Genomic DNA, 57671 nt, shown 5'->3' with positions numbered 1-57671 from the left:
AAGGTACAACTTGATCTCCTGGTCGTACGCCCCACTCCATTGCTTCTTCTTGGCTAGAAGCACCGATATCGATGAACATGTCTTTAATTTCAACTGGCTTTTTACGAGCTTCTGGAGGTAAAATGTGCGGTGGTTTTGAACCAATTACACCTGTTACATCTCCTTTACGCGTTACAATCGTCACGCGTTGCGCAAGCATAACTTGTGACCACCAGCCACCAACCGTTTGGAAGCGAAGGAAACCTTTGTCATCGATTTGTGTAATCATAAATCCAACTTCATCCAAATGACCTGCAACCATAATTTTTGGGCCGTTTTCTTCCCCTACTTTTTTTGCAACTAAACTCCCTAAATTATCAGTAGAAAGTTCGTCCGCAAACGGCTCGATATATTTCTTCATTACTTCACGTGGTTCACGTTCGTTACCAGCAATACCACGTGCGTCCGTTAATTCTTTTAGCATTGTCAATGTCGCGTCTAATTTTGTCATTGCCAACACCCTCCTTTTTCTTCAGTCAATTCATTATACAATAATTAAATTGAAATATTCAAAAATTAAATTAGTATCCTTGTGTTTGACGCTGATGATTTACTTCATTTTTATCTAAATATGCTTTTTCAATCTCTTCTTGCTCAAATTCAAGTGCTTGTCCAAGTCGAAGATAGCTCGTAAATAATTCAATATAGTTTGTAATAGATGGTTGATCTGTAAAACGAATTACTTTCGCATATGTGTCTAAGAAAATTTCCACTTGTGTTTTATTCGTTTGTGCACATTTATAGAATAGGAAGTTTTTATCAATACCTAAATCAATTCCGATTGATAAAATAAAATGCAAACCATCTACGTATTCTTCTAATATTACTTCACGTTCCGATGCTGGTTTGTTGCTCCAATATTTAAAACAACGTGTTTCATTTGCAAGTTCTCCAATTTCTACAAGAAGAGCTAACATTTTTTCTTTTAACAATTTTTTCGGTTGTAAGTCATGTTCTTTTGCAATACGGTCATCTAATTCTTTTTGTAATTTAAATAGTTGTAGTAAGTCCATTCTATTGTCCTCCTCCAACATCGCATTTTACGCAACAATGTTGTTTCATCTCAAAGTTCATTATTATGTTTCAGTTCTTATGAATAAGTCAGCTATCTAACTCTTTATAAAATAGCTTGTCCTTAATTTACAAATACGTTTCAGTCATCGCTCTTAAATTGTTCATCTGATGAAAGTTCCATATCATCTTTCCATTATAGCAGTGTCGTTTCGGCTAGGAAAGATACTCTTCTTTCCAAACGAGCAGAATTGAAAAAAGCCAGGAGTATTCTCCTGACTTCATATGTATATTCTTCTATACTGCTATAACTTTTATATTGATTTTGTCATATTGATAACGACATAGTCGTTAATCTTTAGAATTTCTTTCACTTCTAACTTCTATTTGAATACAAATAAAAAAACCTTAGAAGAAAATTCTTCTAAGGTTTCAACTAATTAATTAGTTAATGTTGTTTTTTGCAACTGTTGCTAATTCAGCGAAAGCTTTTTCGTCATGAACAGCTAAGTCAGCAAGCATCTTGCGGTTAACTTCGATGCCAGCATTTTTAAGACCGTGCATTAAGCGGCTGTAAGAAAGACCATTCATACGAGCTGCTGCGTTGATACGTGTAATCCATAATTTACGGAAGTCACGTTTCTTTTGACGGCGGTCACGGAATGCATACATTAGAGATTTCATAACCTGTTGGTTAGCAACCTTGAATAATGTATTTTTTGAACCGTAGTAACCTTTTGCTAATTTAATTACTTTTTTACGACGTTGACGAGTAACTGTACCACCTTTTACTCTTGGCATAATATTACCTCCTAATTGTTCTATATATCAGCCGAACTTATTTTAAGTTGTCAAGCATTTGACGAATGCGTTTGAAGTCACCAGCGCTTACTACACCAGCTTTACGTAGTTTACGTTTAGCTTTTGTAGATTTGTTAGCGAATAAATGGCTTGTGTAAGCGTGAGAACGTTTCAGTTTACCTGATCCAGTCTTTTTGAAACGCTTTGCAGCGCCGCGATGAGTTTTTTGTTTAGGCATAGGTATTTCCTCCTCTATCTATTACTTATCGTTTTTCGGTGCTAAAACTAAGAACATACTGCGTCCTTCCATTTTAGGCTTAGATTCAACTGTACTAACTTCAGCACAAGCTTCTGAGAAGCGATCTAAAACACGTTGACCGATTTCTTTATGAGTAATGGCACGTCCTTTAAAGCGAATTGACGCTTTAACCTTGTCGCCTTTCTCTAAAAACTTGATAGCATTACGAAGTTTTGTGTTAAAGTCGTGTTCATCAATTGTTGGACTTAAACGAACTTCTTTCATGCTAATTACTTTTTGATTTTTGCGCTGCTCTTTTTCTTTCTTCTGTTGCTCAAAGCGGAATTTACCGTAGTCCATAATGCGGCATACTGGCGGTTTCGCATTTGGAGCAACTAATACTAAATCAAGATTAAGATTTGCAGCTAAGTCTAAAGCGTCATTACGAGACTTGATTCCAAGTTGATCGCCATTTGCGCCAACTAAACGTACTTCACGTGCACGAATTTGCTCGTTAATCATCATATCCTTGCTAATAGTAAGCCACCTCCAAGGTTTTCTCAGAACATATTTTGTAGTCATAGAACCCGAACAAAAAAAGTGCGGGCATACGACACCCACACTTGTAAAATCTTAAGTAAGAAATACATTTACCTGTTAACTGCGAATGCGTCCATCAGGTGAGAAGCGGGTGCTTCTACTTGTTCCACAAAACAATATTCTATTATCCTTGATGAGTTTATCATAGGACATGACGTCTGTCAAGAAGACGCGATGTGTTTTACTAACAACAAGAAATATTGTAACAAACAACTAACATACTTGCAATACTTTTTTATGATAAGTGTCACATGGTTATTTTTTCTAATTTCTCTCGAGTATATTACATAAAAAAGCCGCGGTATACCGCGGCTTTTTCTTATCGTTTTCCTTCTACTTTAATCATGTCAACAAAAGCATCTAATGCGATTGTTTCTGATTTTTGTTCACCATATTTACGTACGTTTACGCCGTTTTCAGTTACTTCATTGTCACCTACTACAAGCATGTACGGAATTTTTTGCATTTGTGCTTCACGGATTTTGTAACCTATCTTCTCTTCACGAGTGTCTAATTCAACACGGATACCAGCACGACGCAATTCGTCTTGTACTTTTTTCGCATAGTCTAAATGTACTTGCGGAGAAACTGGAATTACTTGTACTTGAACTGGAGCTAACCATGTTGGGAATGCACCTTTGTATTCTTCAATTAAGAAGGCTACAAAACGTTCCATAGTTGATACAACACCACGGTGAATTACAACTGGACGATGTTGTTTACCGTCTTCACCAACGTATGATAATTCAAAGCGTTCTGGAAGTAAGAAGTCTAATTGTACAGTTGAAAGTGTTTCGTCTTTTCCAAGAGCAGTACGAACTTGAACATCAAGTTTTGGACCGTAGAATGCCGCTTCACCTTCAGCTTCATAGTAATCAAGACCCATTTCATCCATAGCTTCTTTTAACATACCTTGTGCTTTTTCCCACATCTCATCATCCGCATAATACTTTTTAGTATCTGCTGGGTCGCGGTAAGATAGACGGAATGAGTAGTTCTCTAAACCGAAATCTTTGTACACTTCTAGAGTTAAGTTTACAACACGTTTTAACTCTTCTTTAATTTGATCTGGACGAACGAAAATGTGCGCATCGTTTAAAGTCATTCCGCGTACACGTTGTAATCCAGATAACGCACCTGACATTTCATAACGGTGCATTGTTCCAAGTTCTGCAATACGGATTGGTAATTCACGGTAGCTGTGAATATCATTTTTATAAACCATCATATGATGAGGACAGTTCATTGGACGAAGAACTAATTCTTCGTTATCCATTTCCATTGATGGGAACATGCCATCACGGTAGTGGTTCCAGTGACCAGAAGTTTCATAAAGCTCTCTGCTCCCTAGTACTGGAGTATATACGTGATCATAGCCTAAGCTTGCTTCTTTATCAACGATGTAACGCTCGATAATGCGGCGGATTGTTGCACCTTTTGGTAACCAAAGTGGTAAACCTTGTCCTACTTTTTGGCTATTAGTAAATAGTTTTAATTCTTTACCTAATTTACGGTGATCGCGCTCTTTCGCTTCTTCAAGCATACGTAAGTGCTCATCTAATTCTGCTTTCTTAACGAATGCAGTACCGTAAATACGTTGTAGCATTTTATTATTGCTATCGCCGCGCCAGTAAGCACCTGCAACGCTTAATAATTTAAACACTTTAATTTTCCCTGTAGATGGAAGGTGAACACCACGACAAAGGTCGAAAAATTCGCCTTGCTCATAGATTGAAATAACTGCATCTTCTGGAAGATCGTTAATTAAATCTAATTTTAACTCATCGCCGATTTCTTCAAAGCGACGAATTGCTTCTGCACGTGGTACTTCATGACGAACGATTTCTAAGTTCTCGTTCACGATTTTTTGCATTTCTTTTTCGATTTTCTTGAAGTCTTCAACTGTAATTGCTTCTTCCATATCAATATCGTAGTAGAAGCCATTTTCAATTACTGGACCAATGCCAAGCTCAACCTTAACATCTTTATATAAACGTTTTAACGCTTGTGCTAAAAGGTGGGCTGTTGAATGGCGTAAAATATATAGGCCATCTTCAGAATCTAATGTAATGATAGAAACTGCACCATCTTCTTCGATTGGTGTAACAAGATCGATCATCTCATCGTTTAATTTTCCAGCTACAGCTTTTTTCTTTAAGCCTGGGCTAATAGAAGCTGCGATTTCTTCAGTTGTTACGCCTTTTGGAAACTCCTTCACAGCTCCATCAGGGAAAGTAATTTTAACTACATCTGCCATCACTGGTCACTCCTCTTTTTCTCAAAATAAAAAACACCCATCCCGTAAAAAGGGACGAGTGTTGAATTCGTGGTTCCACCCTTGTTCCAATTAACATAATTGTTAATTGCTCAAGTTCAACATAACGGTGTTGTCCGTTAGCAATTACTAGAAAAACCGTTCACTGCTAAAGTTTAGAGGTGGTAAGTAATAATCCCGTACTAGGAAGCTCACACCCTAAGGCTTCCCTCTCTGAAAATCGTAGAAAACTACTCATGTCCTCATCATGACATTTCAATATATTTCATTTATGTAGGTAATTATATGCTCAAAAACTTAGAAAATCAAGGGCGTTACCTTTATTTTTTAAATTTTTCACATTGCGCTCAAAATCATGTAATCCATGTAATTGGACCCGTTCTTGGAACACATTTCGCAAAGTAATAATCATATTATGGTCTTGTTCTTTCGTATATAAATAAATCTTTTTAGGCGAAATAGAAAGAAGCGGCGCAATTACTTTCGTATCAATATATACATCATTTTGCTTTAATAATTCCTCATCTATATATTGGACCAACTTCTCCTGTTTTAAACGTCTACCTTTATCATCATAAAAGATAAAGCTTTCATCAAAAATAAGATGCACGCAAGACAAACGTGATTTACGGCTACTTACTTGTTGCCGAAGCGTCTCAATGAACATTTGGTATTCTTGCTCCATCTTATATTCATCAATTGCCACTTCCGCAAGTTTAGCCACCATTTCCCTATATGTACGAAGACGAAAACGGATATATGATGAAAACGAGAATGAGAGCGGATCACAAAGCCAATTATTTAAAGAAGACTTAATATATGACTCAAATGCGTTACGCGTTAAATCCTGAGCTACACCTTTTCTTCTTCCCTTTAAAATCTCATGTGCCATGTGCAATATTTGATGACACTCTTCTTGTTCTTCATAAAAAAACTTTTCTTTTAAAATCGTATAAATCCACTCATTTTGTTTCACATTCACAATGAAATACACCATTACTGGCAATAAGATTTTTTCAATATAATTCGATTCACGTACTGGTATGTGAATCACCACTTTTTGTTCCTGTAAATACACACTCGTTTCCTTATATAACACTTCCGCTCTTTTCAGCAATTGTCTATATACGTGCATAGCATCATTTTTTTCTTCGAAGCAAATTTCAATCACTTTTGTCCCCCCTTTTATCCCCGCTCTAAAGGACTGTATCTATACGTTACAAATCCTATAAGAGTCCGTCCCGCGTGAATTTCACTCTTAGTAGAATCACATTTCCTATCGTTAGAAAATCCACTCAATATGGCTTGCTAATTTTATATATATTAAGGGAGGGAGAAAAAAATGATACAAGCTACTATGAATTTTTATTGTATACTTTACTTATCAATAAAAGGGGGTATCTGAATGTTTGAATATAAATTCGTAAAAGTCGAATTACATTGGGGGTTCACTCGCTCAAAACCAGCTGAAGACTACCAAGAAATTATTCAAGAACATGCTAGAGATGGCTGGAGGTTCGTACAGATTGTTGCCCCTACGATTGGCAGTTCTGGACAACCTGAATATTTCGACCTCATATTTGAAAAGAAAATATCACTATAATACAAAAGAGCAAGCTTCTCAGCTTGCTCTTTTACTTATGACGACGGTTTTTCCCACCAATTGGAATTGGTTTCGCTAAATATTTAATTCGCTCCATAATACGTGCTGCCTTCATTTCTTCAGCCTCACCACGCTGCGTATACGTTAAATGGTGTTCCAGTTGTTTAAAATCAAAATTAGACGTAAAGAACGTCGGTAAGTTTTCTAACATACGGAATTGCAAGATTGCACCAAGCACATCGTCACGCACAAAGCTTGACATCGCTTCTGCCCCGATATCGTCTAACATTAAAACTTGTACGCGTTTAACCGCATCAATCTTTTCACCAATCGAATTATCTTGAATTGAACTTTTAATTTCACGTAAAAATTCCGGGAAGTATACGAGCATCGAACTTATTTTCTTTCGAGCAAGCTCGTTCGCTATTGCTCCTAAAAGGTACGTTTTTCCTACACCAAATTTACCGTACAAATATAAACCTTGTGCTTTTTTACCTGGTTCATATGTACTTAAAAATTCATTCGCTGCACCAATTGCATCGATACGTGCATTTAAATCAGAAGGGTCTAAGTTTTCCATAGTTGCCTGCAAAATATCCGTTGGCATATATACACTTTGAACGAGTTTTTCATATTTCTTTCTCTCGTCATGCGCTACTTTTCTAACGCAGCGATCGTATTGAATATCAATCATCTTCCCTTGAATAACAAGCTTTGGCTCATAACCTTGTAGCATATTTTTACATGAACCTAAATCCGGACAATCCACGCAACCTACACTTTGTCCAATATATTCATATAACTTCACAAGACTGCGCTCAATCATAGAAGTCGTTACTTCACCCTTATGTTCGTCTATAAATTCTTTCACACGCGGATGCGCCATTACTTCTGCCTTTAGTACTTCATATCTATTTTTAAAGTTTTCATTTTCCATTAATTTTGCAAATGAATTTTGAATATGCTCCATTTTCTCACCTCAAAGAGCGTTCATTCTCTTCTATTAATCACGCTTATATTTTTTTAACACTTCTTCTAGTCGTTTTCTTTCATCTTCTAGCGTACTTGCATCTTTTTCTACATTTATATCTTTCTTCTCTGTTTCTTTCTCTTGTTCTTTCGGCTCTTCTTCCTTAAGCCAATCTGGCACCATTTCTTTCCGCACCGTTTTCTTCGCCGTACGGCCTTTTTTCTTCGTCTCAGCCCACTCTTGATATTGACGGTTCTCTTCTTTCGCTAACGCCATCGCGTCCGCTACTGTACCGACCTTTTTACGTGCCCAATGCCCAGCAATCTTCTCGACATACGTTTTCGCAAGTTTCATATCTGAGCGTAGCATAACGTAATAAATAAGTACATTCACAACTCCTGGTGTCAATTTTTGATTAATCATGACATCTTCAACAATCTGCAAGTCCGCTTTCGTTGCCTCTGCACCACCAGAAATCTCTTTCAATAGTTGTTTTGGCGAGATTTCCTCTAGCTGCTTTATTAACATCTCCTCTTGCGATGAAGGCTCTTTCTCTTTCATCGTACGTGCAGCATGAGGCTGTACTCTTTCACTTAATACCGGTAATGCTTGACCATTTTCAAATTGATACCAATCGCGCGCTCCTTTTCTAAGCCTTTCCGTATCAATTGTTTGCATCTCTGTCACTGCACCAAGAACGATATTTTGCATCGATAACACATCTACACCATACACGTAAGCAAGTGTTATAACGCAGTCTCTCACTTGATCTGTAATCGCCTTTTTAGGAACAAGAGCGGACAATCCATCTACAAATAAAGAGAAATCAAAGAAATCATTCCAAACTTTCGGAGCGTCTCCCTTCTCGTTACTTGGCATAGTTGTCGTTTTTGGAATACGAAGGTCTTCTTGCGCATGCTCCAGCTGTCCTGGATTAAACGAACCAAACACATCATTGAAAGAACGCGTAACATTTTCATAAGAAGCAAAATCAAATTCTTCTTCTAAGAAATATTGCTTTACTTGATTATATTTTGTCCGGCTCAATCGATTGTATAAAAAGATACTTAAAACAATATCATCAAAAAACTGCTTCGGAGATAAAGGTGGTTGCAACTCATATATGAACATTCGAATATCTTTTTCTTTCTTAATATACACCTTCAATAGCCCAATTGCCTCTAACTTTACTCGTTCCTCATATATTTCAGGAAGTTGCATTTGCATAGTCACCATAAGGGAATGATGCGTATTCTCTTTTCCAAATACACGATCTTGCTCTAGCTCTCCCCATAGTGTCATGTATAAGCTAAAAGCTCTACTACCTATTAACGGCTGATACAACATCGTTAACACTTTTCGGTCGTAATTGTGCAGTAGCCCTTTCGCACTTACTTTATAACGATCAATCGGCAATAGCTCCATCCATGACTGTTTTTCCATTCTTGCTTTTCCTTTCTCTCATCCAATCTATCCTCTACTTCATACGTTCTATCTTTATTATATAAATTCTTAGTGAAAAAGAGCTATTAGCTTGCGCTTCTAGCTCTCTTATCCTATTACTTACGGTATGTAAAGAGAATAAAATACAACTTCTACTCTCTTTCTTTTTGCAGTATATCTTTTAATTCTTCAATAAATACATTTAAATCTTTAAATTGACGATATACAGAAGCAAAACGTACGTAAGCAACATCATCAATATCGCGAAGTTCTTCCATGACAATTTCACCAATCATATCACTTTTCACTTCTGATATACCTAAATTACGCAGTTCACGTTCCACGCTTTGTGTTACTTCTTCTAATTGTCTTAAAGATACTGGTCTTTTTTCACACGCTTTAATTAAACCACGTAGAATCTTTTCTTTATTAAACTCTTCTCGTGTGCCTTCTTTTTTTACAACGATAAGAGGTGACTCTTCTACCCTTTCAAAGGTCGTAAAGCGACTTAAGCAGCTTTCACACTCTCTCCTTCTTCGAATAGAGCGCCCCTCGTCTACCGGACGCGAATCTAACACTCTTGTACCATTATGAGAACAGGATGGACAACGCAATACATTCACTCCTTTACACTATACTCTTTATTTTTCTCTACTCACTTCACCTAAAATATATATACAATATTATATAACTCATTCTAACTCTCTTACCACTTTAAGTTTCAGCGCATCACTTTATCATCTCATCCTTAAAAATAAGATGGTATATAGAGCACTACCTCATTTGCAAGAATCCAATTTATTCAACTAACGAGTACGTTATATTTTTCCTTTTTTATAAACTAAAAAAGAGGTGCATTATACACCTCTTTACATTTTAAATCAATTATGTTCTTTTTTAAAGAGCTTTTGTTTCTCTCTGCTTAATTTCGAAGCTACCAGTGCCTCGAGGAAGCTCGATGCTCTCACGCGTTTTCGCGTTTAAACCTTCTGCAATATATTCTGCAGCAACATTTGGATCAATACGATCCCCACAAGTATAAACATCAATACTTGCGTAACCGTGCTCCGGAAAGCTATGAATTGTTAAATGTGATTCCGAGATAATTACTACTCCACTTACACCTTGTGGTGCAAATTTATGGAAAGCAACCTCACGCACTTCAGCACCAGCTTTTAGTGCTGCATCCACAAATAATTGTTCAATATACGGCATGTCATTCAGTTTGTCGAAATCGCAATCCCAAAGTTCAGCAATCACGTGACGACCCATCGTATCCATAGTATCCATTCTACAGTTCCCCCTTGTAAATTTATTCTAACTGTTCGAATTGAAAACTAATTTGCAATTTGGCTTGCTCCACTACCACGGGGGAAAGTTAGTCCAGAGAGGTCCTAACCCTTTAAGTAGTGACTACGTACCTCAGCTCTTAAGTTTACGAGTGTTAGTATACTTTGTTTATTTTCATTTTGCAACAACAGTTTTTTCGATTTTCTGTCATATTTTCCTCTTTACTTTTCCCTAAAAAAAATAAATGATTCACAAATACAGTAATCACAACGTTTCGTGGTATGTCCACTTTCGAAAATATACTCCTATAATTTTTACCTTTTTAGAAAAAAATAAAAGAAGAGGGCAAATATTCACTTGCCCTCCCCTTATTCACTTAAATATGTTGTACATTTTCTTGTTTCGCTAATTCTTCAACAACTAACGTTACAAGATCTACAACACGACGAGAGTAGCCCCACTCGTTATCATACCAAGCAAGTACTTTCACTTTACGATCACCCATTACCATTGTAGATAAACCATCGATAATAGCTGAGTGTGTATTTGTATTAAAGTCGATAGATACTAAAGGCTCTTCGCTGAATTCTACAATACCTTTAAGCGCACTGTTTGCAACAGTTTTGAATGCATCGTTAATAGCTTCAACTGACACATCACGTTTTACATCTACTACTAAGTCAACAAGAGACACGTTTGGTGTTGGTACACGAAGTGCCATACCATGAAGTTTTCCGTTTAAATGTGGAAGAACTTTTGCTAGCGCTTTCGCAGCACCTGTCGTTGTCGGAATGATTGATTGTCCGCAAGCACGTGCTCTTCTTAAATCTTTATGTGGGTTATCAATATTTTTTTGGTCATTTGTATAAGCGTGAACTGTCGTCATTAAACCGTTTTCAATTCCAAACTGCTCATCTAACACCTTCACAACAGGCGCTAAACAGTTTGTTGTACAAGATGCATTTGAAATAACAGTATGTTTTGTAATATCTAATTGGTCTTCGTTCACACCAACTACAATTGTTACATCTTCATTTTTACCAGGCGCTGTTAAAATAACTTTTTTCGCTCCAGCTTCAACGTGAAGAATTGCTTTTTCTTTTGAATTAAATTTACCAGTTGCTTCAATTACAACTTCAACACCTAAATCTGTCCAAGGCAATTCCTTTGGATCGCGGTTGTTTAAAAGGCGAATCATTTTTCCATCAACTAATAAGTGATCTTCAAATGCTTCTACTGTTCCGTCAAACTTGCCATGAACTGTATCATATTTAATTAAGTGTGCTAACGTTTCAGATGGATAGCTTGCATTGATTGCTACAATTTCGAATGCGCTTTCTTTTATTGCTTGACGAAATACCATTCTCCCAATACGTCCAAATCCATTAATTGCCACACGAGTCATAATATGTTATCCCCCTTGAATGCGTTATACTATTTATCTCCAATCCCAATAATAGTATAACACAAAAAGGAGATATGTCACTAAGCATTTTCATTAATTTCACAATTTTTTAGTCAATAATGTTCCACTTCCTTAAAATTACCTGCAATTGTGTTTTCGTTCCCATAATTGTGCCATCATTATTTATCACTTCATCTGCATTTTTCACTTTTTCTTCTAACGGCATTTGAGATTGAATACGAGCTGTTGCTTCTTCTTCTGAAAAGTTATTTCGTTTCATTAAACGTTCTAATTGCGTATGCGGCTTAACCGCTACAACTAAAATGCGGTCAACGAGACTTGTTAATTTGCTTTCAAATAAGAGAGGAATATCTAACACAACTGCTTGCATACCTTCTTTTATGTACATTTCCTTTTGCCTATTCATTTCCTCACGTACTGCAGGATGAACAATTTTATTTAACTGCAATCGTTTTTCTTCATTATAGAAAACGACACTTCCTAGTTTTGGACGATCTAGTTCTCCATCTTCTTGTAACACTTCCGTTCCAAATACTTCTACTATTTTGTTATATGCTGGTTTTCCTCGCTCTACAACTTCTCGTGCAATAATATCTGCATCAATTACTGGTATACTCAGTTCACGAAACATTTGAGATACTGTACTTTTTCCGCTTGCAATGCCTCCTGTTAATCCAATTACTACTGTCATCATAATCCTCCTCATAATAAAAGGCGCGAAACTAATGTTCCACGCCCATAGTTACATTTTCCAAATTCCAATAATAATGAGTAATACTCCAGGCAGGAATGTAAATTTTTGTAACCACTTCATATTCGATAAAACCGTTCCAAGTTTCATTCCAATAAATAAAAACAAAGAACTCATAATTGCAACTAATATCGCCATCATAGCGGGTGCATACCCTAATAAAGATGCACCAATTCCGGCACCAAATGAGTCTACAGAAAGAGCGATACCAAGAAGCAATGCTTCTCCTGCAGAAATGGTGCCTGATTTATCAAAATCTGCTACAGTCGGTTTCCTTAAAATTTGAATCACTAGCCCTAGCGAGGCAATCTCTAATTTCCAGACCTTCTCCTCTTGCTTCGGTTCTTCTTTTTTCTCACTTCGAAAAAATTGATATAATACCCAAATCCCTATTCCAATAAGAACAAGCCCACCGATACGCGTTGCGATAACAGGTGAAAATACTTTCGCGATCATATGTCCAATTCCCATTGAAACAAGCATAACAGCCGCTGAACACATTCCGATAATTATAATTGATCTTAGTGGAATTCTTACGCTTCTTAAACCATATGTTAGCCCTACACTACAGCTATCCAAGCTTAATGTAAAAGCTAATAAAATAAGAGATAAATAAAGGTACATCGGTAAGCTCCTCCCTTATACATAGCTCTGCTGTATGTATATGACAAATGCCTATCCGATGTTATCTCTTTTCTATATTCTAGGCTGACAAATTGGGCAGTAATGCGTTCCTCGTCCGCCAACAACTGTTTTTTCTAATATCGTACCGCAAGTTACACATGGTTCTCCCTTTTTTCCGTATACATTTAGGAGTTCTTGGAACGAACCAATTTGCCCTTGTGAGTTGATATACGTTCGAATTGTACTTCCGCCACGCTTCACCGCTTCGCTTAGCGTTGTAACGGTAGCCTCATAAATTCGCTCAATTTCTTCCACTGTTAAAGACGACGCTTCTCGTTCAGGATGAATTTGAGAACGGAATAAAACTTCATCTACATATATATTTCCAAGCCCTACTAAAAGACGCTGGTCCAATAGCACAACTTTTATTTTACGATTCGTCTTTTGCAATCTTTCTTGTAAATACTGCGTTGTCAATTCCGCATCAAATGGCTCCGGACCTAAGTCAGCAAGAGGCATTTGGTTCATTTCTTCACCTTTCTTAAAGAGATGCATCGTACCAAATTTTCTCACATCTTTATAATGTAATTCCGTTCCATCTGTAAATAAGAAACGGACATGCGTATGTTTATCAATCGGCTCATCCTCTTGATGTAGTAAAAACTTACCTTCCATACGCAAATGTGAAACAATAACATAATTTGTTACATATAGAAGCAAAAACTTACCTCTTCGCTTTATATTTTCAATCTTCTCGCCTTTTAGCATTTCTTTAAAAATTTCTGCATCATCCGGTCGTTTCACTATTTTTGGATAAGTAACAATAACATCTTCAATCGTTTTTCCTGTTACAAGATTTTCAAGTGTCCGTCTGACATTTTCAACCTCTGGTAATTCAGGCATTTCATCACTTCCTTATTTTGCGTCGTACCAAGTTGGACCGTAAGAATAATCAACTTTCAGCGGAACTGCGAGTTCAATTGCATGCTCCATTACTTCAGGTACAAGCTTCTCTAATTTTTCAATTTCTTCTTTTGGCGCTTCAAATATCAATTCATCGTGTACTTGCAGAAGAAGACGTGCTTGTAATCCTTCTTCTTCTAAACGATCCGCCATAATAATCATCGCTTTTTTAATAATATCTGCGGCAGTACCTTGAATTGGTGTATTCATCGCTGTACGCTCAGCGAAGCTACGTAAATTGAAATTACGACTCGTAATTTCTGGAATATAACGGCGACGATTTAATAATGTAGCCACATATCCTTTTTGTTTCGCATCTTTTACGATGTCCTCCATGTATTCTTGTACACCAGGGAAACTTTCTAAATACTTTTCAATAAATTCCGCTGCTGCTTTTCTTGTAATTCCTAAGTTTTGTGAAAGACCATAATCACTAATACCATATACAATTCCGAAGTTAACAGCTTTCGCTTGTCGTCTCATATTTGAAGTTACTTCATCTTTTTCAACGCCAAATACATCCATAGCTGTTTTCGTATGAATATCCATATCATGTTGGAATGCTTCAACTAGCCCTTTATCATTTGCAATATGAGCTAATACACGCAGTTCGATTTGTGAATAATCAGCCGCATACATAATCCATCCTTCTTCTGACGGAACAAATGCCTGACGAATCTTTCTTCCTTCTTCTAATCGAATCGGGATATTTTGCAAGTTCGGATCCGTTGAACTTAATCGACCTGTTTGCGTTAACACTTGATTAAAGCGAGTATGAATTTTAGATGAATCTTCATGTACAACTTTCAGTAAACCTTCAATGTAAGTTGAATTTAGTTTCCCTAATTGACGATAATGTAAAATATTTGGAATAATTTCATGGTGATTCATAAGCTTATCTAGTACATCAGCTGACGTAGAATAACCTGTTTTCGTCTTTTTAATAACCGGCAAGTTTAAGTTCTCAAACAGAATAACACCAAGCTGCTTCGGTGAATTAATATTAAATTCTGTTCCCGCAAGCTTATAAATTTCCTGTTCCATTTCCTTTAATCTACCCGCAAGTTCTTCTCCCATATTACGAAGACGCTCTGTATCAACTTTTACACCCTTTACTTCCATATCAGCTAATACACGTGCAAGCGGCAATTCTAACTCTGTAAACAGTTCATATTGCTCATTCTTCTTTAACTCTTCAACGAATGTTTGCTTTACATCATATAATACATGAACTTTACGAGCCACATGCTCCGCTACTACCTCTAACTTTGGAACAGCACGCTTCGCACCTTTTCCGTAAACTTCTTCATCAGATTTCACAGCATGCGTTTCTTTCATTTTCGCTACAGTACGGAAGTCTTTATCCGTATCAGCTGGATCAAGTAAATAAGCAGCGATTAATAGATCAAAGTCAATCCCTTGCATATCTATCCCATTCCATTTCAGTGCAACGATTGCACGCTTCGCATCAAATGTATGCTTTCTCATTTCTCCATCTGCAAGCCACTCTTTAAAAGCATCTGACTTAAGAGCAATGTCTGTCTGAATAAAGTAACATCCATTTTCATTTTGAATACCGAAACCTTGAATGTCTGCTTTATGATAGTTATCTTCTTGTACTTCAACGATAAGCGCACTATCTTGCTGAAGCATTTCTTCTGTAACTTCTTCCACAATATCAAATGTAATATCATCTAATTCAGCTGGAGCAGTTTCTTCTGGCGTAACGCCTAATTTATTTAAAAGAGATGTAAATCCTAAACTCTCGAACATTGGAATGACATCACTTGCTTCATATCCTTTATACGCCATATCATCCACATGAACTGTAATCGGCGCATCTGTAATAATAGTTGCAAGATCCTTACTCATAAGAGCTTGTTCTTTATTTTCTTCCAGTTTTTCTTTTAATTTCTTCCCACTTACTTGATCTATATTTTCATACACCGCTTCAACCGTTCCAAACTGTGTTAACAATTTAATTGCCGTTTTTTCACCAACTCCTGGTACACCCGGTATATTATCTGACTGGTCTCCCATTAAACCTTTCATATCGATAATTTGCTTTGGTGATAAGCTGTATTTTTCAAATAAAGCTTCTTTCGTATATTCATCCACTTCTGTAATCCCTTTTCGCGGAATACATACAAGCGTGTTATCAGAAACAAGTTGAAGTAAATCTTTATCTCCTGAAATAACTTTTACACTTGCCCCTTGCTCACTCGCTTCTTTCGCTAACGTTCCCATGATGTCATCCGCTTCATAATTTTCTAATTCATAACGCGGTACATTGAACGCATCCAGCATCTCACGAATAAATGGGAATTGCTCTGATAATTCAGGTGGAGTCTTTTGACGCCCTCCTTTATACTCACTATACGTTTTATGACGGAACGTTGTTTTGCCTGCATCAAACGCCACTAACATATGAGTTGGCTTTTCTTCCTCTAATATTCTCATTAACATCATTGTAAAACCGTAAATTGCGTTCGTATGTATACCTTTGTCGTTATTTAAAAGCGGTAGTGCAAAGAAAGCACGGTACGCGATATTATTACCATCTACTAATACGACCTTTTTTTCCAAAATTAAAACCTCCCCATACAAATTTGAAATGATTTTTTTCACAGAAAAAAACCGTTCCTTTCCTCTCTCTATATTAACATGACTAATAGAGAGAAGAAAAATAACGGCTATTTTCTTTCATATATAAAACAGACTTATATTGGCATAAAGGGAAGTGACGAGAACAGCTTAACTATTCTCGTCCAAAATTACTCCTTGGATGAAGGGGTTTTCATGTATTATATTAACAGAGCTTTATTAATATTTAATTAAGCCATTGTTAATATATTGTAAACATCCTTCATCCTATTTTTCAGTTGCTGATTTCGGTAAAACAACTGTAAACGTTGTCCCTTCTCCAACTTCACTATCTACTGTAATCGTACCTTGATGCGCCTCAACTAAATGCTTTACGATCGACAATCCAAGGCCGGTACCACCAGTATTTCTACTTCTTGCTTTATCCACCCGGTAGAAACGTTCAAAAATACGCGGAATTTCCTCTTTACTAATACCAATTCCAGTATCCGATACTTTTATATAAGCATTATATTTATCTTCCGCTAACTCTACTGAAACAACGCCTCCAGCCGGTGTATATACGATTGCGTTATTAATTAAATTAATAAAGATTTGTTTCAAACGACTTGGATCTCCAATAACAGAGGCACGTTTTAATACATTCACTTGTAAAGAGATTTCTTTTTCTCCTGCTTTATTATCAAGCACCATATGAATATCTTCAAGCAGCCCCTTCATGTCAACGGTTCCCATATTTAATTTAAATCCTTGTTGTTCGATCTTCGACAAATCTAATAAATCTTCAATTAATCCTTGCATGCGCTCACTTTCTTTTAAAATAATGTGCAAGAAATGTTCGCAGAATTTTTTATTATCCATCGCTCCGTCTAAGAGTGTTTCTGAAAAACCTTTAATAGAAGTAATCGGTGTCTTTAATTCATGAGAAACATTCGCTAAAAAGTCTTTTCTCATTTGTTCTAATTTCTTTAACTCTGTTATGTCATGGAATACGAGAACAATCCCTTTCCATTCATGGTTTGTCCCGATAATCGGCGCTCCATATACTTCGAAATGCTTCCGTTCAATTCCAAGTGGCAATAACATTTGTTTACGCACTTTCACTTCTGTCATAAAGATTTCTTCTACAAGCTCAATAATTTCTGTATGATGAAACGATTCATAATATAAGCGATCTAAATATTCTTCATCTGTTACGTGGAAAGTTTCCTTATAAGAGCGGTTTACAAGGTTTATATATCCTCGGCTATCAATTAAAATCATTCCACTTCCCATATTTTCAATTAACGTGTGCAGACGATCTTGTTGCATTTCTTGTTCAAGTGTCATCTCTTGTAAATTTCGTGCTAAAATATTAATCGCTTTACTCAGCATTCCTGTTTCATCCGAATGACTTTCGTATGCACGTGCTTTATAATTACCCTTTGCCAATTCAATTGCAACTTTCGTAACCGATTCAATTGGCCTAATATATTGCCCTGTAATTTTCATACCTAAAAATACAACTACGAGACAAGCAATGACAAATCCGATAATTAATAATCCCCACGTTTTTTGATGTACGTCTCTTAAAGGATCAATTATACTTTTCACCAAAATGTATCCTTGTTTTCCTTCTACATCTTGAACGAACACCGCATGATAAAATTCATTCTTTCGATCCGTTTCTTTCGTAATTACTTTACTTCGTTGTTTTGCCACTTCCGAAGAAAGTTCTTTAATCGTCTCTGGACTAAATGCCAATTCTTGTCCTTTTCTATATTGAACTTTCTTTTTTTCATCCAAAAATACGATAGAAGCTGGTATTTTTTCTTCTAACTTTTCAAATACGTATGGATTTTTTAAGACATTATTAAAACCTTGCTCTTCTGCTAACGTCGCAACATACTCCGTCTCTTTTACCATTCTCTCTTTAGCATGATCTATATAGTAGTTTTCAAACACAGTTTCTAGTAATAAACCTAGTCCAACTAAAATAAATACAATAAGAGAAACAAATGTAAAAAGAAGCCTGGAACGAAATTTATTCATTCCCTTTTGGCTCCTCTAATTTATATCCTAAACCACGTATCGTTTTAATGTACGTCGGTTTTTTCGTATTTTGTTCAATTTTATCGCGCAAATGACTAATATGAACATCAACAATTCGTGTATCACCAGCAAAATCATAATTCCATACAGCACTTAATAATTGATCACGTGTCAACACGCGACTTTTATTTTTCGCAAGATACACAAGTAGTTCAAATTCTTTTGGTGTTAATTCAAGCTTTCTTCCTTGGAAATAAGCCTCATAAAACTCCGGTAAAATTTTAAGTTCTGCAATTGTGATGCTATCTTCGTCTGGCGCTTCTGCAACTTGTTCTTCTTGTTGTAATTTCGTGCGGCGCAAAATTGCCTTCACACGAGCAACAACTTCTCTTGGACTAAATGGCTTTGTCATATAATCATCTGCCCCAAGTTCAAGGCCTAGCACCTTATCAAACTCATCATCTTTTGCCGTTAACATTAAAATCGGCGTCATAACGCGCTGCAATCGTAATTCTTTACACACTTCCATACCATCCATTTTCGGAAGCATTAAATCTAATATAATTAAATCTGGGCGTTCTGTTGTCGCTTTTTGAAGCGCCATTTCTCCATCCATCGCTGTTATAACTTCAAACCCAGCTTGTTGTAAATTAAATTCGATTAAAGTTAAGATAAATTCCTCATCATCAACTACTAAAATACGATTGTTCATTCTTTTCCTCCAAGTTATAGACTTGAAACCTTCTTCATCCTAGTATTTTCCCCGTTATTCTCATCATACTAGAAAACAAGGTCCCTCTCAATATAATTGTCTATTCATGGATTCGGATTGTGCTATTGTTATTCCTAAAAACAATTACGTTCGCCTCAATTATGTTTTGTTATCCATACTTTATATACTTCCATATCGTTATTAAATTCTACTTCCGTATGAATATTGAGTTCTCGATTTTGCGCTAAGAGAAAAGATAAAGCATACGCTATTTTATAATCTGGTGTTTCATATCCATCAAATACTCTCCCGTACATTTCACTCACAAACCCGTCTGCCCACACTTCAGCTTCTCTTACCGTTTCAAAGATCACTCTTCTCTTTTCCACCTCACCTAAAAAACCACTCCTTTAATTGACTTCAATTACCGATAATAATATTATTAATCTTAATATATAAATTAATAATATTTGGAGGTCTATTATGCGACTAATACTATCCATTCTATCTTTAGCAATCACATGTATCCTTGCTTTTAACGCTCCTAGCTGGGATACGATTAAAACGGGTTGCTCAGAATTTGCTGAAGGGTTCAAAGAAGGGTTTTTCAACTAAAAATAGCGCTAGCATCCTTATTAAAGGTATGCTAGCGCTATTTTTAGTTTCATCTTTTAAAAGTTATCTAATGCTTTTTCCATAATGGAAACAGATTTATAAGGTGGCGTTACTGTTAATGAACCCTTTACAACAGTTTCTCCTTTTTCATCATGAGCAGATACAAGCATATCAATTGTATGTTCCTCCTCAGAAACAGCCACAACTTCAAAGTGGATTTGTAACGTTTCATAATGGTGAACATGTTTCACGAATGTAAGGTCCTTTCTCGTAATATGACTTCCTGGACCCGGTAAATATTTCGTAACCGCCGTTGTAATCATTCCCGTTAGCATAATGCTTGGTACAATCGGCTTTTCATACGGAGTTTGGGATGCGTAATCATGCTGAATATATAATGGATTGGCATCATTCGTTAACCCTAAGTACAATAACAAATCTTTATCCTCAATTTTTTCAGTGATAGATAATTTCTCTCCTACTGTAATTTCATCCATTTTACGACCAATTTGAACTTTTTTCTTTAACATGTTACAACCCCCTCCGATTTTTTCACCTTATTATCCTACTAAAAGCGATACCTTATCCGAAATTTACTATGATGAGGGCAATGTATAGTATAAATCTACAGTTTCATTATAGGATATTACAAATGATAGCGTTTTCATATTATTTCAAAAAAACAATTCGGTAAATAGTAGAAAAAGATTCGGAATCCCGAATCTTTTTCACTACTATTCAATTATTAAACAAGAACTTTCATTACGTTACGTACAGATTCTACAGAGCGATCTAACGCTTCTTTTTCATCTGCAAGAAGTTCTAATTCAATAATTTTTTCAATTCCGTTACCACCTAGAATTACTGGTACCCCTAAGTAAAGGTCACTATAACCATACTCACCTTCAAGGTACGCAATAGCCGGTAATACACGGCGTTGATCTTTTAAGATTGCTTCTGTCATTTCAACTAAAGAAGCTGCTGGTGCGTAATATGCACTACCGTTTCCTAATAAGCCTACAATCTCACCGCCACCTTTACGTGTACGTTCTACGATTGCTTCTAAACGCTCTTTCGGAATTAACGTTTCTAACGGAATACCGCCTGCATAAGAATAACGCACAAGAGGTACCATGTCGTCACCGTGTCCACCAAGAACAAATCCTGTAATATCTTTTACAGAAAGATTTAATTCTTGTGCGATGAATGTACGGAAACGAGCTGTATCTAATACACCCGATTGACCGATAACACGCTCTTTCGGGAATCCTGCTTCTTTAAATACAGAATATGTCATTGCATCAACTGGATTTGTTAACACAACAATAATTGCATTTGGTGAATGTTTTGCAATGTCGCGCGTAATACTTTTCATAATTTTAGAGTTTGTTGCTACTAAGTCATCACGGCTCATACCAGGCTTACGTGCAATACCTGCTGTAATAACGACAACGTCAGAATCAGCAGTATCTGCGTAATCAGATGTTCCAATAATGTTAGCATCAAAACCTTGTACTGGGCTCGCTTCTAACATATCTAACGCTTTCCCTTTTGTTGGATTTTCCAGTTGTGGAATGTCCACTAATACAACATCTGCAAGTTCTTTTTGTGCTAATAAGAATGCCGTTGTTGCTCCTGTAAATCCTGCACCGATGACTGAAACCTTCTTGCGTTTGATTGTCATAATTTACCCCCCGCTTTAATTATGCGTTTTTGATTATCGCTACATCCATGTTTTTAATAAGTTCATTAGCGAACTCAGAACATTTCACTTCTGTTGCACCTTCCATTAAGCGTGCGAAATCATAAGTTACTACTTTTGAAGCAATTGTTTTCTCAACAGAAGCAGTTACTAATTTCGCAGCTTCGTTCCATCCTAAGTGTTCTAATAATAATACACCTGAAAGAAGAACAGAAGATGGGTTTACTTTATCTAAACCTGCATATTTTGGAGCTGTACCGTGTGTAGCTTCAAAGATAGCATGTCCAGTCACATAGTTAATGTTTGCACCAGGTGCAATACCAATTCCACCTACTTGTGCAGCAAGTGCATCAGAGATATAGTCACCATTTAAGTTCATTGTTGCAACAACATCGAACTCACGTGGACGAGTTAAAATTTGTTGTAAGAAGATGTCTGCAATAGAATCTTTTACGATGATTTTTCCAGCCACTTCAGCGTCTGCCATCGCTTTATTCGCTGCATCTTTACCATCTTTTTCAACAATACGATCGTATTCAGCCCAAGTAAATACTTTGTCGCCGAATTCTTGTTCCGCTACTTCGTAACCCCAGTTTTTGAAAGCACCTTCTGTAAATTTCATAATGTTTCCTTTATGAACTAATGTAACAGAAGAGCGTTTTTCGTTAATTGCATATTGAATTGCAGCACGAACAAGACGCTTTGTCCCTTCTTCTGAAATCGGCTTAATACCAATACCAGATGTTTCTGGGAAGCGGATTTTATTAACACCCATTGCTTCTTTTAAGAAAGCAAGAACTTTTTCTGCTTCTGGAGATCCTTGTGCATATTCAATTCCAGCATAAATGTCTTCTGTATTTTCACGGAAAATAACCATATCAGTATCTTCCGGACGTTTTACAGGTGAAGGAACACCTTCAAAATAACGAACTGGACGTAGACATACATATAAATCTAATTCTTGACGAAGTGCTACGTTTAGAGAACGAATACCACCGCCAACTGGAGTTGTAAGTGGACCTTTAATCGCGATTAAATATTCACGAATTAAGTTTAAAGTTTCTTCTGGTAACCACTCGCCTGTTTGGTTGAATGCTTTTTCCCCTGCAAGCACTTCTTTCCAAACGATTTTCTTCTCACCATCATAAGCTTTTTCAACTGCTGCTTCTAGTACGCGAGATGCAGCTGCCCAAATATCAGGACCAATTCCATCTCCCTCGATAAATGGAATAATCGGATTGTTTGGTACATTCATAACACCATTAGTTACAGTAATTTTTTCACCTGTCGTCAATGTGATAACCCCCATGTTTGAAATTTCATATGTATGAAACTGAGGGAATAACCCCTCAGTTCAAACCGTTAGTCAAATTAAAATATTCTAATCATTACATCTTTCCGAAAAAATCAGACTTTTGAAAGCGTATTTTCACTATCAAAATAGTGTTATTCGCTTATCGTTGTGCAATTGGAACATACACTTGATGCGTTGGTCCATTATAATCAGCACGCGGACGAATTAAACGGTTGTTTTCATATTGTTCTAGAATATGAGCTAACCAGCCTGACATACGGCTAATTGCAAAAATAGGTGTAAATAAGTCATGGTCAATTCCTAAACAATGGTATACAGAAGCTGAATAGAAATCAACATTTGGTGGAAGACCTTTTTCTTTTGTTACAATGTCTTCAATTTTGATAGACATATTATACCATTTCTCTTCTCCTAAAAGCACGCATAATCTCTTAGACATTTCACGTAAGTGTTTTGCACGTGGATCACCCTGCTCATACACACGGTGGCCAAAGCCCATGATTTTCACTTTATTTTGAAGAGCATTATGAATATATGACTCTACATTTTCTTCTTCACCAATCTCAGTTAACATCTTCATTACATTTTCATTTGCCCCACCGTGAAGAGGACCTTTTAATGCACCGATTGCTGCTGTAATACCAGAATATACATCTGAAAGTGTAGCTACGCAAACACGTGCAGTAAATGTAGAAGCGTTTAACTCATGATCTGCATGAAGTACAAGCGCCTTATCAAAAGCTTCAATTTCAACTTCATTTGGCTCGCGATCATTTAACATGTACAAGAAGTTTGCAGCTAATGATAAATCCTTTCTTGGCTCAACAATATCTAAACCTTTACGGATTCTCGCGTAAGCAGCAACTAAAGTTCCGACTTGCGCCTGTAATTTAACCGCTTTCAAATAATTGGACTTTTCATCCATAATTTCAGCGCTCTCATCGTATAATGATAGCATGGAAATTGCAGTTCGTAAAACAGACATCGGATGTGCAATTTTTAAATCTACTTGTTTCAAATATGTTAAAATCTCACCTGGAACTTTATAGTATTCTGATACAATTTCATTAAATTCCGCTAGTTCTTTTTCATTAGGAAGCTTGCGGTGCCATAATAAGTACACTACTTCTTCAAACGTAGCATTCTCAGCTAAATCATCAATATTATACCCAACATAAGTTAATGTATCATCAATAATAGAGCTCACAGATGATGTTGTTGCTACTACCCCTTCTAAACCTCGAATAACAGTCATGACATTCTCTCCTTTTCCTGAAAATTCTCCCAACCTTGCTCCTTATATCTATTTGCTCCCCTTTTGAATTATGAACGCCCGTTCACTCTTTAGGCAAGCAAAATGCACGATCATGCAAATTTGTTGCGATGTTCCCCTCTTATTGTCCATTGTTTACATGGAAAGCATGAGCGTGAATGTCTCCCCGAATCCTCACGCTCAAAACAACAAGTTAGTGAGGAAAATACATTCCGAAGAGTTTTATGATAAAAACAACATAAAACAATATCATTATAAAATTGTTTTATGTTGTTTTTATTTTATCTGGTGTAAAGTCTCTGCTGTTATGTAACTTTTCAAAGTTTCTAATCCTATTATAAACAATTATCTGACTTTTGTGAACAGAAAGAATTCAAAAATTTTATATTACTATAAAATTCCTTATTTAAACATTTGTATAATACTCATAACCGCATAGGCAATTCCAGCCCCAATTAACGGACCAACAGCAACCCCATTAAATAGCGCAACCGCTATAATTGTCCCAAAAACAAGCGCAGTTGTAATGTGAGGATCCGTCGTCAACAATTGTACGCCGCCTTTCGCTAACAAAGCGACCGCTACACCTGAAGCTAAAGCAATCCACGCATAATAAGATTTCGCCGCTTCTCCAAGTTGTTTAAAACCTATTTCTCCTGTCGCAATCGGTACGAGCACCGCTATTGTAATGACCGTTACACCTAGGTTAATTCCTTTCGTTTGTAAATAAGGAAAGACCTTATCTCCTAAAAACGTAAACTTCAATAAAAATAACACACCAATAGCTACAGTAAGCGATTGGTTTTTAGCAATAAGTCCTATAATAAGTAGTATGAATAAAAATAACGTTGACTGACTAATCATGTTTGCACTTCCTTTCTGAAAATAATGAACTCATTTCCAAACAAAAATACCTTTAAACCTATCGTTATACATGCTATATCGATGCCTATTCAACATGAATCACTTCATTTTTTATGTATTTTAAAATGACAAACTGAGACTTTCACCAAAAAAATTAAGCATGTATACATTTTTGAAAACAGTCGTCTCTTCTTTCTTTTCTAATAAGAAACAGGTAAAATAAAAAGAAGAGAAAATGAAGTTTTTACCATATAGTAGAAGCATCAACACCAAGCTTTCACAGTCACTCACATACTGAAAAAGCAGGAAAAATCCATCATTCCACTATAACATAAAGTGAAACTTTAATCAGTGGGGCATTTTCCACTGATTATTAGCCTTCACCAATCGGGCTTTTACGGGCAGTTTATCTCTAGCTAACTCCTTTGATCCAGCCGCACTTCGGGTAGGAGATTTACTTGCCCGCAAATAGCGGGGTAAAGTGAAACTTTAATCAGTGGGGCACACTCGTTATAAGTTGAACGAATTAGGATAATCCAAATTGGAATGGGAGGTATACATCTTTGAACCGAAACTTACTATATATGATATTGCGACTCATATTTGTCATTGTAGCAACGGTAGCTGGGTTCTATGTATTACTATACATGTCAGGGCTTATCTATCCTTTTATTATCGCTTTTGCATTTGCTTATTTGATTAATCCTGTCGTCAATTTCCTTAATCAAAAACTACAATTTCCTCGCGCACTAGCAGTACTCGTTAGCTTAATTCTCGTATTTGGAGCTATCGTTGGACTTGTTACATATCTTGTGACTGAAGCAATATCTGCCACAACATACTTACTACAACTTGTTACAGTAAAGTTTCCAGATATCGTTACATTCGCTCAGCAATTTGCACTTAATCATATTATGCCTCTCTACGATGATTTAATCTCTAAATTTAATCATCTTGGAGAACCACAGCGCTATACAATTACACAAAACATTCAAAACTTAGGAACAGAAGCAACAACACAAATGAAAGAACTTTTAACCGCCATTATAAGCGGGTTAACGAATTTCATTAGTGCACTGCCAACAACTTTAACTGTCCTTGTATTCATTTTATTAGCCACTTTCTTCATTAGTTACGATTGGCACCGTCTTGCTCAGAAAGCAAGAAAATTGCTACCGAATCGTGTACATGGCTATGGAAAAACTATTTTTGTCGACTTAAGAAAAGCTTTGTTTGGTTTTGTGAAAGCACAACTTACACTCGTATCTATGACAACCGTCATTGTACTAATCGGACTTTTAATATTACGCGTACCATACGCCATTACTATTGCGATTATTACAGGAGTTGTAGATTTACTACCATACTTAGGAACAGGCGCAGTCTTCGTTCCATGGGTTATATACGTATTTTTCACTGGCGATACCGCATTCGCCATTGGTCTTCTCATTTTATACATCGTCGTGATTGTCCAAAGACAAATTATGGAGCCGAAAGTACTTTCATCTAACATCGGTCTCGATCCATTAGCAACACTCGTCGCTCTATTTGTCGGCTTTAAACTTTTTGGCTTTTTAGGATTAATCATCGGCCCAGTCACCTTAGTACTACTTAATACATTACACAAAGCTAATGTCTTCCATGACTTGTGGAAATATATTAAAGGTTCACCTTCAAAATAATAGTTTCTAATTCATACACAACAAAAAACTTACATGTAATCAGTGGGAATTTCCCACTGATTATTCCTTGTACTTATTTTTCATACTCATTACAAAAAACAAGAGAATTGCACTCAAAAAAGATAATTCTCTTGTTTTTTTGCATGAAAAACGCATATTTCGTGGTGTTTTTACATATTTATTCTATTTATTTCATAATTATCATTTACATTTATTACTTTTTATGTAAATGAATAAATATACAAAATAGCATAAAATAAGACTTCAACTAACAATCTCCGCCTTTTATATGAATTTTTTACACCAATCGTTCCTTTATATAAGAAAGCAAAACTTTAATTTAGCAGCGTTTCCCTCCATCTTATTCATCTAAATTAATAGCACTAAAAAATCACAAGTTTAATCGAAGCACAACAAGAGTTCAAATGAAAATTATATAGCAAATATAATGAGCAGACGTTTTGTTCATCCCCGCTCATCATTCGCCCCACATCAGACACTTACGAGCAGCCCAATTTCGAGATAGAAATTCCCCCCCCACAAATAGCGTGGTAAAACAAAGCTTCAATCAGAAAGTTCCTCTCCTCTTACAAGACAAAAAATAGCACTTAGATTTCTACAATCTAAGTGCTATTTCTGAATAATAATAGTAGAGTTCTTTCTAAATTTCCATTCCATCCACTTCATAACAAGCGGCTTCAATAAAGCTCTCGTAATAGGGATCACGCAGATAAACCCTAGCACATCTGTCACATACCCAGGAAGCACTAAGAGAATACCTCCTACAAATACAAAAATACCATCTAGTACCGCCTCACCTGGCATTTCCCCTCTATTCAACTTAGATTGAATCTCTCCAAGCACTTTAAACCCTTGTCTTTTCGCCAAATACACACCTACAACACCTGTAAATACAATCATAGCGAACGTAGACCATAAACCTATTACATGACTCGATCCAATTAAGACCGTAATCTCAATCGCTGGTATTAAAATAAACAAGAATAGCAACCACTTCATAGTTCTACACCTCTCTCACATCTCACTTTTAACACCCTCACAACGCCTATATACATCATATGAAATATAGATATCCTTTCATATTAAAACCCATAACAAACAGCTTTTAAAAGCAATTCTAGGCGTTTTAAGCTAATTCTGTCTCGTTTTTGTGTAAAAAAAAGAGAAGGACTCCGATCCTTCTCTCCGTATTACTTATAGCACTTCCGCATGTCCATTATAAACAATTCCGCGTGCTGCATCAACTGTTACTTCTTGGCCATTTTTTAAAGTTGCTGTTACGCCGTTTACACCAACGATAACAGGAATACCGATTGATACGCCTACAACAGCTGCATGGCTTGTTAAGCCACCTTCTTCTACAACTAAAGCCGCAGCTTTTTCGATTGCAGGAATCATATCTTTATCAGTGCTTGTTGTAACAAGGATATCACCTTCGTTTACGTTCGCTACAGCTTCAGCAGCTGTTTTTGCTACAACTACTTTACCTTTTGCAGCTTTACGACCGATTCCTTGTCCTTTAGCAATTTCTTCACCAACAACGTGGATTTTCATTAAGTTTGTTGTACCAGTTTCAGCAACTGGAACACCCGCAGTAATCACTACAGTATCTCCAAGTCCGATTAGACCTGCATCCATACCTGTTTGAATTGCTGTATCTAACATTTCGTCAGTTGAAGCTGCGCGCTTCTCAGCCATAAATGCTTGTACACCCCAAACAAGTGCAAGACGACGTCCTACTTGCTCGTCAGATGTTACAGCTACGATTGGAGATTTTGGACGGTATTTAGAGATCATTTTCGCAGTATATCCACTTTCTGTTGGAGCTACGATTGCAGCTACATCAAGAGCAAGTGCTGTATGCGCAACAGATTGGCTAATTGCATCTGTAATTGTTGGAGTGAACTCTTTAATACGTTTTTTGAACATATCTTCATATTGTAATGATTTTTCAACACGTACCGCAATGTTAGCCATCATTGTTACCGCTTCTACTGGGTATTGTCCAGCAGCTGTTTCACCTGAAAGCATGATTGCATCTGTACCATCGAAGATTGCGTTAGCTACGTCACTTGCTTCCGCACGAGTTGGACGTGGGTTACGTTGCATAGAATCTAACATTTGTGTTGCAGTAATAACTGGTTTACCTAACACGTTACATTTTTTAATTAGACGTTTTTGTACTAACGGTACTTCTTCTGGTGGAATTTCTACACCCATGTCACCACGAGCTACCATTAAACCGTCAGAAACTTCTAAGATTGAATCGATGTTGTCGATACCTTCTTGGTTTTCGATTTTTGGTACGATTTGGATGTATTGAGCGTTATGCTCTTCTAATAATTCACGGATTTCTAATACGTCAGACGCTTTACGTACGAATGAAGCTGCAATGAAATCAACTTTTTGCTCTATACCAAAGATGATATCTTTTACGTCTTTTTCAGTGATACCAGGAAGCTTAATGCTTACGTTTGGTACGTTAACACCTTTTTTATTTTTTACAGTTCCGCTGTTAAGAACTTTTGTACGGATGTTTCCGTCAGCTTTTTCGATTACTTCTAGTTCGATAAGACCGTCATCGATTAGAATACGAGAACCTGGGTCTACATCGTCATAAAGACCAGCATAAGATACAGAGAACTTCTCTGCAGTACCTAATACTTGCTCAGTAGAAAGAACTACTTCTGCACCTGTTACAAGCTCAGCTTGTCCGTCTACGAAGTCGTGAGTACGGATTTCTGGACCTTTTGTATCAAGTAAGATACCAACTGTTTTACCAGTTTTCTTTGAAGCTTCACGAATGTTTTTAATACGAGCTCCGTGCTCTTCATGGCTACCATGAGAGAAGTTTAAACGAGCAACGTTCATACCTGCTTCGATTAATTGCTCTAATTTTTCAATACTTTCACTAGCAGGACCTATAGTACATACAATTTTAGTTTTACGCATATTGCACCTCCGAAAATTATGAAACCGTTCCCAAATATCTGACATTACGCCGATTAGATGGATAATTCTTTAGATAATTGATACATATCTTTATCGATTGTATGCTTTTGAGCTAACGCTTCGATAATATCATGATCAACAAGTTTGTTATCTTGAATACCTACACAACGTCCACCTTTACCAGCAATTAACAATTCAACTGCTCTTGCGCCAAGACGACTTGCTAATACACGGTCTTGTGCACTTGGTGATCCACCACGTTGTACGTGACCTAATACAGTTACACGAGTATCAAAGTTTGTTGCTTCTTCAATGTGCTTACCGATGTCAATTGCACTTCCAACACCTTCAGCTACAACGATAATACTGTGTTTTTTACCACGTTCACTACCACGCTTCAGACGAGCGATAACATCATCCATGTCATACTCTTCTTCTGGAATTAAGATTGTTTCCGCACCATCAGCTAAACCAGCCCATAATGCGATATCACCAGCGTGACGTCCCATTACTTCGATAACATATGTACGTTCATGAGATGTAGCTGTGTCACGAATTTTATCAATTGCATCAATAACAGTGTTTAAAGCTGTATCAAAACCAATTGTGAAGTCTGTTCCAGGGATATCATTGTCGATTGTACCTGGTACACCAACACATGGGAAGCCTTGTTCAGTTAATTTTTTAGCGCCTTGGTAAGAACCATCTCCACCAATAACAACAAGTCCTTCGATACCGTGTTTTTTTAATTGCTCGATACCTTTTAGTCGTACTTCTGGGTCTTTAAACTCAGGACATCTTGCTGTATATAATTTCGTACCACCGCGGTGGATAATATCGCCAACAGAACCAAGTTCTAATTTTTCAATGTGACCAGAAATTAATCCAGCGTATCCATGGTAAATACCATATACTTCAATATCATGGAAAATCGCTTTACGAACAACTGCACGAATGGCAGCATTCATACCAGGTGAATCTCCACCACTTGTTAATACACCAATACGTTTCATTTGTACTCACCTCATAAAGATTATTTGCCTTATAATAAAATAACACGAAAAAATATAAAAATACAATGGAGAAGATGTGTCTTTTCATAATAAAAACGTGCATTCGCGAAGTGGAACGCACGCTTTTCTTATTTTATCCAAATGGAAGCGTTTGAAAACGAAACTTGCCCAATTTTCATATATTTTTCATAACGTTTTTCGATTAATTCATCTTTCGAAATTCCGTTTAATTGTTCAAAAGTTTTTCGAATCATTAAGTCTATATTTTCTGACTGTTTTAAAATATTACGGTGAGCTCCGCCTCTTGCTTCTGGAATAATTTCGTCAATTACACCTAATTCTTTCAAATCTGCTGCTGTAATTTTCATTGCCTCTGCAGCTTCCTTTGCTTTTCCTGCATCTTTCCAAAGAATTGCCGCTGCACCCTCTGGTGTAATAACAGAATAAGTGGAATTTTCTAGCATATGAATGTAATCTCCTACTCCAAGGCCTAGCGCACCACCACTACCGCCTTCACCGATAACGATACAAATAACTGGTACCGTTAAACCTGCCATCTCAAATAAGTTGCGGGCAATAGCTTCACTTTGTCCACGTTCTTCAGCTGCTTTACCAGGATAAGCTCCCTTCGTATCGATGAAACAAATAATAGGACGATTAAACTTTTCCGCTTGTTTCATGAGACGCAGTGCTTTTCGATATCCTTCTGGATGAGGCATTCCAAAGTTACGGCGAATATTTTCTTTCGTATCTTTTCCGCGCTGATGCCCAATTACAGTTACAGGCATCCCTTTATATTTCGCAATGCCGCCGACAATCGCTGCATCATCGCCAAATAGACGATCTCCATGACATTCGAAAAAATCAGTAAATAAGTGCTCAATATAATCGAGCGTTGTCGGTCGTTCTGCATGACGAGCAATTTGAACACGGTCCCATACTTTTAGATTGCCGTATATATCTTCCTCTAAATTTTCTAGCTTTTCTTCCAAAATACGAATCTCCTCACTGAAGTCCATCTGGCTGTTTTTCGTATAGTCTTTCAGTTCACGAATCTTATTTCTTAGCTCAACAACTGGTTTTTCAAATTCTAGCTCTGCCATACAGCCATTTCCCCTCCTTGATGAACTTCTAAAATCTTGCGAAGCGATTCTCTCATATCATCACGATGCACCACCGCATCTAATTGACCATGATCTAGTAAGAATTCTGCCGTTTGGAAATCTTCCGGTAGTTTCTCACGCACCGTTTGTTCAATTACACGTCTACCAGCAAATCCGATAAGTGCACCTGGTTCTGCAAGATTATAATCACCAAGTGAAGCGAAACTCGCTGAAACCCCGCCCGTCGTTGGGTGAGTCATAACAGAAATAAATAATCCTCCTGCATTACTATGCTTTTTCAAAGCTACGCTTGTTTTTGCCATTTGCATTAAACTTAATATCCCTTCTTGCATACGGGCACCACCCGAAGCAGTAAAGATAATAAATGGAACTTGTAAGTCGTACGCCTTTTCAACCGCACGGGCGATTTTTTCTCCTACTACAGAGCCCATGCTCCCCATTCGAAAACGAGAATCCATTACTGCAACAACAACAAGCATGTCATCAATTGTTCCTTCACCAGTTACAACCGCTTCGTTCAATTCAGTCTTCTTACGATCGCTCTCTAGTTTCTCTTCATAACCTGGAAACTCGAGTGGATTTAATGAAACCATTTCTTTGTCATACTCACGGAATGACCCTTCGTCCAATATACTATCAAGACGTTCCCATGCATTCATAGGATGATGATATCCACAATTCACACATACTTTTAAATTTTTTAGAAGTTCTTTCGTATACATGATTTTTTTACATTCCGGACATTTTGTCATAACGCCATCTGGTACATCTTTTCGTACTTGTTCTGAAGGTATTGCAGCGTACTTTTTCTTTTTCACGAATAAATCTCTTAGCACAATTTGACCCCCTTCGTTGAGAGCTAAGGTTAGCGTAAGAAGAAAATGGGGCTAACACCAAAGTTTGATGTTAGCCTTATCTTCTCAATCTGTCTAATAACCTCACTCTTTACGTTTAACTTTAACCGCTACGCGGTAGAATGTTTGTCATAACGTGTCATGGTCATTTCGACAAATTTTATACATTACGAGTGAAACTGTATATTCTCTACTAATTCATCGTAAATTTTTAGTGCATCATTTTCTTGTTTTTCTTCCAAAGTAGCGTAAAGCTTTCTATACATATCGATAGAATCTCTTGAAACTTTACAAGAAAGCGTTGATACGTAATCATTTACGATCATCCAAATGCGATATAGTAAATAATTATCGACTTGTTCAATAAGTGTTTTAAAGAACGTTTGATGAAGCATTGGAATTGAGTTTTCGTTTCCTTCGAGCACTTGATGCAATTTACTTAGCACTTTAGAAAACGTTTCTTTCGGTAAATTACATACAATTCGAATCATATCTTTCTCGAGTAACCGTTTCGTTTGTAATAAATCACGAATTGTTTTCTCATCTTGCAATAAGAACGGAGCAATTAATTGTACAAGACCGTTATCATAAAAGTTTCGAATAAACGTCCCTTCACCACGTCTCGTTTCAATCAATCCTACCAGTTCTAAAGCACGCAATGCTTCTCTTACAGAGGAACGTCCTACGTTTAAGCGTGAACTTAACTCACGCTCAGACGGCAAACGATCCCCCGCCACCAATCCATCCTCTTCCATAATGGAACGGATTTTTTTTACAATTTCGAGATATACTTTTGTATTTGATGATGTCAATGGAAATTCCTCGCTTATTCTTTACCAATCAGCGCTAATTGTTTTGTTTTTTCAGCGATCTCATTTGGATCTACTTGACGGCGAGCTACTCCTGTCTCCATTGCTGCTTTTGCAACGTAAGCCGCTACTTGAGGCGCTACACGCGCGTCAAATGGTGCCGGAATGATATAGTCTGCATTTAACTCATCTTCTGCTACAAGCTCAGCAATAGCCTGTACAGCTGCCATCTTCATTTCTTCGTTAATTTGTGTCGCATGTACGTCAAGTGCACCGCGGAAAATACCAGGGAACGCCAGTACATTATTTACTTGGTTCGGGAAGTCAGAACGACCTGTTCCAACAACAGCTGCGCCCGCTGCTTTTGCCAATTCTGGCATAATTTCTGGAACTGGATTCGCCATTGCAAAAATAATCGCATCGTCATTCATTGTACGAACCATCTCTTCTGTTAATGCACCTTCTGCAGATACACCAATGAATACGTCCGCACCTTGTACAACATCAGCTAAAGAACCTTCTATACGATTCTTATTTGTATATTTTGCAACTTCATCCTTCACCGGATTCATACCTGTAGGACGACCATCATAGATTGCGCCTTTACGGTCACACATAATAATGTCGCGTACACCATAGCGATATAAAAGTTTAATAATTGCAATACCTGCTGCACCTGCGCCATTTGCGACAACTTTAATGTCAGACATTTTCTTTCCAACTAATTTCAGTGCATTTACAAGACCTGCTACTGTTACAATAGCTGTTCCGTGTTGATCATCATGGAAGATAGGAATATTTGTTTCTTTTTTCAAACGCTCTTCAATAATGAAGCAGTTTGGTGCTGCGATATCTTCTAAGTTAACGCCGCCAAAAGTTGGCTCCATTAATTTTACAGTTTCAACAATTTTATCTACATCGTTTGTATTTAAGGCAATTGGGAATGCATCTACACCAGCAAAGCTCTTGAATAATACAGCTTTACCTTCCATTACTGGAAGAGATGCTTCAGGTCCAATGTTACCAAGACCAAGTACAGCTGTTCCATCTGTCACAACTGCTACCATATTTCCCTTCATCGTATATTCATATACCTTACTTTTATCGTCATAAATTTCTTTACAAGGTTCTGCAACCCCTGGAGAATATGCAAGACTTAAATCTTTTGCATTTTCTACTTTTACTTTTGATACAGTTTCTAATTTTCCTTGATGCACTTTATGCATGTGAAGTGCTTCTTCACGAAGTGTTGACAAACTATCCACTCTCCTCAAATTATTCTTGCTGATATCAATTTCTCCAAGTGGTCTGACCACGAACACTACTACTATAATAATCGAAGTGTAGGGAAATTGTCCATTATATTTTCACAACTACATTTTCTTCCCCGACAATTTCACGAAGTGCTCCTAAACATTCTTCACTTGGATGAATCGATAAACTCCGAGATAATTGTACCATTTTATGTTCCTTTTCATAATAAATTAGTACTTTCGCAAAACCTGAATAGTCGAACAATATTTTCGTAACCCGATTTAAAAGCTTTTTCTCATACTGAGATGGCAATTTCACGTAAACAGATGCGTCTTTCTTTTCTTCATAAACATCCATTTCCTCTAGCGGATATAGTCCATTTACAATCCATTGAAGCTTATGATTTCTTAGCTCAATCGTACCGTCAACTAAAACAATTGCTCCTTCTTGCAACTTATCCGAGAAATGTATATACGTTTCCGGGAAGAGGACCGCTTCCATTTCATCATTTTGATCACAGAATGTAATAAATGCCATCTTTTGAAACTTTTTCGTACGAATCACTCTAACACTTGTTATATACACAATCGCTCTTTGTACTTTTTTCTTGTGTCGCATCGCCTGAGCGAGAGATGGAATTTCTAATTCTTTTGCTAACTTCACATACTGCGCTGTCGGATAACTTGATAAATAAAAGCCAAGTGCTTCCTTCTCTTTATTTAGTTGTTCAATAAAAGATAGCTCTTCTCCTTGTACATATTTTGATTTTGGAACAGCATCTCCTAAATCACGTGCGAGATTCGCGTACTCTAACGCCCCTTTAATACTTTTCCATAAATTCGTTCTCGAAACACCAAAATCATCAAAACATCCCGACCAGACGAAAGCTTCTAAATTACGCTCCGTTACGAACTTTGACGGCATACGGAGACAAAATTCAAATAAATCTTCGAACATTTTTTTCTCTCGTTCTTCTAATAATGCCGTCACTGTAGCCATTCCAATATTTCGGATCGAAAGTAAACTGTAACGTATCGCATTCCCTTCTATTTGGAAGTTATAACCACTTCTCTGAAGAGACGGCGGCAAAACGTGAAAACCTTTCCGCTTCGTTTCTCGTATATACTGTACAATCTTATCTTCATTTCCAATTGCGCTTGATAATAATGCCGTCATAAATTCCAGCGTATAGTTCGCTTTCAAATAGGCAAGCTGATATCCAATCATACTGTAAGCTACAGCGTGACTTCGGTTAAAACCGTAATTCGCAAATCTTACAATTAAATCATAAATTTTCTCTGCGGATGTCTCATTGTATCCATTTCCCAAACATCCTTGGACAAAATGCTTACGTTCCTGATCTAAAATATCACGATTTTTTTTACTCACCGCACGGCGCAGTAAATCTGCTTCTCCAAGCGAAAACCCTGCTAACTTCGATGCAATTTGCATAATTTGTTCTTGGTATACAATGACGCCGTATGTTCTTTCTAAAATTGGCTTTAAATCCGGATGTAAATATTCGATTTTTCTTTTTCCATGTTTCGATTCAATAAAAGTCGGTATCTGTTCCATCGGTCCTGGTCTGTATAACGAGTTAACAGCTACGATATCTTCAAACTCATTCGGTTTTAACCCGCGAAGTACATTTCGCATACCGCCTGACTCAAGCTGGAATACACCTGTTGTATCTCCTCTTCCTAATAATTGGAACGTCTTTTCATCTTGAAGAGGTAAGTTTCTTATATCGATTTCTTTCCCTGTTTTGTTCGCGATAAATTTTATAATATTTTCAAGTAACGTTAAATTACGTAATCCTAAAAAGTCCATCTTAAGCAACCCAAGTTCTTCTAGCGCATCGGCTGGATATTGCGTAACATAAACATCGTTATGTCCTTCTTGAATTGCTACACTGCCTGTTAGCGGTTCTTGACTCATAATAACACCAGCCGCATGAATAGACGTATGACGTGGCAAACCTTCTACACGTTTTGCGATTTCAAACACACGCTCATGCAAAAGATTCCCTTGTATAAACTCACGAAGTGATTGTGATTCTTCATATGCATCTTTTAATGTTATACCAAGCTTTGATGGGATAAGTTTTGAAAATATATCAATATCTCGCGGCGGAAGCCCCATTACGCGGGCAATGTCTCTAATTGCCGCTTTTGCTGCAAGCGTACCAAACGTTACAATTTGCGCAACACGGAGCTGACCGTATTTATCTTTCACATAGCGAATCATCTCATCACGTCTTACGTCTGGAAAATCAATATCAATATCGGGAAGCGTCACACGTTCAGGATTTAAAAACCTTTCAAATAATAGATCGTATTCAATTGGATCAATATCTGTAATTTCTAATACGTATGAAACGAGTGAACCAGCTGCCGATCCACGACCTGGTCCTGTTAGAATATAATTTTCATGTGCATACTTCATAAAATCCCATACGATGAGGAAATAATCACTAAATCCCATACGAGAAATAACATTTAATTCATGATCCAAACGCTTTATATGCACTTCTTTCGGTTCACCATATCGTTTCCGCAAACCTTCTTCACAAACACGACGCAAGTATATATCACTCGTTTCATTAGACGGAACAGGAAACTTTGGAAGTTGATTTACATGGAACGGTATTTCTACTTGGCAACGCTCTGCAATTTTTATTGTATTTTGGATTGCTTCCGGCGCATGGGAAAATAGTGCTTCCATTTCATCCGATGACTTTAAATAATACTGATCTGTTTTCAGCCTCGGCCTATCTGGATCAGTCATTTTCGTTCCACTTTCAACAGATAGTAAACATTCGTGAACAAGCGCGTCACTTTGATTGATATAGCGCACATCATTTGTTGCAACGACTGAAATATTAACCCTACTAATAAATTCAGGTAGTTTCTCTTGTAAAAGCAACTCATCTTGAATCGCATGATGCTGCAAACTCATATAAAAATGGCCGAACATATTTTGATACGTGCGAGCTACTTCTTCAGCCTGACTCTCATTGTCTTCTAGTAATAATTGCTCAATTTCGCCATCTTTACCTGGTGAAATAGCAATTAATCCTTTCGCATAATGCGCAAGCCACTTCTTAGGAATACCTTCTTTGGACTTTGTCATAATACTGCTAGAAATCTTTAATAAATTTTGGTAGCCTATTTCATTCTCAGCAAGTAATACAAGCGGATAAGACCTTTCTTCTTCTTCACTAAAAATAGAAGCGGTTAATCCAATAACAGGCTGTATACCATGTTTCTTACATGCTTTATAAAACGGAATAACACCATACATAACATTTTCATCCGTAATAGCCAGCGATGAAAAACCAAGTTCTTTCGCCCTGACTACAAGCTCATCAATTTTACAAGCACTTTTTAATAAACTAAAAACGGTTTGACATTGTAAATGCACAAACTTCACTGTTGTACCCTCTCTTTACCTATTTGACTACTTTTATTATAGGTGATGAGGAAAGCGGAAATCAAAACATACTTCTTATACTTTGTCCATATATATGAAGAAGAAAGGGGAATGACGATGGATGTAAGAGAACATACTTTTTTCTCTCTGCTTATTATTAGTTATTTTATTGCCTTTGGGGTTATACTTGGCGGTTCATTAATTGGTGGATTTGGTGCGTTTCTTATTGGAAAACCAGCTCTAACTTACATTAATCAATTCGCCCAAAATTTAAGAATTTGGGCACTCGTTGCAGCAATCGGCGGAACATTCGATACCTTTTATAGCTTTGAAAGAAGTTTCTTTGGCGGAGATATGAAAGATATCGTAAAACAAATTCTCCTTATTTTTTTCGCAACTGGTGGTATGCAAACAGGTCTCATTATTATTAAATGGCTAACGCAGGAACATGTATGAGAGTACCAAGTGCTAATACAGCAAAAAGATGGTACTTAGTATTAGCTGGGGCTGCTGTTGGAGGCGTTTTGAGCTGGTTTATTTTTTTGTACATATACGGTGTTTTTCAAGAAGAACAAGCTAGTAAAATAGCAGAACAAAGAGAAATTATAGAAAAACAAGAAGCAAAGCTCCACGTCCTTCTCGAAGATCAAGAAAAATTGAACACTGAAAATAAACGGCTCTTAACCATTCAAGAGATTAAAATAAAACTTATCAATCGAGAAAAATACGATTTAGACAATCTCACACTCGAAAATATGACTACATCTATCCATAATGATCTCCAACATCTTTTAACGAAAAACATTCAAAGTATCGCAAAAAATAAAGACCTACTTAAAAAGGTAATCGAAAATAAAACGTACAAACATTACGATCGGCTATACCGTTTTAAAGTCGATACAATATCTTTTGATACAGTGCTTGAAATTAGCATTACTATAGAGAAAGAAAAATAAAGAAGGAGGGCTTTAGCACCGCTCCTTCTTTTCGTTCTAACATATAGTCTCTTATTTACAAATCTCACGTAAATCAGCAAAAAGACGATCCGCTTCTTCCCAAGAAGATGCCTTCGCACCAGAAGCCATCGGATGCCCCCCGCCGTTATATTGCATTGCTAATTTGTTTATAACTGGTCCTTTTGAACGAAGACGAACACGAATTACGTCGTCTTCCTCTAAAAATAGAACCCACGCCTTTAATCCATCAATATTGCCAAGCGCTCCAACAACACCAGATGCTTCAGAAGGAAGTACATCAAACTCTTCTAATACTTCTTTCGTTAATTTAATGTAAGCTGCTCCTTCTTCTACCATCGTAAAGTTTTGTAAAATATAACCGTTTAAACGAGCAATTTTTTCTTTTGTCTTATACATTTCATTGTATAAATCTGTGAATTTCACACCCATATCAACAAGCTCACTTACGTAACGAAGTGTTTTTGCTGTCGTATTTGGGAATAAGAAACGACCTGTATCTCCAACAATTCCTGCTAAAATAAGGCGAGCTGCTTCTTTTGTTATTTTTAATCCTTTATCTTTTCCATAGTTATAAAACTCATAAATCATCTCACTTGTAGAACTCGCTGTCGTATCTACCCACGTAATATCTCCATATGGATCTTCATTTGGATGATGATCAATTTTAATTAACATCTTCCCTTTTGTATAGCGTTGATCGTCAACACGTTCTTGATTCGCAGTATCACAAACAATAACAAGCGCATTTTCGTATACACTATCTTCAATATCATCCATTACTCGTAAGTATGCTAGTGACGGTTCATTGTACCCAACCGTATAAATATTTTTCTCTGGAAACGATTCTTGTAGAATTGTACCAAGACCACCCTGTGAGCCTAACGCATCTGGATCCGGACGCACGTGGCGATGAATAATAATTGTATCAAACTCTTTAATTGCTTCTAAAATTTGCTCATGCATATGTATAATCTCCTTTTTAATCAACTTCTTCACTTTATCCTCCATTATAACGGAAAGTATTTCATACATGCGAACAATTGCTTTATAATAAAAGTTAGAAAGTTTAGATATTTCTTTTTCTTTTCTATTATTTTTCATAAAGCGATGGGAGTGTTCACTATGCCAGTATTAGTCTTCTGTATTATCGTCTCATTTATGTTGTACCTCTTTTACAAAACAAAATACTTTCGTACAAACCGCCCAATGGAGAAAGGTTGGCTCTCAGGAAAATCCGCAATGGCACTCGGTTCATTCGTTTTATTTTTCGGGATAAACCAATTCTTTTTAGAACTTTCAACCGCTCGTATTATCGTTGGTGTTTTATTCGTTCTATTTGGTAGTGCAAGTGTATTTAACGGGTTTCGCCAATACAAACATTTCTTGCCATTAGCAGTTAAAGAAGCCGAAGTCTATGAAGCAACATAAAAAAGCATCAATATTGTGATGCTTTTTTATGTTGCTTAACTTTCAAAATCATATATGCAACAAACGCAGATGGTATATTAAATGGGTTACCTTGTACATGAAAATGTAATTGTTCTTCTTCAAAAGACATTTTTTCATATAGCTCTCGCTGAGATAATCCTGTCTTTTCCTTTTTTTCATGTAAACCTTGTAAATATAAATATTGAATAGGTATCATTACAAGAAAGTAAAATAATGCGATACTACCAAAAAAAAGTACGGCTGACGACATAATGCATACCACCTTTCATAATTCCATTTTCTTACAATATAATCATAACACAATATACAACTGAATTGAATTATTATTCTGTCTTTTCTCACGTTACTTTTCCACTCCATCCCATACATATTTCACTAAAACTCCCATCTAAAATCATGCCTTTCAAATTTAAAACAACAAAAAAGATGGAACAAATCAAAACGATTTGTTCCATCTTTTTATTTATCGATTAACTGAACCATAAGTAATGCTTTTCCAACAACATTACCTTCATGATGCACCTCTACATCGACCTTACCAAATTTACGTCCAATTTCTAATACTTTCGGATGAACAGATACAACATTATCAATTTGAACCGGCTTTACGAAATAAATCGTTAAGTTTTCAACAATTAAATCGCTTTTCTTTTGCGCACGAATGACGCGATTTGTCGCTTCTGTCACAATTGTTGCAAATACACCGTACGATAACGTCCCGATTGAGTTCGTCATTTGCGGCGTCACCGAAAATTGATATAGATGCTCATTCTTCGCTTCTTTTGGTGTCATAAATTGATTCGTTACAATATCATCAATGGTTTCTCCAACTTGTGGCTGACGTTGAATCATTTGCAGTGCCTGAAGTACATCTTGACGGCTAATAATACCTTGCAGTTTGTTTCCTTCCTCAACGACAGGAAGTAATTCAATTCCTTCCCACACCATCATACGTGCCGCAGCTGCGACAGACATTTTACCGTTCACTGTAATTGGGTGCTTTGTCATTACTTTATCAATTGGTGTTTCTTTCGCTACTCCGATCATATCTTTTGAAGTTACGATTCCTAGCACTTTGTTACTTTCATCAACAATCGGATACCTTCCGTGCATTGTCTCTTCGTTATATGCATGCCATTGCTGTACTGTATCACTCGGCTTTAAATATAACGTTTCTTCAATTGGCGTTAAAATATCTTCAACGAGTACAATTTCTTTCTTAATAAGCTGATCGTAAATCGCACGGTTAATTAACGTTGCGACCGTAAATGTATCGTAGCTACTTGAAATAATCGGCAGCTTTAATTCGTCTGCTAATTTCTTCACATGATCTTCCGTATCAAATCCGCCCGTAATTAATACAGCGGCTCCAGTTTCTAATGCTAATTGATGTGCATTCGTACGGTTACCAATAATGAGTAAATTCCCAGCTTCTGTATAGCGCATCATCGCTTCTAATTTCATAGCTCCGATTACGAATTTATTTAATGTTTTATGTAGTCCTTCTCTGCCCCCAAGTACTTGACCATCGACAATGTTAACGACTTCTGCATATGTCAGTTTTTCGATATTCTCTTTCTTCTTCTGTTCAATTCGAATTGTTCCGACACGTTCAATTGTACTAACATATCCTTTATTTTCTGCATCTTTAATTGCACGGTAAGCTGTCCCTTCACTTACACTCAAATCTTTCGCGATTTGTCTTACAGAAATTTTATGGCCTACTGGCAGGCTATTAATATGTTCTAAAATTTGGTTATGCTTGGTAGCCAAATGGTTTCACCATACTTTCTTTTCCCTAAATTCTTCATGTGTTGTACTTTTAGTATACTATATTTTCAAAACTGTTACACTCTCTCTTTGCATACCTGTACTATTTTTTTTATAACAAAATGTCTCTTGCATTCCACCATTCATTCTATTACAACAATGTAATGCTATTGTCATCTCATTCGATAGTTCGTACACTTGATTACTTATACAATTAAGACAAGAAATAAAACAAAGGAGCGAACACATGATGAAAAAATTTTTAGAGGTTGTAGGTGCTGTATTTTTAGCTTTCGTAGATGGGAAAAAAGTTGCAATGGAATTGAATGAAACACCTGAACAACCACGTACCAAAAGAAAAGAATCACCAAAACAAATACAAGCATTAAAAGCTGTCCTACACACATAAAAAACCCTTCACTTTTCTTTTTCAAATGAAGGGTTTCTTTTCTATAGTGTAATACTTTCTCCAGCTTCTAATACTTTCCCTGTACAATTTTGTAGCTTTTCTACAAATTGATATGGATCTTGTTCAATAACTGGGAACGTATTGTAATGCATCGGTACAACAGTTTTCGCATTAATCCATTTTGCCGCTAGTACAGCATCTTCTGGTCCCATTGTGAAATTATCACCAATTGGTAAAAATGCTAGATCAACTTTATTTAATTCCCCAATTAACTTCATATCAGAGAATAGTGCAGTATCTCCTGCGTGGTATACAGTTTTCTCTTCTGCTGTAAATAAAATACCTGCTGGCATACCTGTATATGTAATCGTCTTATTTGCTTCATCAATATAACTAGAGCCGTGGAATGCTTGTGTAAACTTCACTTTTCCGAAGTCAAATTCATGTGAACCACCAATATGCATCGGGTGTGTATTTACACCTTGCCAACTTAAAAATGTTGCTAGTTCAAATGGTGCTACAACAACTGCATTATTTTTCTTCGCAAGTTCTACTGTATCTCCAACATGATCACCGTGTCCATGCGATAAAAGGATTGCATCCACTTTTACATCTTCAGCTTTTAAATCTGTTTTCGGATTACCTGTTAAAAACGGGTCAATTAAAATAACTTTTCCATTCGCCTCAATTTTCACAACTGAATGTCCATGATAAGATACTTTCATTATTACATTCCTCCCCTATTCACATTCTCACTTTTTATTCTACATGATTTTTCAATCCCCTGTCTTTTCTAACATCTATTTACTTGTCATAACGCTTTCTTCCGAGTTAAAGTTATATTTGTAATTAAATATCTCGGGGGTGCCAATCGATGAATGCTAGATTAGAAAATTTAATGCAATGGCTAAAAGAAAAAAACGTAGAAGCTGCGTTCTTAACTTCTACACCGAACGTCTTCTACATGACAAACTTCCACTGTGAACCACACGAAAGACTTCTTGGTATGTTTGTATTCCAAGAAAAAGAACCTATTTTAATTTGCCCTAAAATGGAAGAAGGCCAAGCACGTAACGCTGGCTGGGCACATGAAATTATCGGATTTACTGATACTGACAGACCATGGGATATGATTGCAAAAGCAATTAAAGACCGCGGCATCAATGCAAATGCAGTTGCAATTGAAAAAGAACATTTAAACGTAGAGCGCTACGAAGAATTAACGAAATTATTCCCAAATGCAGCTTTCAAATCAGCTGAGGAGAAAGTTCGCGAACTTCGTTTAATTAAAGATGAAAAAGAACTTTCTATTTTACGCGAAGCAGCTAAAATGGCGGACTATGCTGTTGAAGTTGGTGTAAATGCAATTAAAGAAAACCGCAGCGAGCTAGAAGTATTAGCAATTATTGAACACGAATTAAAAACAAAAGGCATACATAAAATGTCATTTGATACGATGGTATTAGCAGGTGCGAACTCTGCTCTTCCACACGGTATTCCTGGCGCAAACAAAATGAAACGCGGCGATTTCGTACTATTTGATTTAGGCGTAATCATTGATGGTTATTGCTCTGATATTACACGTACAGTAGCATTCGGTGAGATTTCTGAAGAGCAAACTCGCATTTACAACACTGTACTTGCTGGACAACTACAAGCAGTTGAAGCATGTAAACCAGGTGTTACACTTGGCGCAATCGATAACGCTGCTCGTTCTGTTATCGCAGATGCAGGTTACGGAGACTTCTTCCCGCACCGACTTGGTCATGGACTTGGAATTAGCGTACACGAATATCCAGATGTAAAAGCTGGTAACGAGTCTCCATTAAAAGAAGGTATGGTCTTCACAATCGAACCTGGTATTTATGTACCAAACGTAGGTGGCGTTCGTATTGAAGATGATATTTACATCACAAAAGACGGATCAGAAATTTTAACGAAATTCCCGAAAGAATTACAATTTGTAAAATAATAAAAAAGGCAGCTTGATTGCTGCCTTTTTTATTTCTCTACTATTTCAAATTTCTCTACAATCATTTTTGCTGGATAGCTTTCAAGTGTTTGAGAAGACCATACTTTTATTTTATCCCCTGTTTTTAGTTTATTATATGCATCTTTAACCTTAAAACTCAGAACTATATGTGATGGATACTCTTTATTCATTTGTTGTTCTATATAATTTTGTAACTCTACTTTCGTTTCAAACGTTTTATCACTGACGAAAAATACCGTATCATTTCTTACTATGACATATCCTTCTTCAGGTACTTTTTTTACTGCTACTTGCTCTACTTTTTTTGTAGTACACGCTGATAATATGATTAAAAATACACTTAGAAACATAAAGATTTTCATATGCCTATTCATTTTTAACTCCTTACTCTAGGCTATTTCAAATTTAACACCATCTTCTCCTCATACTTATCATCCCATTTAATCACAACTTCTATCGGTTCATCTTTAGATAAAGGCGTACAACTTACACAAGAAGACTTTATTTCAATCTTTGCTCCTTTATGATTTTCTGACGTTTGTGTCATTGTGCTAAAGGCTCCATTAATAGCAATCTCTAAATTTTTAAATTCTGTATTTCCATCTCCGCCCTTATACTGAAATGTAAACATTCCATCTTCACTATCATCCTTAATATGGCCTTTATATTGTCCCGTCCAACTTTTGCTCTCGCTAGAAAAAGTAACATACGAAATCGAACAACTCCCTAAAAAGAAAATAGTAATAAAAAAGAATAATACTCTCTTCATCATGCCCCTCGATTCAAAAGCATTTATTGTCTATTTCTTCCTTTAAATATTATTAAAAAAAGAAGGCCACTCAAAAAGTGCCTTCTTCTATTTCACTAATATTTAATTGAAATTTCACGATCCAAACTGAGAAAAGGTGGACAAGAAGCGCAAACGCCATACATGCTCCGCTTAAAAAAGTTAGTATAGGATGCGAATACACGTGCCCTAATCCATAGGATATCGCCACGAAAAACATAGTTATGTAAATATAAATTGCTCCATGTATTTGCCTCATATAAACCTCCTTTTCCCATAGTATAACATAAGTTTTCTGATTATTCACATTAATAGACTGTAATTAATATTTCTCAACTGTTACACCTCTAACAGCAGCCTTAATATATGGTGCTCCTTGTAAACTTTGTAAATCCTCTGTTTTGCCTGTTACAACTACACCGTATATTTGTAAGTCTTTTGGTTCGGTGTTTTTTATTTCTTTATCCCGCATTAACAGGCAGTAAGACCCCACATCAAAATTCAGCGGAAGTAAAGAAGTTAGGTGGGGGGCGGACTGCTCGTAAAAGCCCGATTGGTGAGGGCTGATAATCAGTGGGGGATGCCCTCACCACTGATTAAAGTTTCACTTTATAGTTTATCCTAAAATATTCTCGATATCCCTCTTTATTTTCACTTAAAGATATCCAAATACAGCTTTTATAAATTTTTCCATAATAAAAAGCACATTTATTTTGATGTGCTCTTCACATATAATTTAGTAAAATATGAATCATTTTTTGAAACAAAAACTCCCACTCATCTCTCCCCATACTATCGTTATGACTTAGTTGCCATAATAATTGAACGAGGATAAAATCCCAGCTTTTCATAAAATGATACAGCTTCATTTCCATACACTACTGTTAATTCAATTTCATCTATCTTTTTCACTTTAAACCATTCCACTGCACTATTCATTAATTTCAAACCAAATCCGTTTCTTCGGTATTTTTCATCAACAAATAAAACTTCAATCTTTCCGCTTACGCTTTTACTATACGCTATACAAAATCCTAATATATTATCTGTTTCTGACTCAATCAATAATTCAATTCTATATTCTCCGTACTTTGAGTTCTTTTTATAATTTTCAATACGTTCCTCAAATGTCATTCTTGGGTAATCGCCAGAAAAATATTTTGATTTATTATTATGATATTCATGCAATTTATTTAAGGATTCTCTTATTATCTCTATTTCATCGAGAGTGATATATTTATTACTAATTCTCATCCTATAGCATCTCCAATAATATATATTTCAGCATAAAAATAAGACTGTTTTTTGTTCACAAAATATTACTCTATTATTCCATCGCTTCCCTCACAACCTCTTGAATCATAACAACTTCTGTTTTCATATCAATAGATGGTGCTTCTTCATCGATACATTCATACCAAAACGCTAAGTGCTTTTTATCGATTTCATAATGAGAATTTTCGACAAGAGCTCCGCCTTCTCCTTGCACAGAATACCAATATAAGTACTCTTCTCCATCTCTTATTTCCCGGAAAATTGTCTCAACATACATCTTTTCGTCGTTTAATGTCAAAAGGACTTCTTTCATATTTTCATTAAGAAGCTGCATCCATTCATCTACTCGATGACTCTTACCAGGCTTAACTTTAAATCTCGTTAATTCTACATTCATTTTTATTCCCCCGTTTTCTTACGTACAAACAAACTGTATTCTATTGGATGATAAAAACTTAATTTACTAGCTAATTTTCGCGAAGGAATATTGTCTACATAACAATCCCAGCTCGGTATAATATCACTTTGCATGCAATGTTCAATGAACCGTGTCGCAACAGCTTGAGCTAATCCTTTCCCTTGATATGCTTTATGCGTAGCAATATCGATTTCAGCAAAACTATTCCCTCTAAATATTGAGACGCATTCAGCTATAATCATCCCACCTTGTTCTATACAAAATCCGAAACCACTGTTCAAAAATAGTTCTTTTGATCCCCAATATTCTTTATAATACTTCTCTGTAAATTCACTGCTTCGTTCTATATCACTTTTATCAATACGCTTCACTGCATATGTATTTTTATTTGCATCTTGTGTTCGCTCTTCAAAGATTTCTCTTTGGAATTTCATTCGTGGCATATTCCGAAGTACATTACTAAAACGCCCTTCAATCATCATTTCCCACTCTTCACTTGAAGCGAATAGTGTAAATCTCTTCTCTGTTTTTTCAATAGCCATTTTTAAATACATCAATAAATCTTCATTATAATTTTGATCATCCGTATGACCAAATAAATAATAGATACCGTTAACTGTACGAATTAATCCTGCTGTTAACTTCTCGTTGGCAAAAATCTCACCATCTATCATTTGGTCACATACCGCATAAGCAAATGTCGTCGTTCTTGTATTACTTTCCAAAATCGGAATGATTTTTCTATACTCGGCTACAGATAATTTTTTCATAACTGCTCCACTTTAATCGTATCAGCTTCTATATTTTCGAAACAAAGATTTACTGTTCTCTTTAATGCTCTCGTTCTATGAATCGTACACGCTGGAATTAAAATAGAATCATTCGGCTTTAAAACTGCTGTTTCTCCATCTTCAAAATCGATAAGCAATTCTCCCTCTAGCACAATGAATAATTCATCCGAATTAGAATGATAATGCCAATCATATTCGCCAGTAAATACAGCGATTCGTAAGCAATGATTATTTACATTTGAAACGACGAAATTTTTATGTTGATCTTTAATATCCTTTGTTAATTCTATTAAGTTCACAGTTTCCATCTTTCGTCCCATCCTTTCATTAGTCGTTCTTCTAAAAAACTAACTTAATCTCCTCCACCTCCGCAATCTCCTCCACCATCACTTGAGCTGCTACAATCATTGCTACTGTAGTCACCGAATCCACTTGATGAGCTTGAATTGGATGAAGATTTTTTGCTTCTTTTTCTATCTTTTTTACTTTCATGACTAGGCCAAACCTTATCAAATAATATAAAGAATAAGATTCCTTCTACCATAACAAGCATAACGCCAAAAATACCTTCAATAACATTAGGGGTTATCCCCAAACTTTTAACCATCCCACATAAAAACACACAAAAAATCACATACAAGAACATACAAATATATCGAAATACTTTTTCTATCATAAGGACTACTTTTTTTGAAAAAGGTATGTTCTGTTCCTGTTTTCTCTTCATATACTTTTGTCTCTTAACTTGCTTTTTCTTCCTCTTTTTGCTCCCCATTGAATCCCCTCTTTTTGTTATATAATTCTAAATTATCATAATAAAAATCGATTTACACCAATAAATAACAATTATTCACATGTTATTTCTCCATAAAAAAGACCCTCCTCATAAAGGAAGGTCTCGAATGTATTTCTATTATGATAAAGCAGGAGCTTTTTCAAGAAGCTCTTTCGCATCAGCGTATTGTAAGCCGTGCGCTTCTGCAACTGCTTCGAATGTTACATAGCCATCTAATGTGTTAATACCTTTTAGTAATGCAGTGTTGCCTAAGCAAGCATCTTTGTAACCTTTGTTCGCAATTTGTACTGCATATGGTACTGTTACGTTTGTTAATGCAAGAGTTGACGTACGTGGAACTGCACCTGGCATATTAGCAACTGCATAATGAACAACGCCATGTTTTTCGTAAGTTGGGTTATCATGAGTTGTAATACGATCAGTTGTTTCGAAAATACCACCTTGGTCAATCGCGATATCTACAACGACAGAACCTGGTTCCATTGATTGAATCATTTCTTCAGTTACAAGTTTTGGCGCTTTTGCACCTGGAATTAATACTGCACCAATAACAAGGTCAGATTCTTTAACAGCTTCTGCAATGTTATATGGATTAGACATTAATGTTTTTACTTGGTTACCGAAAATATCATCTAATTGACGAAGACGTTCTGCACTTAAGTCAATGATTGTTACATCTGCACCTAAACCTACTGCAATCTTAGCTGCGTTTGTACCAGCTTGACCACCGCCGATGATTGTTACTTTGCCGCGTTTTACCCCTGGAACGCCTGCAAGTAAAATACCTTTACCACCTTTGTTTTTCTCAAGGAATTGTGCACCGATTTGTGCAGCCATACGACCAGCTACTTCACTCATAGGTGCAAGTAATGGTAAAGAACGATTGTCTAATTGTACTGTTTCATATGCGATTGATGCAACTTTGTTATCGATTAATGCTTTCGTTAATTCTGGTTCTGGAGCTAAGTGTAAGTATGTGAATAAAATTAAACCTTCACGGAAATAGCCGTATTCACTTGCTACTGGCTCTTTTACCTTCATAACCATATCTTGATTCCATGCTTCTTCAGCAGTTTCTACAAGTTTCGCACCAGCTTGTACGTATTCTTCATCCGTAAAGCCAGATCCTAAACCTGCTCCTTTTTGAACAAAAACTTCATGACCATTTTGTACTAAATGTACTGCTCCCGCTGGCGTCATTGCCACACGGTTTTCATTGTTTTTAATTTCTGTTGGAATACCGATACGCATGATTAGTTCCCCCTTGAGTTATGAAATGACCCCTGAATCATTTTTTAAAGCGCTTTCTACGCTCTTATATTTTAACATAATATCTCAATATTTGACAAAAAAATAACACGAGTTTTCCGATAGATTTAATTTTATATTAAAGGACAGTATTATCCGCACCTCTCAGCACAATGGATAAACTGTCCAATTATTCGAAACTTCATCTTATTTTATTCTATCGATGTCTATGAATAACATCCACTGCACCAGTCACTTCAATAATTGTACCGGTAATCATATCGGAATCGTCCTCACATAAAAACGAAATGGTTCTTGCAATATCTTCACCTGTTCCAGATCTACCAATCGGTGTGTTATGCTCTTTCAGCTGACGTGCTTCTTGAATAGTTGCCTCTTTCATCTCGCCTATAATATCACCAGGACATACCATGTTCGCAGTAATACCATACTCCGCTTCTTCATAAGCAACTGTTTTCGTTAATGAAACAAGTCCTACTTTCGCTGCGGCAAAAGCTGAACGATAAATCCATCCCGGTGCACTATCCGCCCCTTGAAATCCGTAATTAATAATACGGCCAAAGTTCTGTTTTCTCATGACCGGAACGACAAGTTTTAATAAATGAAATACCGCTGTTAAATTTCCCTGAATCATTTCATTCCATTCATCTTCTTCATAATCAACTAACTTTTTTCGTTCAAATACATATGGACCAGCATTATTAATTAAAAAGTCAATTTTGCCAAAACGGCTCATCGCTTTTTCTACTATTTTATGTAAATCTTCCTTTTTCGTGACATCCGCTTGCACGAATTGTAGACGCTCTTCCACATCTTTATATGTTTCTTTCATCGTTTCCATAGCCGTGATATCGCTATGGTACGTTACTGTTACTGAATAGCCTTTAGCCAATAATTTTTCTGTTACTTGCTTTCCTAAACCTTTCGTACCGGCTGTAATGAGCGCATGTCTCACAAAACTGCCCCCTTTTAAATTGCTATACTTCATATGTAACAAGTTCTCGCTCCAATTACAACTAAAATGAATTGAAACAGAGTTTTCAAAATTCTGTAACGTTTCTGGCAAGCACGTTACCAAAATTTGTTTTATAATTAAGTTGTAAACAGTTATAAAACAGATTGGGAGGAATTTACTATGAATAATACATATACAAATATTTTAATCGCGGTGGATGGTTCTAAAGAAGCAGAAAAAGCCTTTAAAAAAGCAATTCAAGTCGCAAAGCGCAACAATGCAACATTAACAATTGCTCATATCGTTGATGTAAAAGCATACTCAGCAGTAGAAGCTTATAGCCGTGCAATTGCGGAACGTGCAAATCTATTTGCAGAAGACTTATTAGAAGACTACAAAAAAACTGCGCTTGAAGCTGGTCTTGAAAAAATTGAAACTGTATTAGAATTCGGTAATCCTAAATCAAAAATTTCAAAAGAAATTGCTCCAAACCATAAAGTAGATTTAATTATGTGTGGCGCGACTGGTTTAAATGCTGTTGAGCGTTTCCTAATTGGTAGCGTCTCTGAACATATTATTCGCTATGCGAAATGCGATGTCCTTGTTGTTCGTGGTGATGAAGAGCAAGGTGAGCTTTAATTTATAGATAAAACACCAAGTCCACATAGGCTTGGTGTTTTTCATTTTATAAACTTCACTATAAACACAAGACATGCTACGACAACAACGGTAATTGCCAACACATAAGGCGGAAGAAACTTCAAAGACCATAACGCCATCATGATTGTCGCGATCGTTAAGTACGTTTGCTTTGCATCTGCTGTCATTTTTTTACGAAGTAAGAAGACGTACAAATAGCCAATTGGCGGCGTAATGAAGCAAAGAACATATATGATTTTTGATTTTAAATACCATTTTTGTTCTCCAAGTTTCTTTATATCCCCTTCTATTCTCTTATGCTCTTGTTCTCTCGCTTCTTCTACAAGCGGGTCTTCCTCTTCTCCTCGCTTTTCTTTCATATAAGGAAGAAAGTGCATAAAAAAATAGTATGCGAATACGAACGCTCCAAATCCAATATTTAATCTTTCTAATGGAATATGTTCACTAAAAAAAGCAGCAGTAAGCACTAAAAACAAACAGTACGTCATCATCCAAAATGAACGTTTTCTCTTTTTTTGTTCCATTTCTTTTTTATCTTGTACATATTTTCTTTTCGAAAACCATATTGAAATACAGCAGTCTACTACAAATAGAATAAAGATAAGTATCCCGACGTGTACTGTTTCTACATCCTCAAATGAAAACATATTTGGGAATGCAACGTGTAATACAATTAGCGTGTACAAAATTAACCCTATAAAATAAATACGTCTCATTTTCCATCCCTTTCTTATTTCCTAACATTACGTTAACATACATTTTTTAGAAATAGACGGACAAAATATATATGTGTAAAAAAGGAGGATGCAACATGGATGATTCTGAACGTATTATTTTAGATGTGAATGGGAAAGAACTCGAAATGCTAGATACGATTCGTACTCATTTTAAAGAGAAACATGGCGTTGAACTAAGTAACGGTGCATTACTTAGAGATTTGATGGATATTGAGTATATTCGAATTACGGAAGATCGACATAAGTATGATTAAAAGAAAAACGACTGCAGGCGAATGCCATCAGTCGTTTTCTTTCTTTATTTAAGCTCTTGATGCTTCCCGCCCATACCATCTTGCTCATTGCTATCTTGGTGTACAGTTAGTTTATTTGTTTTCGTATCTTTTAAAACTCTATATGTATATGATTCATTTGGTTCATCTTTAAACTGCACATTCATTCCATACGAATCCATTTTGCTATAAAAGGCCGGTTTTATATATAAAATATCACTTTCTTTATATCCTTTATCTTGCAAATGCCACATCGTTGCGATAATCGCTTCTTCTCGCTTTTCTTTTTCACCAACATACATATATTTGTCCAAAAGAAACACTTTAGCATTTGCAATTAAACTAATTACCAGTACAATGATAAACACTATTTTTTTCATAGACTTCCCCTAAATTGTTATTTTTTACTATATTGTAACTTAAATATTATTAAAAAACAAAGTACGCCAGACTTTACTAGACTGGCGTACTTCCCAACTCAATTCTTAATAAATTCTTTCGTTAACCCCTTCGCCTTCTCCAAAGCGTTTTTGATTTGTTCAAACCCTGTCCCACCAGCACTATTACGACGCTTTACAGCCGCATATGGTGAAAGAACTTCATACAAATCTTCTTCAAATAAAGAGCTCATTTCTTGATATGTTTCAAGCGGGACATCTAATAAATAAATTCCTTTTTGTGTGCAATGTAGCACTAACTTCCCAACAATTTCATGAGCTTGACGGAATGGTAGTCCTTTGTTTGCTAAATAGTCGGCAATTTCTGTTGCGTTGGAGAAATCTTGCGTCACAGCTTGCCCCATTTTTTCTTTGTTTACAGTCATCGTTTCAAGCATGCCCGCCATAATATGAAGGCATCCTTCTACTGTTTTTACTGTATCAAACATTCCTTCTTTATCTTCTTGCAAGTCTTTATTATAAGCGAGCGGTAATCCTTTCATTACTGTAAGTAAACTGAATAAATTACCGTATACTCTGCCTGTTTTACCACGGATTAGTTCTGCCATATCCGGGTTTTTCTTTTGCGGCATAATGCTGCTTCCAGTTGCGTATTGATCGCTCATTTCAATAAATTGAAACTCTTGGCTACTCCATAAAATAAGTTCTTCACAAAAGCGCGATAAGTGCATCATAAGCATAGATGAGTTACTTAGGAACTCCAGTATGAAATCACGATCGCTTACTGCATCTAAACTATTTTCATATATTCCATTAAATCCAAGAAGCTCCGCACTATATTCTCGGTCAATCGGGAATGTCGTCCCAGCTAGCGCTCCTGCTCCTAATGGGGAGATATTAATACGCTTTAACGAATCTTCATAACGATTTACATCACGCTCTAACATCCAAAAATAAGCGAGAATATGATGAGCAAATGAAATCGGCTGGGCACGTTGCAAATGCGTATAGCCAGGCATAATCGTTTCAATATTATTTTCTGCTTGATGAACAAGAACAGTTTGCAATTGCTTTGTAGCTTTTATAATATGTTCTACCTTTTCTTTTAAATACAAATGCATATCCGTTGCCACTTGATCGTTACGGCTTCGGCCTGTATGAAGTTTCCCTCCTACTTCGCCAATTTGTTCAATTAACATCTTTTCGATATTTAAATGAATATCTTCTGCTTCTACTGAAAATTGTAGCTTATTCTCTTTTGCTTCTTTCAATAAATATTGAAGACCTACCTTTATTTTCTCTGCTTCTTCTTTCGTCACGATGCTCTGCTTTGCTAGCATCGTGACGTGTGCAATACTCCCGTTTATATCTTGATTTACTAATTGTTGATCGAAGGAGATGGATGCTCCAAACTCTTCAACCCATGCTTCCGCTTCTTCTGTAAAACGTCCGCCCCAAAGTTTGCTCACGCTTCCACCTTCTTTTGATTCACTTGGCTGTATACTTTCGTCGGTAAACCAAATAATGAAATGAATCCAACTGCTGCATCATGATTAAATTCGTCCTGGGCAGTATATGTTGCTAATTTTTCATCGTATAAAGAGTACTCAGATTTACGTCCTTCTACAATCGCATGACCTTTAAATAATTTCACACGCACTGTACCTGTTACATTCTTTTGCGTTTCTTGTAAAAATGCATGAAGCGCTTGTTTTAAAGGTGAGAACCATAAACCGTTATAAATAAGTTCTGTTATTTTCTGTTCAATCACTGGTTTAAAATGTGCTACTTCTTTTACGTGTGTTAAATCTTCCAACTCTTTATGCGCAGTGATTAACGTCATTGCTGCTGGGCATTCGTATACTTCACGAGATTTAATACCGACAAGACGATTTTCTACGTGATCAATACGTCCAACGCCGTGTTTTCCAGCGAGCGCATTTAACGTTTTAATTAATTCTGCAAGTGAATATGCAGTGCCATTTAAAGTAGTCGGTACGCCTGCTTCAAATCCGATTTCTACAAACTCTGGTTTATTCGGTGTATCTTCTAACGCCAATGTCATCTCATATGCATCTTCTGGCGGCGCTGCCCATGGATCTTCTAAAATTCCACATTCGTTGCTGCGTCCCCATAAGTTCTGATCGATTGAAAACGGGCTATCTAAATTAATCGGAATTGGTACATCGTTTTCTTTTGCATATGCAATTTCTTCTTCACGTGACCATTTCCATTCACGTACAGGCGCAATCACTTCTAAGTAAGGATTTAATGCTTGGATAGAAACTTCAAAACGAACTTGGTCATTTCCTTTTCCTGTACATCCGTGTGCAACTGCAGTTGCGCCTTCTTGTTCTGCGATTTCTACTAATTTCTTTGCAATAAGCGGACGAGATAATGCAGAGACAAGAGGGTATTTTCCTTCGTATAATGTGTGTGCTTGCATCGCCATCAATGCATATTCATTCGCGAATTCTTCTTGAACGTCAATCATATATGATTTAATTGCACCTACTGAAAGTGCCTTTTCTTTTACAAATGCTAAGTCTTTACCTTCCCCTAAATCTAAACAAAGCGCGATAATATCATAATTTTTCTCTTGTAACCATTTAATTGCAACAGAAGTATCAAGACCTCCGGAATATGCTAATACAACTTTTTTCTTCTTCATTTTGCATCCCCCTAAAGAATAAATATTCATTTTCTTTTATAATAATTCACACTTTACCACCTTTCACAAAATGTATCAAGAGTCATTTTCAAATTTTTTCAAACAATTTCGTCGAACTTCTTTCTGTTTTTCTGTACAATATAAGCAGGAAAACGGGGGTGAACTTATGGAAAAGTATTTCTTATACGATGAACATCTAGGAATTGAAATTCCGCATTTACAAGAAGACTGGGAAGAAATTCCCGAAAAAATGCAACATGCTATTTTACTAAAATGGGAACAAGTTCGCGGGAAAATTCCTGATCGTATAAAAGAACTTGAGCACTATATTAATACAAAACAACATTATTTAAATAACGAAGAAGACTTCGAAGTTTCTTGTAAACTAAATTCAGAAATTGCCGATCTTGCTTCCATCATTAATGACCTTTGGCTTTGGTATCGACTCACTCAAAATGTATCTGAGGGGAAAGCACACCAATGAAAAAAGCATGCCCCTCAATTACTTTGGGTCATGCTTTTTTGTCATAACATGATTTACAATATATCTCTTGTGCTGTTTTTGCCAAACACACATCAAAAGGGCCAACTAATATACTTCTTTCTTTCGGCAACTTTACAAAAGCAACAAGCTCTTCTTCATATTGAATTTTTTTCTGACATGAAATACATATTAATTCTTTTCTTTTGAACATTCCTTTTAGCATACCTTCACTCTCCCCTTCATCTATCTATATTAATATACTCTCATAATAGTTAAGACTTGTAAAAAAATGACACATTCCGAATCTAATGATTCATATACTATGTACAAAAGGAGGTCTACAGCTTATGCGTGCTTTCGTTATTATCGCTTTAACTTTTTTAAGTGTGATTAGTTGGGATGCGTTTTTTAAAGATAAAAGTGATGAAAAGAATACAACGGAATAAAACCCTTTTTTTCTTACTTATTGGACAAACCGTTACAAACTGTCCAATCCTCCGAAATAACTTAGGCTTTTCTACAAAAATATTTAAACATAACATTTTTTGTAGATTCCCTCCGTTTATTGTCGGTTTCCATCCGCATACATTTTTTAAAAGTATGATATAATAGTATAAATCTTGAAGGAAGGGATTTTGATATCATGATCGCTCGAAGGAGCATGTGGCATCGTATTGACGAATCATACACGTAGCGTATTTTTCAGCTCAGATACTTTAGTCTAGCGAAAAAAATACGAGAGTGGGGAAATTATGATTGCCCGAAGGATAATTTGGCAAAAAAAAGACTCTTCTTACACATAGCGTTTTGTTTAGGACTTAATTGTTACTAACTAAACAAAACAAAGAAGAGCAGGATTGCTAAATGACGAATCCTACTCCACGTTTTGTTTAGTCGTTTTAAGACTTAAACTAAAACGAAGGTAGGGAGAATTGATGGACGAGAGGATTATTCGTTATTTCTTCAGCGACATATAGCGTAGTTAGTTTTTTCGTAAACTAACTGAAAGCTACATGTGAGCTCGTAGTTAGTTTACAACACAAAAAGGACTACTAACTACGGAAAGAAGGAATAACGATGAGGAACATCCAAAGTCGGCAAATTATTAAAGAAATTTTTATGGTTTTAATCGGTTCATTTATTTTAGCAGCAGCGCTATATCACATTCACTTCCAAAACCACTTAACAGAAGGTGGCTTTGTAGGAATTGCACTATTCATTCAAAACTTTTATGATATTTCACCATCTATTTCAACTGTATTAATGGAT

At 36.3% G+C, this 57671-nt stretch carries 62 protein-coding genes, 2 pseudogenes and 2 other annotated features (2 of these 66 cut by a window edge); of the genes and pseudogenes, 12 read left to right on the top strand and 52 right to left on the bottom strand.

What is annotated here, in order from left to right; all coding sequences use genetic code 11:
• The 7 genes from ACTFR8_RS09905 to ytxC all read right to left on the bottom strand — a co-directional run.
• Positions 1 to 490, bottom strand: partial view of a M42 family metallopeptidase gene (locus tag ACTFR8_RS09905; RefSeq protein ID WP_000163557.1) — the 5' end (the start) only. Its footprint begins 596 nt before the window's first position; only the first 490 of its 1086 coding nucleotides appear in the window; it begins with the start codon at positions 488 to 490; the stop codon falls past the left edge of the window.
• Positions 491 to 560: 70 nt separating this feature from the next.
• Entirely contained in the window at positions 561 to 1052 is a 492-nt protein-coding gene (locus tag ACTFR8_RS09900; RefSeq protein WP_000365050.1) for a dUTP diphosphatase, read from the bottom strand.
• 442 nt (positions 1053 to 1494) lie between these two features.
• Positions 1495 to 1851 (bottom strand): 50S ribosomal protein L20, encoded by a 357-nt coding sequence (rplT, locus tag ACTFR8_RS09895; RefSeq protein WP_001138362.1) that lies wholly within the window; start codon positions 1849 to 1851, stop codon positions 1495 to 1497.
• Between the two features lie 37 nt (positions 1852 to 1888).
• A complete protein-coding gene (gene rpmI / locus ACTFR8_RS09890; protein WP_001125945.1) occupies positions 1889 to 2089 on the bottom strand; it encodes a 50S ribosomal protein L35 in 201 nt (66 codons plus the stop codon).
• Between the two features lie 21 nt (positions 2090 to 2110).
• Positions 2111 to 2614, bottom strand: coding sequence for a translation initiation factor IF-3 (gene infC, locus ACTFR8_RS09885; RefSeq protein WP_000973215.1), 504 nt, complete (start codon positions 2612 to 2614; stop codon positions 2111 to 2113).
• A 63-nt stretch (positions 2615 to 2677) separates the two neighbouring features.
• Positions 2678 to 2798: a sequence feature (ribosomal protein L20 leader region), on the bottom strand.
• 210 nt (positions 2799 to 3008) lie between these two features.
• Positions 3009 to 4946, bottom strand: a complete 1938-nt coding sequence (thrS, locus tag ACTFR8_RS09880) for a threonine--tRNA ligase (protein WP_000786083.1) — start codon at positions 4944 to 4946, stop codon at positions 3009 to 3011.
• Between the two features lie 47 nt (positions 4947 to 4993).
• Positions 4994 to 5222: a binding site (T-box leader), on the bottom strand.
• A gap of 31 nt (positions 5223 to 5253) precedes the next feature.
• Entirely contained in the window at positions 5254 to 6135 is an 882-nt protein-coding gene (ytxC, locus tag ACTFR8_RS09875; protein WP_000569629.1) for a putative sporulation protein YtxC, read from the bottom strand.
• A gap of 234 nt (positions 6136 to 6369) precedes the next feature.
• Here ytxC and ACTFR8_RS09870 point away from each other — a divergent pair, with 234 nt between their 5' ends.
• Complete coding sequence (locus ACTFR8_RS09870; protein WP_000464457.1) at positions 6370 to 6567, top strand: DUF4177 domain-containing protein; 198 nt, start codon at positions 6370 to 6372, stop codon at positions 6565 to 6567.
• Between the two features lie 31 nt (positions 6568 to 6598).
• Here the strand turns inward: ACTFR8_RS09870 and dnaI are convergent, their stop codons facing one another.
• The 12 genes and pseudogenes from dnaI to ACTFR8_RS09810 all read right to left on the bottom strand — a co-directional run bounded on the left by dnaI (position 6599) and on the right by ACTFR8_RS09810 (position 19775).
• Positions 6599 to 7537 (bottom strand): primosomal protein DnaI, encoded by a 939-nt coding sequence (gene dnaI / locus ACTFR8_RS09865; protein ID WP_000400104.1) that lies wholly within the window; start codon positions 7535 to 7537, stop codon positions 6599 to 6601.
• A 33-nt stretch (positions 7538 to 7570) separates the two neighbouring features.
• Entirely contained in the window at positions 7571 to 8980 is a 1410-nt protein-coding gene (locus ACTFR8_RS09860) for a replication initiation and membrane attachment family protein (RefSeq protein WP_000415028.1), read from the bottom strand.
• A gap of 152 nt (positions 8981 to 9132) precedes the next feature.
• Complete coding sequence (gene nrdR, locus ACTFR8_RS09855; protein WP_001203687.1) at positions 9133 to 9594, bottom strand: transcriptional regulator NrdR; 462 nt, start codon at positions 9592 to 9594, stop codon at positions 9133 to 9135.
• Between the two features lie 283 nt (positions 9595 to 9877).
• The gene (gene speD, locus ACTFR8_RS09850) at positions 9878 to 10261 is read right to left on the bottom strand and encodes an adenosylmethionine decarboxylase (RefSeq protein ID WP_098413228.1); all 384 of its coding nucleotides are present in this window, start codon (positions 10259 to 10261) and stop codon (positions 9878 to 9880) included.
• Between the two features lie 385 nt (positions 10262 to 10646).
• Positions 10647 to 11675 (bottom strand): glyceraldehyde-3-phosphate dehydrogenase, encoded by a 1029-nt coding sequence (locus ACTFR8_RS09845; RefSeq protein WP_000198969.1) that lies wholly within the window; start codon positions 11673 to 11675, stop codon positions 10647 to 10649.
• Positions 11676 to 11784: 109 nt separating this feature from the next.
• Positions 11785 to 12387 carry a dephospho-CoA kinase gene (gene coaE, locus ACTFR8_RS09840; RefSeq protein WP_000219316.1) on the bottom strand — a complete coding sequence of 201 codons (603 nt, stop codon included), beginning with the start codon at positions 12385 to 12387 and terminating at the stop codon, positions 11785 to 11787.
• A 51-nt stretch (positions 12388 to 12438) separates the two neighbouring features.
• Positions 12439 to 13071 (bottom strand): sporulation membrane protein YtaF, encoded by a 633-nt coding sequence (gene ytaF / locus ACTFR8_RS09835; protein ID WP_000281743.1) that lies wholly within the window; start codon positions 13069 to 13071, stop codon positions 12439 to 12441.
• 72 nt (positions 13072 to 13143) lie between these two features.
• A complete protein-coding gene (mutM, locus tag ACTFR8_RS09830) occupies positions 13144 to 13974 on the bottom strand; it encodes a DNA-formamidopyrimidine glycosylase (protein ID WP_001114477.1) in 831 nt (276 codons plus the stop codon).
• Positions 13975 to 13986: 12 nt separating this feature from the next.
• Positions 13987 to 16620, bottom strand: a complete 2634-nt coding sequence (gene polA / locus ACTFR8_RS09825; RefSeq protein WP_000412803.1) for a DNA polymerase I — start codon at positions 16618 to 16620, stop codon at positions 13987 to 13989.
• A 285-nt stretch (positions 16621 to 16905) separates the two neighbouring features.
• A complete protein-coding gene (gene phoR, locus ACTFR8_RS09820; protein WP_001032108.1) occupies positions 16906 to 18669 on the bottom strand; it encodes a sensory box histidine kinase PhoR in 1764 nt (587 codons plus the stop codon).
• A complete protein-coding gene (gene phoP, locus ACTFR8_RS09815; protein WP_001065220.1) occupies positions 18662 to 19381 on the bottom strand; it encodes a two-component system response regulator PhoP in 720 nt (239 codons plus the stop codon). The genes phoR and phoP overlap by 8 nt, the downstream gene beginning before the upstream one ends.
• A 155-nt stretch (positions 19382 to 19536) precedes the next feature.
• Positions 19537 to 19775, bottom strand: a pseudogene (locus tag ACTFR8_RS09810) (hypothetical protein).
• An 89-nt stretch (positions 19776 to 19864) separates the two neighbouring features.
• Between ACTFR8_RS09810 and ACTFR8_RS09805 the strand changes: the two are divergent.
• Positions 19865 to 19996, top strand: coding sequence for a hypothetical protein (locus ACTFR8_RS09805; RefSeq protein ID WP_001237020.1), 132 nt, complete (start codon positions 19865 to 19867; stop codon positions 19994 to 19996).
• A gap of 56 nt (positions 19997 to 20052) precedes the next feature.
• Here the strand turns inward: ACTFR8_RS09805 and ACTFR8_RS09800 are convergent, their stop codons facing one another.
• The 5 genes from ACTFR8_RS09800 to ACTFR8_RS09780 form a co-directional block, all read right to left on the bottom strand.
• Positions 20053 to 20526: a MaoC family dehydratase gene (locus ACTFR8_RS09800; RefSeq protein WP_000914181.1), complete on the bottom strand. Its 474-nt coding sequence runs from the start codon at positions 20524 to 20526 to the stop codon at positions 20053 to 20055.
• A gap of 215 nt (positions 20527 to 20741) precedes the next feature.
• Positions 20742 to 21680, bottom strand: a complete 939-nt coding sequence (mdh, locus tag ACTFR8_RS09795; RefSeq protein WP_000153232.1) for a malate dehydrogenase — start codon at positions 21678 to 21680, stop codon at positions 20742 to 20744.
• Positions 21681 to 21699: 19 nt separating this feature from the next.
• The gene (gene icd, locus ACTFR8_RS09790) at positions 21700 to 22992 is read right to left on the bottom strand and encodes an NADP-dependent isocitrate dehydrogenase (protein ID WP_000206898.1); all 1293 of its coding nucleotides are present in this window, start codon (positions 22990 to 22992) and stop codon (positions 21700 to 21702) included.
• Positions 22993 to 23152: 160 nt separating this feature from the next.
• Complete coding sequence (citZ, locus tag ACTFR8_RS09785; RefSeq protein WP_000503652.1) at positions 23153 to 24301, bottom strand: citrate synthase; 1149 nt, start codon at positions 24299 to 24301, stop codon at positions 23153 to 23155.
• 387 nt (positions 24302 to 24688) lie between these two features.
• The gene (locus ACTFR8_RS09780; RefSeq protein ID WP_000625507.1) at positions 24689 to 25150 is read right to left on the bottom strand and encodes a DUF441 domain-containing protein; all 462 of its coding nucleotides are present in this window, start codon (positions 25148 to 25150) and stop codon (positions 24689 to 24691) included.
• A 563-nt stretch (positions 25151 to 25713) separates the two neighbouring features.
• On the opposite strand from ACTFR8_RS09780, the gene ytvI reads away from it, so the two are divergent.
• Positions 25714 to 26832: a sporulation integral membrane protein YtvI gene (gene ytvI, locus ACTFR8_RS09775; RefSeq protein WP_001081388.1), complete on the top strand. Its 1119-nt coding sequence runs from the start codon at positions 25714 to 25716 to the stop codon at positions 26830 to 26832.
• Between the two features lie 630 nt (positions 26833 to 27462).
• Here the strand turns inward: ytvI and ACTFR8_RS09770 are convergent.
• The 8 genes from ACTFR8_RS09770 to dnaE form a co-directional block, all read right to left on the bottom strand.
• Complete coding sequence (locus ACTFR8_RS09770; RefSeq protein ID WP_000871631.1) at positions 27463 to 27852, bottom strand: FxsA family protein; 390 nt, start codon at positions 27850 to 27852, stop codon at positions 27463 to 27465.
• A 195-nt stretch (positions 27853 to 28047) separates the two neighbouring features.
• On the bottom strand, positions 28048 to 29805 hold the full coding sequence (gene pyk, locus ACTFR8_RS09765) for a pyruvate kinase (protein ID WP_001232673.1): 1758 nt from the start codon (positions 29803 to 29805) through the stop codon (positions 28048 to 28050).
• Between the two features lie 53 nt (positions 29806 to 29858).
• Positions 29859 to 30818 (bottom strand): 6-phosphofructokinase, encoded by a 960-nt coding sequence (pfkA, locus tag ACTFR8_RS09760; RefSeq protein WP_000821157.1) that lies wholly within the window; start codon positions 30816 to 30818, stop codon positions 29859 to 29861.
• Positions 30819 to 30946: 128 nt separating this feature from the next.
• Positions 30947 to 31921: an acetyl-CoA carboxylase carboxyl transferase subunit alpha gene (gene accA / locus ACTFR8_RS09755; protein ID WP_000818804.1), complete on the bottom strand. Its 975-nt coding sequence runs from the start codon at positions 31919 to 31921 to the stop codon at positions 30947 to 30949.
• A complete protein-coding gene (accD, locus tag ACTFR8_RS09750) occupies positions 31909 to 32778 on the bottom strand; it encodes an acetyl-CoA carboxylase, carboxyltransferase subunit beta (RefSeq protein ID WP_000942856.1) in 870 nt (289 codons plus the stop codon). The genes accA and accD overlap by 13 nt, the downstream gene beginning before the upstream one ends.
• A gap of 185 nt (positions 32779 to 32963) precedes the next feature.
• Positions 32964 to 33608, bottom strand: coding sequence for a FadR/GntR family transcriptional regulator (locus tag ACTFR8_RS09745; RefSeq protein ID WP_000204439.1), 645 nt, complete (start codon positions 33606 to 33608; stop codon positions 32964 to 32966).
• Positions 33609 to 33622: 14 nt separating this feature from the next.
• Entirely contained in the window at positions 33623 to 34831 is a 1209-nt protein-coding gene (locus ACTFR8_RS09740; RefSeq protein ID WP_161508111.1) for an NAD(P)-dependent malic enzyme, read from the bottom strand.
• A gap of 133 nt (positions 34832 to 34964) precedes the next feature.
• Positions 34965 to 38291 carry a DNA polymerase III subunit alpha gene (dnaE, locus tag ACTFR8_RS09735; protein WP_000673736.1) on the bottom strand — a complete coding sequence of 1109 codons (3327 nt, stop codon included), beginning with the start codon at positions 38289 to 38291 and terminating at the stop codon, positions 34965 to 34967.
• Positions 38292 to 38333: 42 nt separating this feature from the next.
• On the opposite strand from dnaE, the gene ACTFR8_RS09730 reads away from it, so the two are divergent.
• Both ACTFR8_RS09730 and ytrI read left to right on the top strand, forming a co-directional pair.
• Complete coding sequence (locus ACTFR8_RS09730; protein ID WP_002005839.1) at positions 38334 to 38747, top strand: YtrH family sporulation protein; 414 nt, start codon at positions 38334 to 38336, stop codon at positions 38745 to 38747.
• The gene (gene ytrI / locus ACTFR8_RS09725) at positions 38744 to 39247 is read left to right on the top strand and encodes a sporulation membrane protein YtrI (protein ID WP_001265736.1); all 504 of its coding nucleotides are present in this window, start codon (positions 38744 to 38746) and stop codon (positions 39245 to 39247) included. Before ACTFR8_RS09730 ends, ytrI begins: the two co-directional genes overlap by 4 nt.
• A gap of 51 nt (positions 39248 to 39298) precedes the next feature.
• Here ytrI and ACTFR8_RS09720 read toward each other — a convergent pair whose 3' ends face one another.
• On the bottom strand, positions 39299 to 40231 hold the full coding sequence (locus ACTFR8_RS09720; protein WP_033683965.1) for a DHH family phosphoesterase: 933 nt from the start codon (positions 40229 to 40231) through the stop codon (positions 39299 to 39301).
• A gap of 159 nt (positions 40232 to 40390) precedes the next feature.
• Between ACTFR8_RS09720 and ACTFR8_RS09715 the strand changes: the two genes are divergently transcribed.
• On the top strand, positions 40391 to 40696 hold the full coding sequence (locus ACTFR8_RS09715; protein WP_001144776.1) for a YtpI family protein: 306 nt from the start codon (positions 40391 to 40393) through the stop codon (positions 40694 to 40696).
• Positions 40697 to 40703: 7 nt separating this feature from the next.
• Here ACTFR8_RS09715 and ACTFR8_RS09710 read toward each other — a convergent pair whose 3' ends face one another.
• Positions 40704 to 40967: a DUF3949 domain-containing protein gene (locus ACTFR8_RS09710; RefSeq protein WP_000093044.1), complete on the bottom strand. Its 264-nt coding sequence runs from the start codon at positions 40965 to 40967 to the stop codon at positions 40704 to 40706.
• A 209-nt stretch (positions 40968 to 41176) separates the two neighbouring features.
• Positions 41177 to 42490 (bottom strand): CBS domain-containing protein, encoded by a 1314-nt coding sequence (locus ACTFR8_RS09705; protein ID WP_000201580.1) that lies wholly within the window; start codon positions 42488 to 42490, stop codon positions 41177 to 41179.
• 244 nt (positions 42491 to 42734) lie between these two features.
• Here ACTFR8_RS09705 and ACTFR8_RS09700 point away from each other — a divergent pair, with 244 nt between their 5' ends.
• Positions 42735 to 42896 (top strand): hypothetical protein, encoded by a 162-nt coding sequence (locus ACTFR8_RS09700; RefSeq protein ID WP_000976017.1) that lies wholly within the window; start codon positions 42735 to 42737, stop codon positions 42894 to 42896.
• 41 nt (positions 42897 to 42937) lie between these two features.
• Here ACTFR8_RS09700 and ACTFR8_RS09695 read toward each other — a convergent pair whose 3' ends face one another.
• Positions 42938 to 43621 (bottom strand): metal-dependent hydrolase, encoded by a 684-nt coding sequence (locus tag ACTFR8_RS09695; RefSeq protein ID WP_000868922.1) that lies wholly within the window; start codon positions 43619 to 43621, stop codon positions 42938 to 42940.
• A 149-nt stretch (positions 43622 to 43770) separates the two neighbouring features.
• Between ACTFR8_RS09695 and pepQ the strand changes: the two genes are divergently transcribed.
• The gene (pepQ, locus tag ACTFR8_RS09690; RefSeq protein ID WP_000994032.1) at positions 43771 to 44868 is read left to right on the top strand and encodes a Xaa-Pro dipeptidase; all 1098 of its coding nucleotides are present in this window, start codon (positions 43771 to 43773) and stop codon (positions 44866 to 44868) included.
• Positions 44869 to 44897: 29 nt separating this feature from the next.
• Here pepQ and ACTFR8_RS09685 read toward each other — a convergent pair whose 3' ends face one another.
• The 11 genes and pseudogenes from ACTFR8_RS09685 to ACTFR8_RS09635 form a co-directional block, all read right to left on the bottom strand.
• The gene (locus ACTFR8_RS09685; protein WP_001079366.1) at positions 44898 to 45263 is read right to left on the bottom strand and encodes a DUF3221 domain-containing protein; all 366 of its coding nucleotides are present in this window, start codon (positions 45261 to 45263) and stop codon (positions 44898 to 44900) included.
• Between the two features lie 20 nt (positions 45264 to 45283).
• Positions 45284 to 45661 (bottom strand): hypothetical protein, encoded by a 378-nt coding sequence (locus ACTFR8_RS09680; protein ID WP_252209700.1) that lies wholly within the window; start codon positions 45659 to 45661, stop codon positions 45284 to 45286.
• 67 nt (positions 45662 to 45728) lie between these two features.
• Positions 45729 to 45935, bottom strand: coding sequence for a hypothetical protein (locus tag ACTFR8_RS09675; RefSeq protein ID WP_001248905.1), 207 nt, complete (start codon positions 45933 to 45935; stop codon positions 45729 to 45731).
• Between the two features lie 63 nt (positions 45936 to 45998).
• A pseudogene (locus ACTFR8_RS09670) lies at positions 45999 to 46139 on the bottom strand (anti sigma factor C-terminal domain-containing protein); the annotation flags it as partial.
• 335 nt (positions 46140 to 46474) lie between these two features.
• Positions 46475 to 46930 carry a GNAT family N-acetyltransferase gene (locus ACTFR8_RS09665; RefSeq protein ID WP_001222923.1) on the bottom strand — a complete coding sequence of 152 codons (456 nt, stop codon included), beginning with the start codon at positions 46928 to 46930 and terminating at the stop codon, positions 46475 to 46477.
• 73 nt (positions 46931 to 47003) lie between these two features.
• Positions 47004 to 47348, bottom strand: coding sequence for a DUF6176 family protein (locus tag ACTFR8_RS09660; protein WP_001100215.1), 345 nt, complete (start codon positions 47346 to 47348; stop codon positions 47004 to 47006).
• 2 nt (positions 47349 to 47350) lie between these two features.
• The gene (locus ACTFR8_RS09655; RefSeq protein ID WP_100619211.1) at positions 47351 to 48139 is read right to left on the bottom strand and encodes a GNAT family N-acetyltransferase; all 789 of its coding nucleotides are present in this window, start codon (positions 48137 to 48139) and stop codon (positions 47351 to 47353) included.
• Complete coding sequence (locus tag ACTFR8_RS09650; protein ID WP_000450927.1) at positions 48136 to 48468, bottom strand: cupin domain-containing protein; 333 nt, start codon at positions 48466 to 48468, stop codon at positions 48136 to 48138. The genes ACTFR8_RS09655 and ACTFR8_RS09650 overlap by 4 nt, the downstream gene beginning before the upstream one ends.
• Positions 48469 to 48512: 44 nt before the next feature.
• Positions 48513 to 48935 (bottom strand): hypothetical protein, encoded by a 423-nt coding sequence (locus tag ACTFR8_RS09645; protein WP_000534949.1) that lies wholly within the window; start codon positions 48933 to 48935, stop codon positions 48513 to 48515.
• A gap of 138 nt (positions 48936 to 49073) precedes the next feature.
• Positions 49074 to 50207, bottom strand: coding sequence for an alanine dehydrogenase (ald, locus tag ACTFR8_RS09640; RefSeq protein ID WP_001219398.1), 1134 nt, complete (start codon positions 50205 to 50207; stop codon positions 49074 to 49076).
• 214 nt (positions 50208 to 50421) lie between these two features.
• Positions 50422 to 51213 carry an SDR family oxidoreductase gene (locus tag ACTFR8_RS09635; protein WP_002005829.1) on the bottom strand — a complete coding sequence of 264 codons (792 nt, stop codon included), beginning with the start codon at positions 51211 to 51213 and terminating at the stop codon, positions 50422 to 50424.
• A gap of 147 nt (positions 51214 to 51360) precedes the next feature.
• On the opposite strand from ACTFR8_RS09635, the gene ACTFR8_RS09630 reads away from it, so the two are divergent.
• Positions 51361 to 51819 (top strand): universal stress protein, encoded by a 459-nt coding sequence (locus tag ACTFR8_RS09630; protein WP_001066673.1) that lies wholly within the window; start codon positions 51361 to 51363, stop codon positions 51817 to 51819.
• 41 nt (positions 51820 to 51860) lie between these two features.
• On the opposite strand, the gene ACTFR8_RS09625 is transcribed toward ACTFR8_RS09630, so the two are convergent.
• The gene (locus tag ACTFR8_RS09625; RefSeq protein WP_100619209.1) at positions 51861 to 52556 is read right to left on the bottom strand and encodes a hypothetical protein; all 696 of its coding nucleotides are present in this window, start codon (positions 52554 to 52556) and stop codon (positions 51861 to 51863) included.
• Between the two features lie 95 nt (positions 52557 to 52651).
• On the opposite strand from ACTFR8_RS09625, the gene ACTFR8_RS09620 reads away from it, so the two are divergent.
• Positions 52652 to 52831, top strand: a complete 180-nt coding sequence (locus ACTFR8_RS09620; protein ID WP_000342765.1) for a hypothetical protein — start codon at positions 52652 to 52654, stop codon at positions 52829 to 52831.
• A 44-nt stretch (positions 52832 to 52875) separates the two neighbouring features.
• On the opposite strand, the gene ACTFR8_RS09615 is transcribed toward ACTFR8_RS09620, so the two are convergent.
• The 3 genes from ACTFR8_RS09615 to ACTFR8_RS09605 form a co-directional block, all read right to left on the bottom strand.
• Entirely contained in the window at positions 52876 to 53229 is a 354-nt protein-coding gene (locus ACTFR8_RS09615; protein ID WP_100619207.1) for a DUF3139 domain-containing protein, read from the bottom strand.
• Between the two features lie 98 nt (positions 53230 to 53327).
• Positions 53328 to 54716 (bottom strand): argininosuccinate lyase, encoded by a 1389-nt coding sequence (gene argH, locus ACTFR8_RS09610; RefSeq protein WP_044796464.1) that lies wholly within the window; start codon positions 54714 to 54716, stop codon positions 53328 to 53330.
• Positions 54713 to 55918 carry an argininosuccinate synthase gene (locus ACTFR8_RS09605; protein WP_000727588.1) on the bottom strand — a complete coding sequence of 402 codons (1206 nt, stop codon included), beginning with the start codon at positions 55916 to 55918 and terminating at the stop codon, positions 54713 to 54715. The genes argH and ACTFR8_RS09605 overlap by 4 nt, the downstream gene beginning before the upstream one ends.
• 166 nt (positions 55919 to 56084) lie before the next feature.
• Between ACTFR8_RS09605 and ACTFR8_RS09600 the strand changes: the two genes are divergently transcribed.
• Positions 56085 to 56402 carry a hypothetical protein gene (locus tag ACTFR8_RS09600; protein WP_000417218.1) on the top strand — a complete coding sequence of 106 codons (318 nt, stop codon included), beginning with the start codon at positions 56085 to 56087 and terminating at the stop codon, positions 56400 to 56402.
• Positions 56403 to 56430: 28 nt separating this feature from the next.
• On the opposite strand, the gene ACTFR8_RS09595 is transcribed toward ACTFR8_RS09600, so the two are convergent.
• Entirely contained in the window at positions 56431 to 56625 is a 195-nt protein-coding gene (locus ACTFR8_RS09595; protein ID WP_000911985.1) for a hypothetical protein, read from the bottom strand.
• Positions 56626 to 57479: 854 nt separating this feature from the next.
• Between ACTFR8_RS09595 and ACTFR8_RS09590 the strand changes: the two genes are divergently transcribed.
• On the top strand, positions 57480 to 57671 hold the 5' portion of the coding sequence (locus tag ACTFR8_RS09590) for a YitT family protein (RefSeq protein WP_001244515.1). Its footprint extends 471 nt past the window's final position; 192 of the gene's 663 nt are visible here — the first part of the coding sequence; its start codon is at positions 57480 to 57482; its stop codon lies off the right edge, out of view.

This window comes from Bacillus cereus group sp. MYBK15-3, assembly GCF_051916765.1.
GTDB classification, from domain to species: Bacteria; Bacillota; Bacilli; order Bacillales; family Bacillaceae_G; genus Bacillus_A; species Bacillus_A cereus.
The sequence above is the reverse complement of the archived record's forward strand: the minus strand, read 5'-3'. Positions and strand labels throughout refer to the sequence as shown.

Excerpts from the sequence above, each read along its gene's own strand:
- ACTFR8_RS09900 (WP_000365050.1), bottom strand. The coding sequence starts at position 1,052 with ATGGACTTACTACAACTATTTAAATTACAAAAAGAATTAGATGACCGT.
- rplT (WP_001138362.1), bottom strand. The coding sequence starts at position 1,851 with ATGCCAAGAGTAAAAGGTGGTACAGTTACTCGTCAACGTCGTAAAAAA.
- rpmI (WP_001125945.1), bottom strand. The coding sequence starts at position 2,089 with ATGCCTAAACAAAAAACTCATCGCGGCGCTGCAAAGCGTTTCAAAAAG.
- infC (WP_000973215.1), bottom strand. The coding sequence starts at position 2,614 with ATGATGATTAACGAGCAAATTCGTGCACGTGAAGTACGTTTAGTTGGC.
- thrS (WP_000786083.1), bottom strand. The coding sequence starts at position 4,946 with ATGGCAGATGTAGTTAAAATTACTTTCCCTGATGGAGCTGTGAAGGAG.
- ACTFR8_RS09870 (WP_000464457.1), top strand. The coding sequence starts at position 6,370 with ATGTTTGAATATAAATTCGTAAAAGTCGAATTACATTGGGGGTTCACT.
- dnaI (WP_000400104.1), bottom strand. The coding sequence starts at position 7,537 with ATGGAGCATATTCAAAATTCATTTGCAAAATTAATGGAAAATGAAAAC.
- ACTFR8_RS09860 (WP_000415028.1), bottom strand. The coding sequence starts at position 8,980 with ATGGAAAAACAGTCATGGATGGAGCTATTGCCGATTGATCGTTATAAA.
- speD (WP_098413228.1), bottom strand. The coding sequence starts at position 10,261 with ATGGATACGATGGGTCGTCACGTGATTGCTGAACTTTGGGATTGCGAT.
- ACTFR8_RS09845 (WP_000198969.1), bottom strand. The coding sequence starts at position 11,675 with ATGACTCGTGTGGCAATTAATGGATTTGGACGTATTGGGAGAATGGTA.
- coaE (WP_000219316.1), bottom strand. The coding sequence starts at position 12,387 with ATGACAGTAGTAATTGGATTAACAGGAGGCATTGCAAGCGGAAAAAGT.
- ytaF (WP_000281743.1), bottom strand. The coding sequence starts at position 13,071 with ATGTACCTTTATTTATCTCTTATTTTATTAGCTTTTACATTAAGCTTG.
- mutM (WP_001114477.1), bottom strand. The coding sequence starts at position 13,974 with ATGCCTGAATTACCAGAGGTTGAAAATGTCAGACGGACACTTGAAAAT.
- phoR (WP_001032108.1), bottom strand. The coding sequence starts at position 18,669 with ATGAATAAATTTCGTTCCAGGCTTCTTTTTACATTTGTTTCTCTTATT.
- phoP (WP_001065220.1), bottom strand. The coding sequence starts at position 19,381 with ATGAACAATCGTATTTTAGTAGTTGATGATGAGGAATTTATCTTAACT.
- ACTFR8_RS09805 (WP_001237020.1), top strand. The coding sequence starts at position 19,865 with ATGCGACTAATACTATCCATTCTATCTTTAGCAATCACATGTATCCTT.
- ACTFR8_RS09800 (WP_000914181.1), bottom strand. The coding sequence starts at position 20,526 with ATGTTAAAGAAAAAAGTTCAAATTGGTCGTAAAATGGATGAAATTACA.
- mdh (WP_000153232.1), bottom strand. The coding sequence starts at position 21,680 with ATGACAATCAAACGCAAGAAGGTTTCAGTCATCGGTGCAGGATTTACA.
- ACTFR8_RS09780 (WP_000625507.1), bottom strand. The coding sequence starts at position 25,150 with ATGATTAGTCAGTCAACGTTATTTTTATTCATACTACTTATTATAGGA.
- ACTFR8_RS09770 (WP_000871631.1), bottom strand. The coding sequence starts at position 27,852 with ATGAAGTGGTTGCTATTCTTGTTTATTTTAATACCAGCGATTGAGATT.
- pyk (WP_001232673.1), bottom strand. The coding sequence starts at position 29,805 with ATGCGTAAAACTAAAATTGTATGTACTATAGGTCCTGCTAGTGAAAGT.
- pfkA (WP_000821157.1), bottom strand. The coding sequence starts at position 30,818 with ATGAAACGTATTGGTGTATTAACAAGTGGTGGAGATTCACCTGGTATG.
- accA (WP_000818804.1), bottom strand. The coding sequence starts at position 31,921 with ATGGCAGAGCTAGAATTTGAAAAACCAGTTGTTGAGCTAAGAAATAAG.
- ACTFR8_RS09740 (WP_161508111.1), bottom strand. The coding sequence starts at position 34,831 with ATGCATAAAGTGCATCAAGGAAAATTAGAAACTGTATCAAAAGTAAAA.
- ytrI (WP_001265736.1), top strand. The coding sequence starts at position 38,744 with ATGAGAGTACCAAGTGCTAATACAGCAAAAAGATGGTACTTAGTATTA.
- ACTFR8_RS09720 (WP_033683965.1), bottom strand. The coding sequence starts at position 40,231 with ATGCATGAGCAAATTTTAGAAGCAATTAAAGAGTTTGATACAATTATT.
- ACTFR8_RS09715 (WP_001144776.1), top strand. The coding sequence starts at position 40,391 with ATGCCAGTATTAGTCTTCTGTATTATCGTCTCATTTATGTTGTACCTC.
- ACTFR8_RS09710 (WP_000093044.1), bottom strand. The coding sequence starts at position 40,967 with ATGTCGTCAGCCGTACTTTTTTTTGGTAGTATCGCATTATTTTACTTT.
- ACTFR8_RS09700 (WP_000976017.1), top strand. The coding sequence starts at position 42,735 with ATGATGAAAAAATTTTTAGAGGTTGTAGGTGCTGTATTTTTAGCTTTC.
- ACTFR8_RS09695 (WP_000868922.1), bottom strand. The coding sequence starts at position 43,621 with ATGAAAGTATCTTATCATGGACATTCAGTTGTGAAAATTGAGGCGAAT.
- pepQ (WP_000994032.1), top strand. The coding sequence starts at position 43,771 with ATGAATGCTAGATTAGAAAATTTAATGCAATGGCTAAAAGAAAAAAAC.
- ACTFR8_RS09685 (WP_001079366.1), bottom strand. The coding sequence starts at position 45,263 with ATGAATAGGCATATGAAAATCTTTATGTTTCTAAGTGTATTTTTAATC.
- ACTFR8_RS09680 (WP_252209700.1), bottom strand. The coding sequence starts at position 45,661 with ATGATGAAGAGAGTATTATTCTTTTTTATTACTATTTTCTTTTTAGGG.
- ACTFR8_RS09675 (WP_001248905.1), bottom strand. The coding sequence starts at position 45,935 with ATGAGGCAAATACATGGAGCAATTTATATTTACATAACTATGTTTTTC.
- ACTFR8_RS09665 (WP_001222923.1), bottom strand. The coding sequence starts at position 46,930 with ATGAGAATTAGTAATAAATATATCACTCTCGATGAAATAGAGATAATA.
- ACTFR8_RS09660 (WP_001100215.1), bottom strand. The coding sequence starts at position 47,348 with ATGAATGTAGAATTAACGAGATTTAAAGTTAAGCCTGGTAAGAGTCAT.
- ACTFR8_RS09655 (WP_100619211.1), bottom strand. The coding sequence starts at position 48,139 with ATGAAAAAATTATCTGTAGCCGAGTATAGAAAAATCATTCCGATTTTG.
- ACTFR8_RS09650 (WP_000450927.1), bottom strand. The coding sequence starts at position 48,468 with ATGGAAACTGTGAACTTAATAGAATTAACAAAGGATATTAAAGATCAA.
- ACTFR8_RS09645 (WP_000534949.1), bottom strand. The coding sequence starts at position 48,935 with ATGGGGAGCAAAAAGAGGAAGAAAAAGCAAGTTAAGAGACAAAAGTAT.
- ald (WP_001219398.1), bottom strand. The coding sequence starts at position 50,207 with ATGCGTATCGGTATTCCAACAGAAATTAAAAACAATGAAAACCGTGTG.
- ACTFR8_RS09635 (WP_002005829.1), bottom strand. The coding sequence starts at position 51,213 with ATGAAGTATAGCAATTTAAAAGGGGGCAGTTTTGTGAGACATGCGCTC.
- ACTFR8_RS09630 (WP_001066673.1), top strand. The coding sequence starts at position 51,361 with ATGAATAATACATATACAAATATTTTAATCGCGGTGGATGGTTCTAAA.
- ACTFR8_RS09625 (WP_100619209.1), bottom strand. The coding sequence starts at position 52,556 with ATGAGACGTATTTATTTTATAGGGTTAATTTTGTACACGCTAATTGTA.
- ACTFR8_RS09620 (WP_000342765.1), top strand. The coding sequence starts at position 52,652 with ATGGATGATTCTGAACGTATTATTTTAGATGTGAATGGGAAAGAACTC.
- ACTFR8_RS09615 (WP_100619207.1), bottom strand. The coding sequence starts at position 53,229 with ATGAAAAAAATAGTGTTTATCATTGTACTGGTAATTAGTTTAATTGCA.
- ACTFR8_RS09605 (WP_000727588.1), bottom strand. The coding sequence starts at position 55,918 with ATGAAGAAGAAAAAAGTTGTATTAGCATATTCCGGAGGTCTTGATACT.
- ACTFR8_RS09600 (WP_000417218.1), top strand. The coding sequence starts at position 56,085 with ATGGAAAAGTATTTCTTATACGATGAACATCTAGGAATTGAAATTCCG.
- ACTFR8_RS09595 (WP_000911985.1), bottom strand. The coding sequence starts at position 56,625 with ATGCTAAAAGGAATGTTCAAAAGAAAAGAATTAATATGTATTTCATGT.